Annotated in this window: 48 protein-coding genes and 2 pseudogenes (1 of these 50 only partly in view); 26 read left to right on the top strand and 24 right to left on the bottom strand. The window is 72.5% G+C overall.

What is annotated here, in order from left to right; translation table 11 throughout:
* Positions 1-282: 282 nt before the first annotated feature.
* From ACIGYR_RS07265 to ACIGYR_RS07250, 4 genes are all read left to right on the top strand, one after another.
* On the top strand, positions 283-2,457 hold the full coding sequence (locus ACIGYR_RS07265; protein ID WP_399602168.1) for a hypothetical protein: 2,175 nt from the start codon (positions 283-285) through the stop codon (positions 2,455-2,457).
* Between the two features lie 732 nt (positions 2,458-3,189).
* Positions 3,190-3,462: a hypothetical protein gene (locus tag ACIGYR_RS07260; RefSeq protein WP_399602166.1), complete on the top strand. Its 273-nt coding sequence runs from the start codon at positions 3,190-3,192 to the stop codon at positions 3,460-3,462.
* 361 nt (positions 3,463-3,823) lie between these two features.
* On the top strand, positions 3,824-5,470 hold the full coding sequence (locus ACIGYR_RS07255; RefSeq protein WP_399602164.1) for a hypothetical protein: 1,647 nt from the start codon (positions 3,824-3,826) through the stop codon (positions 5,468-5,470).
* Positions 5,471-5,482: 12 nt separating this feature from the next.
* Complete coding sequence (locus ACIGYR_RS07250; protein WP_399602161.1) at positions 5,483-6,397, top strand: hypothetical protein; 915 nt, start codon at positions 5,483-5,485, stop codon at positions 6,395-6,397.
* A gap of 66 nt (positions 6,398-6,463) precedes the next feature.
* On the opposite strand, the gene ACIGYR_RS07245 is transcribed toward ACIGYR_RS07250, so the two are convergent.
* Positions 6,464-6,724 (bottom strand): hypothetical protein, encoded by a 261-nt coding sequence (locus ACIGYR_RS07245; protein ID WP_399602159.1) that lies wholly within the window; start codon positions 6,722-6,724, stop codon positions 6,464-6,466.
* Positions 6,725-7,012: 288 nt separating this feature from the next.
* Here ACIGYR_RS07245 and ACIGYR_RS07240 point away from each other — a divergent pair, with 288 nt between their 5' ends.
* Together ACIGYR_RS07240 and ACIGYR_RS07235 are read left to right on the top strand one after the other, a co-directional pair.
* Positions 7,013-7,687 (top strand): LuxR C-terminal-related transcriptional regulator, encoded by a 675-nt coding sequence (locus ACIGYR_RS07240; protein ID WP_399602157.1) that lies wholly within the window; start codon positions 7,013-7,015, stop codon positions 7,685-7,687.
* Between the two features lie 27 nt (positions 7,688-7,714).
* Entirely contained in the window at positions 7,715-8,614 is a 900-nt protein-coding gene (locus ACIGYR_RS07235; RefSeq protein WP_399602154.1) for an NAD-dependent protein deacetylase, read from the top strand.
* Here ACIGYR_RS07235 and ACIGYR_RS07230 read toward each other — a convergent pair.
* A complete protein-coding gene (locus ACIGYR_RS07230; protein ID WP_399602151.1) occupies positions 8,559-9,842 on the bottom strand; it encodes an MFS transporter in 1,284 nt (427 codons plus the stop codon). The genes ACIGYR_RS07235 and ACIGYR_RS07230 overlap by 56 nt on opposite strands.
* Before the next feature lie 475 nt (positions 9,843-10,317).
* Between ACIGYR_RS07230 and ACIGYR_RS07225 the strand changes: the two genes are divergently transcribed.
* The 4 genes from ACIGYR_RS07225 to ACIGYR_RS07210 all read left to right on the top strand — a co-directional run bounded on the left by ACIGYR_RS07225 (position 10,318) and on the right by ACIGYR_RS07210 (position 14,229).
* The gene (locus ACIGYR_RS07225; protein WP_399602150.1) at positions 10,318-10,779 is read left to right on the top strand and encodes a hypothetical protein; all 462 of its coding nucleotides are present in this window, start codon (positions 10,318-10,320) and stop codon (positions 10,777-10,779) included.
* 357 nt (positions 10,780-11,136) lie between these two features.
* Positions 11,137-11,502 (top strand): hypothetical protein, encoded by a 366-nt coding sequence (locus ACIGYR_RS07220; protein ID WP_399602147.1) that lies wholly within the window; start codon positions 11,137-11,139, stop codon positions 11,500-11,502.
* Between the two features lie 558 nt (positions 11,503-12,060).
* On the top strand, positions 12,061-13,263 hold the full coding sequence (locus ACIGYR_RS07215; protein ID WP_399602145.1) for a glutamate--cysteine ligase: 1,203 nt from the start codon (positions 12,061-12,063) through the stop codon (positions 13,261-13,263).
* A 60-nt stretch (positions 13,264-13,323) separates the two neighbouring features.
* On the top strand, positions 13,324-14,229 hold the full coding sequence (locus tag ACIGYR_RS07210) for a poly-gamma-glutamate hydrolase family protein (protein WP_391836978.1): 906 nt from the start codon (positions 13,324-13,326) through the stop codon (positions 14,227-14,229).
* A gap of 100 nt (positions 14,230-14,329) precedes the next feature.
* Here ACIGYR_RS07210 and ACIGYR_RS07205 read toward each other — a convergent pair whose 3' ends face one another.
* Complete coding sequence (locus ACIGYR_RS07205; RefSeq protein WP_399602142.1) at positions 14,330-15,214, bottom strand: GNAT family N-acetyltransferase; 885 nt, start codon at positions 15,212-15,214, stop codon at positions 14,330-14,332.
* 206 nt (positions 15,215-15,420) lie between these two features.
* Between ACIGYR_RS07205 and ACIGYR_RS07200 the strand changes: the two genes are divergently transcribed.
* From ACIGYR_RS07200 to ACIGYR_RS07190, 3 genes are all read left to right on the top strand, one after another.
* Positions 15,421-16,014 (top strand): GNAT family N-acetyltransferase, encoded by a 594-nt coding sequence (locus ACIGYR_RS07200; RefSeq protein WP_399602139.1) that lies wholly within the window; start codon positions 15,421-15,423, stop codon positions 16,012-16,014.
* Positions 16,015-16,123: 109 nt separating this feature from the next.
* The gene (locus ACIGYR_RS07195; RefSeq protein ID WP_399602136.1) at positions 16,124-16,669 is read left to right on the top strand and encodes a hypothetical protein; all 546 of its coding nucleotides are present in this window, start codon (positions 16,124-16,126) and stop codon (positions 16,667-16,669) included.
* Between the two features lie 275 nt (positions 16,670-16,944).
* Entirely contained in the window at positions 16,945-17,832 is an 888-nt protein-coding gene (locus ACIGYR_RS07190) for a hypothetical protein (RefSeq protein ID WP_399602134.1), read from the top strand.
* 21 nt (positions 17,833-17,853) lie between these two features.
* Here ACIGYR_RS07190 and ACIGYR_RS07185 read toward each other — a convergent pair whose 3' ends face one another.
* On the bottom strand, positions 17,854-18,594 hold the full coding sequence (locus tag ACIGYR_RS07185) for a TetR/AcrR family transcriptional regulator (protein WP_391836983.1): 741 nt from the start codon (positions 18,592-18,594) through the stop codon (positions 17,854-17,856).
* 124 nt (positions 18,595-18,718) lie between these two features.
* Between ACIGYR_RS07185 and ACIGYR_RS07180 the strand changes: the two genes are divergently transcribed.
* Entirely contained in the window at positions 18,719-19,942 is a 1,224-nt protein-coding gene (locus ACIGYR_RS07180; protein WP_391836984.1) for a saccharopine dehydrogenase family protein, read from the top strand.
* Between the two features lie 24 nt (positions 19,943-19,966).
* Here ACIGYR_RS07180 and ACIGYR_RS07175 read toward each other — a convergent pair whose 3' ends face one another.
* Entirely contained in the window at positions 19,967-20,467 is a 501-nt protein-coding gene (locus ACIGYR_RS07175) for a MarR family winged helix-turn-helix transcriptional regulator (protein ID WP_399602131.1), read from the bottom strand.
* 135 nt (positions 20,468-20,602) lie between these two features.
* On the opposite strand from ACIGYR_RS07175, the gene ACIGYR_RS07170 reads away from it, so the two are divergent.
* Positions 20,603-21,448 (top strand): SDR family NAD(P)-dependent oxidoreductase, encoded by an 846-nt coding sequence (locus ACIGYR_RS07170; protein ID WP_399602128.1) that lies wholly within the window; start codon positions 20,603-20,605, stop codon positions 21,446-21,448.
* Between the two features lie 231 nt (positions 21,449-21,679).
* Here the strand turns inward: ACIGYR_RS07170 and ACIGYR_RS07165 are convergent, their stop codons facing one another.
* The 3 genes from ACIGYR_RS07165 to ACIGYR_RS07155 all read right to left on the bottom strand — a co-directional run bounded on the left by ACIGYR_RS07165 (position 21,680) and on the right by ACIGYR_RS07155 (position 23,816).
* Entirely contained in the window at positions 21,680-21,850 is a 171-nt protein-coding gene (locus ACIGYR_RS07165; protein ID WP_073895967.1) for a DUF5670 family protein, read from the bottom strand.
* Positions 21,851-22,206: 356 nt separating this feature from the next.
* Positions 22,207-22,479 carry a hypothetical protein gene (locus ACIGYR_RS07160; protein ID WP_399602125.1) on the bottom strand — a complete coding sequence of 91 codons (273 nt, stop codon included), beginning with the start codon at positions 22,477-22,479 and terminating at the stop codon, positions 22,207-22,209.
* 425 nt (positions 22,480-22,904) lie between these two features.
* Complete coding sequence (locus tag ACIGYR_RS07155) at positions 22,905-23,816, bottom strand: MBL fold metallo-hydrolase (protein WP_399602122.1); 912 nt, start codon at positions 23,814-23,816, stop codon at positions 22,905-22,907.
* 297 nt (positions 23,817-24,113) lie between these two features.
* On the opposite strand from ACIGYR_RS07155, the gene ACIGYR_RS07150 reads away from it, so the two are divergent.
* Positions 24,114-24,692: a TetR/AcrR family transcriptional regulator gene (locus tag ACIGYR_RS07150; protein ID WP_399602119.1), complete on the top strand. Its 579-nt coding sequence runs from the start codon at positions 24,114-24,116 to the stop codon at positions 24,690-24,692.
* Positions 24,689-24,907: a hypothetical protein gene (locus ACIGYR_RS07145; RefSeq protein WP_399602117.1), complete on the top strand. Its 219-nt coding sequence runs from the start codon at positions 24,689-24,691 to the stop codon at positions 24,905-24,907. The genes ACIGYR_RS07150 and ACIGYR_RS07145 overlap by 4 nt, the downstream gene beginning before the upstream one ends.
* 80 nt (positions 24,908-24,987) lie before the next feature.
* Here the strand turns inward: ACIGYR_RS07145 and ACIGYR_RS07140 are convergent, their stop codons facing one another.
* Both ACIGYR_RS07140 and ACIGYR_RS07135 read right to left on the bottom strand, forming a co-directional pair.
* Entirely contained in the window at positions 24,988-25,197 is a 210-nt protein-coding gene (locus ACIGYR_RS07140) for a hypothetical protein (protein ID WP_399602116.1), read from the bottom strand.
* Between the two features lie 231 nt (positions 25,198-25,428).
* Positions 25,429-26,385 (bottom strand): hypothetical protein, encoded by a 957-nt coding sequence (locus ACIGYR_RS07135; RefSeq protein WP_399602114.1) that lies wholly within the window; start codon positions 26,383-26,385, stop codon positions 25,429-25,431.
* A 329-nt stretch (positions 26,386-26,714) separates the two neighbouring features.
* On the opposite strand from ACIGYR_RS07135, the pseudogene ACIGYR_RS07130 reads away from it, so the two are divergent.
* Positions 26,715-27,157, top strand: a pseudogene (locus ACIGYR_RS07130) (amino acid ABC transporter substrate-binding protein); the annotation flags it as partial.
* Between the two features lie 83 nt (positions 27,158-27,240).
* Here ACIGYR_RS07130 and ACIGYR_RS07125 read toward each other — a convergent pair.
* Positions 27,241-28,110, bottom strand: a complete 870-nt coding sequence (locus ACIGYR_RS07125; protein WP_399602112.1) for a class II glutamine amidotransferase — start codon at positions 28,108-28,110, stop codon at positions 27,241-27,243.
* Positions 28,111-28,451: 341 nt separating this feature from the next.
* On the opposite strand from ACIGYR_RS07125, the gene ACIGYR_RS07120 reads away from it, so the two are divergent.
* Genes ACIGYR_RS07120 through ACIGYR_RS07100 form a run of 5 tightly spaced genes read left to right on the top strand, consistent with a single transcriptional unit; the run spans position 28,452 to position 33,732 of the window.
* A complete protein-coding gene (locus tag ACIGYR_RS07120) occupies positions 28,452-29,426 on the top strand; it encodes a 3-oxoacyl-ACP synthase III family protein (RefSeq protein ID WP_400014143.1) in 975 nt (324 codons plus the stop codon).
* Entirely contained in the window at positions 29,423-30,163 is a 741-nt protein-coding gene (locus ACIGYR_RS07115; RefSeq protein ID WP_391836997.1) for a glycosyltransferase family 2 protein, read from the top strand. Before ACIGYR_RS07120 ends, ACIGYR_RS07115 begins: the two co-directional genes overlap by 4 nt.
* The gene (locus ACIGYR_RS07110) at positions 30,163-31,641 is read left to right on the top strand and encodes an AMP-binding protein (protein ID WP_399602107.1); all 1,479 of its coding nucleotides are present in this window, start codon (positions 30,163-30,165) and stop codon (positions 31,639-31,641) included. The genes ACIGYR_RS07115 and ACIGYR_RS07110 overlap by 1 nt, the downstream gene beginning before the upstream one ends.
* A 52-nt stretch (positions 31,642-31,693) precedes the next feature.
* A complete protein-coding gene (locus ACIGYR_RS07105) occupies positions 31,694-32,815 on the top strand; it encodes a cytochrome P450 (protein WP_399602105.1) in 1,122 nt (373 codons plus the stop codon).
* On the top strand, positions 32,812-33,732 hold the full coding sequence (locus tag ACIGYR_RS07100) for an NAD-dependent epimerase/dehydratase family protein (RefSeq protein WP_399602102.1): 921 nt from the start codon (positions 32,812-32,814) through the stop codon (positions 33,730-33,732). The genes ACIGYR_RS07105 and ACIGYR_RS07100 overlap by 4 nt, the downstream gene beginning before the upstream one ends.
* Before the next feature lie 137 nt (positions 33,733-33,869).
* On the opposite strand, the gene ACIGYR_RS07095 is transcribed toward ACIGYR_RS07100, so the two are convergent.
* The 7 genes and pseudogenes from ACIGYR_RS07095 to yicI form a co-directional block, all read right to left on the bottom strand.
* Complete coding sequence (locus ACIGYR_RS07095) at positions 33,870-35,390, bottom strand: FAD-dependent oxidoreductase (RefSeq protein WP_399602100.1); 1,521 nt, start codon at positions 35,388-35,390, stop codon at positions 33,870-33,872.
* A gap of 384 nt (positions 35,391-35,774) precedes the next feature.
* The gene (locus tag ACIGYR_RS07090) at positions 35,775-36,932 is read right to left on the bottom strand and encodes a VWA-like domain-containing protein (RefSeq protein WP_391837008.1); all 1,158 of its coding nucleotides are present in this window, start codon (positions 36,930-36,932) and stop codon (positions 35,775-35,777) included.
* A 41-nt stretch (positions 36,933-36,973) separates the two neighbouring features.
* Entirely contained in the window at positions 36,974-38,185 is a 1,212-nt protein-coding gene (locus tag ACIGYR_RS07085; protein ID WP_399602098.1) for an AAA family ATPase, read from the bottom strand.
* Positions 38,182-39,975 carry an ankyrin repeat domain-containing protein gene (locus tag ACIGYR_RS07080; protein ID WP_399602097.1) on the bottom strand — a complete coding sequence of 598 codons (1,794 nt, stop codon included), beginning with the start codon at positions 39,973-39,975 and terminating at the stop codon, positions 38,182-38,184. Before ACIGYR_RS07080 ends, ACIGYR_RS07085 begins: the two co-directional genes overlap by 4 nt.
* Positions 39,972-41,105: a gala protein gene (locus ACIGYR_RS07075; RefSeq protein WP_399602094.1), complete on the bottom strand. Its 1,134-nt coding sequence runs from the start codon at positions 41,103-41,105 to the stop codon at positions 39,972-39,974. The genes ACIGYR_RS07080 and ACIGYR_RS07075 overlap by 4 nt, the downstream gene beginning before the upstream one ends.
* A gap of 109 nt (positions 41,106-41,214) precedes the next feature.
* Positions 41,215-41,287 (bottom strand): annotated as a pseudogene (locus tag ACIGYR_RS07070).
* A gap of 163 nt (positions 41,288-41,450) precedes the next feature.
* Positions 41,451-43,721 (bottom strand): alpha-xylosidase, encoded by a 2,271-nt coding sequence (gene yicI / locus ACIGYR_RS07065; protein WP_399602092.1) that lies wholly within the window; start codon positions 43,719-43,721, stop codon positions 41,451-41,453.
* A gap of 370 nt (positions 43,722-44,091) precedes the next feature.
* Between yicI and ACIGYR_RS07060 the strand changes: the two genes are divergently transcribed.
* From ACIGYR_RS07060 to ACIGYR_RS07050, 3 genes are read left to right on the top strand one after another with little or no spacing between them, the layout of a single operon-like run.
* Positions 44,092-45,345, top strand: coding sequence for an ABC transporter substrate-binding protein (locus tag ACIGYR_RS07060; protein ID WP_399602089.1), 1,254 nt, complete (start codon positions 44,092-44,094; stop codon positions 45,343-45,345).
* An 11-nt stretch (positions 45,346-45,356) separates the two neighbouring features.
* Positions 45,357-46,310 (top strand): carbohydrate ABC transporter permease, encoded by a 954-nt coding sequence (locus tag ACIGYR_RS07055; protein WP_399602087.1) that lies wholly within the window; start codon positions 45,357-45,359, stop codon positions 46,308-46,310.
* A gap of 5 nt (positions 46,311-46,315) precedes the next feature.
* On the top strand, positions 46,316-47,143 hold the full coding sequence (locus tag ACIGYR_RS07050; protein ID WP_399602085.1) for a carbohydrate ABC transporter permease: 828 nt from the start codon (positions 46,316-46,318) through the stop codon (positions 47,141-47,143).
* Between the two features lie 99 nt (positions 47,144-47,242).
* On the opposite strand, the gene ACIGYR_RS07045 is transcribed toward ACIGYR_RS07050, so the two are convergent.
* The 6 genes from ACIGYR_RS07045 to ACIGYR_RS07020 form a co-directional block, all read right to left on the bottom strand.
* Positions 47,243-48,088 (bottom strand): RNA polymerase sigma factor SigF, encoded by an 846-nt coding sequence (locus ACIGYR_RS07045; RefSeq protein WP_399602081.1) that lies wholly within the window; start codon positions 48,086-48,088, stop codon positions 47,243-47,245.
* A 144-nt stretch (positions 48,089-48,232) separates the two neighbouring features.
* Positions 48,233-50,293 carry a hypothetical protein gene (locus tag ACIGYR_RS07040; protein WP_399602079.1) on the bottom strand — a complete coding sequence of 687 codons (2,061 nt, stop codon included), beginning with the start codon at positions 50,291-50,293 and terminating at the stop codon, positions 48,233-48,235.
* Positions 50,290-51,723 (bottom strand): VWA domain-containing protein, encoded by a 1,434-nt coding sequence (locus ACIGYR_RS07035; protein ID WP_399602077.1) that lies wholly within the window; start codon positions 51,721-51,723, stop codon positions 50,290-50,292. Before ACIGYR_RS07035 ends, ACIGYR_RS07040 begins: the two co-directional genes overlap by 4 nt.
* Positions 51,720-54,185 (bottom strand): DUF5682 family protein, encoded by a 2,466-nt coding sequence (locus tag ACIGYR_RS07030; RefSeq protein WP_399602074.1) that lies wholly within the window; start codon positions 54,183-54,185, stop codon positions 51,720-51,722. Before ACIGYR_RS07030 ends, ACIGYR_RS07035 begins: the two co-directional genes overlap by 4 nt.
* Before the next feature lie 26 nt (positions 54,186-54,211).
* Positions 54,212-55,309 carry an AAA family ATPase gene (locus tag ACIGYR_RS07025; RefSeq protein ID WP_399602072.1) on the bottom strand — a complete coding sequence of 366 codons (1,098 nt, stop codon included), beginning with the start codon at positions 55,307-55,309 and terminating at the stop codon, positions 54,212-54,214.
* Positions 55,306-56,371: the end of a DUF4132 domain-containing protein gene (locus ACIGYR_RS07020; protein WP_399602069.1), read on the bottom strand. The gene runs 2,351 nt beyond the window's last position; the window shows 1,066 of its 3,417 coding nt (coding positions 2,352-3,417); its start codon lies off the right edge, out of view — the gene reads right to left on this strand; it ends in the stop codon at positions 55,306-55,308. Before ACIGYR_RS07020 ends, ACIGYR_RS07025 begins: the two co-directional genes overlap by 4 nt.

Below are 56,371 nucleotides of genomic sequence, written 5' to 3'. Positions count from 1 at the left end.
GCGACCGGGGCCGCCGGCTCCGGACGTCATCGGGGCGGACCGGCCGCGGCCTCTCAGCCCGTGCCACCGATCCTCGATGGCGCACGCCGTGGTCGGGCGACGCCGGTGACGAACGCTCGGGGTTCGATGGCACGGGACAGCGAGCTTCCACCCGGGGCGGCCCGGCCCTTCCGGGCGGCTCGCTCGGGTCGTTGCACCCGGCGTTCACCACCGGTGACCCGGTGGGGCCCGGCCGTTCGAATTGCGGTGCGACGGTTCGCACACCTCTGCGATCATGCCGCAATGCGCGACACACTGGAGCAGATCGTCCTACGGCACACGCATCGCATCCCCCGCCCCACCGGGCCCGCCGGTCCGGGCGAGGGCGCGGCACGGCAGTTCGACGCCGCGCTGATGTCCGTGGGCTTCAAGCTCTCCGCGGCGGCCCTCGAGCACCTGTCGGCACTGTCGGAGCGAGTGGTCGTCGACACCGCCGTCCGCACCCTCGCGACGGTCCGCGAGCTGGTCGGCGACCACGTCGGGCACAACGTCTACTTCAAAGACTTCCCGGCGAACGTCCCCGACACCCTCGACTTCTGGAAGCGCTGCATCGACAGGGCGCTCGCCGACGAGTCCTCTCGGGCGGGCACGCTGAGGCAGCTGATCGACGGTGTGGTGGATCTGCTCAGCCTGCCGTCGTACGGCCGCTACGCGCACACGTACGCCGAGATGCTCGCCGCGCACGACGAGTTGATCCCGGCGGCGGGTGACCGCCTCACCGTGCTGGGGCTCGGCGGCTCCGTGGCGGAGGAGGCGACCGCCCTGTACCTGGGTCTGGCCGGGAGCAGCACCCCGCTGGGCGACGACGGTCTGCGTGACCTGGAGGTGCTCGCCGGGCACCAGGTGGCCGGACCGCAACCGGAGTCGATCCCCGTGCGCGAGAACCGGGCCGTCATCAACCGGGCCCGGCTGCGGGCGGGCGCCGACCTGCTGCTGGACACGGTGACCGACGTGCTCCGCCTCGCCTGCGCGCTGTGCGAGGGTGACGTGACTCTGCAGGAGCCGACGAGGTTCCGGGCCCTGCCGCGGCCGGCCCGCCGCGCACTGCTCGCGGGACTGGACGCCGTGATCGCCGGCTCCCCCGCCAAGCTGGCGGATGTCTCCGCCCACCGGGAGGCGTTCAAGCGGCTCGGCGAACGGCTGCACCCGCACGAGTACCCGCGGTGGCCGCACGCCGCCGACGTGTTCGCCGTCGCCCGCGGCGAGAAGCGGGCGCCTTCCTTCGAGGGCCGCGTCGAGGAGTTGCTCGGCGCCGGCGACGTCACCGGGGCGGTACGGCTGCTCCGGTCCGCTCCGGGCCGGCTGTTCCGCTCCGCCGACCGGCTGCTGCGCACGGCCCGCACCCAGGAGGAACGCGACGCGGTCGTCGCCGCGGCCGAGGAGGTCGTCGGCGAGGTGTCCGGCCGGGTGGTGCTGTCGCTGCGCGAGCATCTGCACAACCGTGCCGGGGCGCGGGCGGCGCACCGGGTCTTCGTGGGCCGGCGCGGTCGGGCCTGGGCCGGCGACGACACCCGCCCGCCCCTGCCGCCCAAGGAGCGTGAGCGGCTGATCCTCGTGCTCGACGACGAGATGCGCCGTCGTCTGCCCCCCGTGGACCGGCTGCTGATCGACCCGGACGCGCTCGACGTGGCGCTCCCGCTCAGCGGGAAGGCAACGGCGTCCGGCATGGGCGTGCTCCCGCGCGGCTCCTACTCGGCCGTCGACGGTGAGCTGCTGCGCTTCTTCGTGTACTGGAAGGAGGCCCGCCACCGCACCGACTACGACCTGTCGGCACTGCTGCTCGACGCCCGCTACGAGACGGTCACCTGGCTGTCCTACACGGCCCTGGCGGACGTCGAGGGCGAGCACTCCGGTGACATCACGGAAGCGCCCGAGGGGGCCTCGGAGTTCATCAACCTGCGCCTGGACGCCGTACGGGGCACGTTCATCGTCCCCCAGGTCAACATCTACTCCGGCGAGGGTTTCGAGGACGTCGAGGAGTCCTTCTTCGGGTTCATGCTGCGCGAGTCCGAGCAGGCGGGCCGGCCCTTCGAGCCGCGCACGGTGCGGATGAAGTCGGACCTGCGCGGCCCGGGCCGGGTCGCGCTCCCCCTGGCGTTCGCGCGTGACGCCGACGGCCGGTGGCGCGCGCAGTGGCTGCACCTGTACCTGAGGGGACACCCGGCTGCCAACCGGGTCGAGGGCAACCAGGCGTCGGTGGCGACACTGGTGCGCGGCATCGTCGAGCGCGAGTACCTCACGGTCGGCTACCTCGCCGGTCTGCTGGCCGGGCGCGGGACGATCGTGACCGAGTGGGACGGTACCGGGGCGGTGCCGGACGGACCGGTCACCTACGTGGGTCTGGAACGGCCGGAGGGGCTGCGCCCCGACTCCCGGATCGTCACTCCGGGAAATCTGCGCGACCTGATCCCGGAGTGACTGCTAACGTTGGCGACGACGAGGCCATGAAGGGGCTTCCTTCTCACTCTCCTTTCAAGAGATTCAACTAGTCCCTTCGCTCTCCTCGCCTTCGACGCCGGCCCCGTGGCACCTTCGGTGCTTCGGGGCCTCGTCGTGTGCGGCCGACACACGCGGGAGCGCCGACGTCCTCGAGTCGGGTGCGCGGTGCGGACCGGTCGCTGAGAGTCTCGTTGACGTCGAAGACAACCAGCCTGGGCGTGGTCATGACGGGCTTCCCTTCCCGGCCGTCTCGGCGCGGCAGGCCAGGGCGGGACCCTGCACCATCAGACGTCTCCTCAACCCGGGGTCGCGGGCCACCACTTGTACCCCGGGAACCGGGGCGGGAGCGGCGTTCTCGTCACCTGTGGCGTGGCGGCGAAGCACGGGGAGGTCGGGCGGAAACAGTGTCGATCCCCCGCCGTAGCCGCAGGTGAACGCAGCTTCGGGCCGCGCTCCCGGTACTTCGGCACACCCAAGGTGACGATCAAGGCCGCTTGCCCTATGCTGCGGCTTGCACATCCGGGGGGCGGCTGGTCGTCATGACGACCAGCACCGCGACAAGTGCGCATCACCCACGCCATCTCCACTCGGGCTTCAGCATGCCGCCAGGCGTTCGCGCCTGCGCGCGACTGCTGCTCGAGCCTGCCCGCAAGGGTCCGGATCGGCGCGTTTCCCCGGATCCTCACGGTCATTGGAAGGCAGAGAAACATCATGGCAGAACGGCAGTACCTCGGTCAGGGCACCAACACTTCCTGGGAGAAGTTCTGGTACGTCCTGGGTTGCATCTACTTCGGTGCCGCCTACTTCCAGAAGGTCCCGGTGAAGAAGGCGCTGAGCGAGTACGGGCTGGTCGAGATGACCGGGGCCGAGAAGTTCTGGTACGTCGTCCAGTGCATATTCTTCGGCGGCGGCTACTTCGCGAAGGTCATCATCAAGAAGGCACTGGCCGAGGTGCGGTACGCCGGCGGAGCCCCCACGGTCTGACGAGACCAGGGCGCCCCACGGGCACGCCGGCCGCACACCGCGGGCCCGGATCGCGAGGAGCGGTCCGGGCCCGCGGCCCGTCATCGGTACGCGCACGTCGTCGCCCGCGTCGGCCCCGGCCCACGCTGTCGCCCTCGCCGGCCGGGCATCCGCCTCGTGCCCGCTCCTCACGCGGGCACCGACGGGAACGCCCGGAGCGAGCCGCGTACGCCGCTCCCGGAACCGGCCGGAGCTTCGTCCGTTGCGTCCGACCCGGGGAAGACGGACGGCAAAGCCGCATTCAGGTGTGCCGTTGACGGCATACGTCCTCCGGCGACCCTACGGTGCTGGTCTGGACGGAGTCGCCCCGGTGAGGAAGCGAATGCCAGATCGCTCGAGGAATGAGGCCGCGGCCGGCGAGAGCGGCAGCTCCCTGTGGTTGTGGTCGCTGCTCGGCCTGTTCGCGGCATGCGTGCCCTGCGCTCTCCTCGTGGTGGAGAAGTCTGGTTCCGCCTTCTCCCCCGTACCGCTGGCCCTGACGATTCTCGCGGCTCTGGCCGGGTACACGGCGGCGGTACGTGCCGTGGTGCTCGACAGGTTCGGGCAGCGCTCGCGGCGATCCCGGACCCTGGTGTGGCTCGCGGCGGCGGGTCTGTTCCTCGGCAGTCTGGCCGTGCTCTTCGCGTTCCGTCCCCCACCACCCCCGCTCACCCGGATGAGCGGGGCCCGTGACGTGGCCGTCGTCGGTTTCGCGGGACATGACGGGCGGCCGGACCGGCAGGTGCTGGCGGATGTCGCGACCGACTTCACCCATGCCATGACGGGACGGATCCCCTCCGCCACCGGCGTCCGTGATTACCACGGCGAGGTGTCGCTGCCGCTCGACGAGCTTCGCGGCACTCACCACGGCGCGCTGGAGCGGGAGACTTCCGGATTCGCCGACGAGGCCAACGCCGAGATCGTGGTGGGCGGCCTCGTCGACACGGACCCGGCCGGCCAGACCGCACTGCGGCCGGCCGTCTATGTCAGGGCCGACCAGGTCCCCGACGCCCCCGAACTCGTGGGCTGGTTCCTCGGGTCGCCGATCCTCATGGCACGAGGCTGGGAATCCGCGCAAGGGCGGGCGCAGCTGCGGACGGAGCTGACCCGGCGGATCGGCGTCCTCGCGGAGTTCGTGGACGCACTGGACATGTGGCGCAACGGCAGTCCCGCACAGGCCGTCCGCATCCTTGACGGCCTGCTCGATCCGAAGCGGCAGGGCGGCACGGGCGCGTTCGTGCCGCTTGACCTGCTGCGGCTGTTCCATGGCCATGCCACCGAAGCCCAGGCCCTGGGTGAAGCCGATCCGAGCCGGACGGAACTGCTTAAGGAGGCGCGCGCCGACTACCTCGGCATCAGCAAGGACTCCCCGACCGGGCGCCGTGCCGCGCTCAGCCTCCAGTACAACGCGTATCTCCGGGCCAAAGGCCGCGCCCGCGGCTGCGAGCCGGGAACCGTACGCGGCGGCGAACTCGCTCGGATCTCGAAGAACCTGCGTTCTCTCGCCAAGGACCCCGGGCTCAGCGAACTCGGGCGGCTCAAGGCCACAGTGAACCTCGCTCAGGTCGAACAGTGCCGCATCACCGCGGGGCTGGTGAAGGACGACGGCACCGTGGGACGGGCCGTGGCGGCGGCCCAGGCGGCCCCGGACATCACCGGCTCCGGCGAACTCCAGGCGTTCGCCGAATCGATCGCCGCTGTCCACGCGGCGGGCCGAGGCGACCTCAAGACGGCGGTCAAGCACATTCGCGCGGCCATCGCGCGCGGACAGGACCTGCTCCAGCGAGCCGTCTGGCATGCCCTGCTGGCGGTCTGGAGCCTGACCCGTTGCGATCTGGAGACCGGCCGTACGGCCGAGCGGGACGCCTTGGGCCAGCTGGCCGCGGCGGAAAGCGCAGGGCGAGCGAGCACCCAGGTCCGCCACCAGTACGAGCAGCTCCTCACCGGCGAGCTGCGCAAGGCCGAACAGCGTTGCGGCGCGACCCGATGAAAGGTGATGGACATGAACAGGCGACTGACGCTGTGGCTCGCCGGGGTGTCGTTCCTCGTCCTGGGCTGTGACGCGCAGCGTGCCACCCCGGCGGCGTTGCCCACCGAGAAGGCGCCCCTGGTCTCCGCACGTCCCAGGACGCCGAGTGCGTCCGCCCTGGACGTGTTGCTGGCCCAGCAGTTCGACATCGGGATGGGCGGCGCCGGTCCGCACGGCTGCCAGGACGACCTGTCCTTGGTCTCGCCGAGTCCTTCCTCCGGCCACCCGCTGGCTTGGGTGTCGTCCTCTTTCCCCGTGGAAAGAAAGGTGGAACTGCGACTGGCGAGGCAGACGGTCCTGTGTCTGGCGGGTTTCCCGGAGAACAAGCCGGTCACCATCACGGTCAAGGCCGGCGGACGTGGATACACCACTGCGGTGAAACGCGTGGCGAAAGGCCATGCCAAGGACCCCGCGGACACTGCCCTGTTCGATGATCGCACGATTGACGTCGAGGACGTCGGTGACCATCTGCGGCAGAGCGCGTACTGGAGGTTCCTCCCGTCCGACCCTGCCCGCAAGGCGATCGCACTGTCCGGCCGGCTGAACATGACGGCCAGTTCCGGCAAGGTGAAGAGCACGTACGCGATCCCCTTGGGCTGGGAGCAGGGAGCGACGACCCCGGACGGCTGGGAGCACAGCCGCCAGGTGGTGGTCTATGGATATCCGGTCGGCGCCCACGTCCCCATCGGTCTGTACCGAGTGGGCGACGACCTGCACGCGGTGCTGGAGCGAGAGGCGGGCCGAGTCGTGATGCCGCGCTCCCGGATCGCCGTCTTCACGATTCCCCGCGACGTGTTCCGTCTCGTGCGTGCGGAGCCCGCGGCAGGCCGGGAGTCCCACTGCCTGTCCGTGCCCCAGGTTCAGGACTGCGTCACTCAGCCGGGCTGAGCCGCTTGACCGGCCGGAGCGCGGGTCAGCCGGGCTGACACCGCTGACCGGCCGGATCGCGGGCGTTCAGCGGTCTGCGACGCGGGCGGCTGCGAGCGGGCGCCACGCCAGCCCGAGGCCGCGGTAGAGACGGACGGCGGCGGTGTTCCACCCGTCGACGATCAGCGCGGCCGTACCGTGGTCGGCGACGAGGCTGTCCAGGACCAGGCCGCACACGGCCCTGCCCACACCGCGCCCCCGCGCCTGCTCGGCCCTGCCCACACCGCGCCCCCGCGCCTGCTCGGCGGTGGCCACACCGCGCCCCCGCGCCTGCTCGGCGGTGGCCACACCCGCCAGGAAGCCGACGTGCGGCGCGCTCCAGGCGTCGGCGGCGCAGGCCAGCAGCGTTCCGGAATCGTCGCGGACCCCTGCCCAGCGACGCGGCCGGGAGCCTGGTCGAGCTGCGCCTGCTGCGGCGCAGCGCTGACCATCCGGAGTTGCTCACCACCGTCTCGCCGGACAGCGCCCTCGACCAACTGACTCGTCCGGTGTAACGGCAGATGTCGGCGCTCCAGGAGACCGCGGACCGGCTGCGGGACGAATGCCCACCTCGTCCCGCTGTACGACGAGGGTGCGGTGCACCGACTGCGCCGCGAGGGCGTAGAGGCGGTGCCGGACCTGGACGACGTGCGCAAGCGGCTCACCCAGCTGTCCGAGAACGTGCGCACCGAGGTACTCACCTCCCAGTCCGGCGGCGCACGTCCCGAGGAGGTGCTGACGGAGGCCATGAAGCGGACCAAGGCGGTCCTCGCGCGCGGCATCAGAATGCGCACGCTCTACCAGCACACCGCTCAGTTCAGCCAGGCCACCGTCGCCTACGTGGACCATGTGACGCCGCTCGGCGCGGAGATCCGCACGCTCGGTGACGCCTTCTCCCGCACCATCGTCTTCGACCGCGACGTCGCGGTGGTGCCGCTGCGCGGAAATCCGCGCGGGGCCGCCCTGATCCGCGATCCGCACGTGGTCGGCTTCGTGGTCGCGACGTTCGAACGCGCCTGGGCGGCGGCCGTTCCCTTCCCCGCCGAACACGGCAGGGCGCAGGCGATAGCGGCCTCCGAGGACATCAAGGCCGACGTCGTCCGGCTGTTGGCGGCCGGACACGACGACAAGGCGATCGCCCGCCGGATGGGCATGACGATCCGCACCTGCCAACGGAACATCACCGAGATCATGAGCCGCCTCGGCGCCCGCAGCCGCGTGCACCTCGGCTGCCTGATCCACCAGCACAGGCTGCTCGACCAGCAGCAGTGAGCCCCCGCGGTTTCGTACCCTGGCGGCATGCGCATGCGCCCCACCCTGAGCTGGACGCCCACCGCGGACCTGCCGCCGGGCACCACGGACCTCGAACCGGTCGTCGACGCGCTGAGCGCCGGCGGCGTGCTGGTGCTCAGCGGGGCGGGCCTCTCCACGGAGTCGGGCATCCCCGACTACCGGGGCGAGGGCGGGAGCCTGAGCCGGCACACCCCGATGACCTACCAGGACTTCACCGCCAGCGCCCAGGCCCGGCGCCGCTACTGGGCGCGCAGCCACCTCGGCTGGCGCACCTTCGGACGCGCCCGCCCCAACGCCGGGCACCGGGCCGTGGCCGCGTTCGGGCGGCACGGCCTGCTCTCGGGCCTGATCACCCAGAACGTCGACGGTCTGCACCAGGCCGCCGGCAGCACGAGCGTCGTGGAACTCCACGGCAGCCTGGACCGGGTCCGCTGCCTGTCCTGCGGCGCCATGAGCCCGCGCCACGAACTCGCCCGGCGACTCGAGGCGGCCAATACAGGCTTCGAGCCGGTGGCCGCGGGAATCAACCCGGACGGTGACGCCGACCTCACCGACGAGCAGGTCGGTGACTTCCGCGTGCTGCCCTGCACGGACTGCGGCGGCATCCTCAAGCCGGACGTGGTGTTCTTCGGGGAAGCCGTACCGCCGCAGCGGGTCGAGCACTGCCGTGAGCTGGTCCGTGCGGCGACGGCGCTGCTGGTCCTGGGCTCCTCCCTGACGGTGATGTCCGGGCTGCGGTTCGTCCGTCAGGCTGCCCAGGCCGGGAAGCCGGTGCTGATCGTCAACCGGGACCCGACCCGGGGCGACCCGCACGCCCACAGCCGCGTCGCGCTCCCGCTGGGAACAGCCCTCACCACCGTGGCCGACCGCCTGGGCGTCCCCGTCGACGGTCGCCCGGCAACCTAGTCGTGCCCGGTGGGGTGTCCGCGGCCGCTGACGCCGTCGACTGGAGCAGGCGCAGGCCGGCGAGGCTCTGGAGGGCCATCGCGGCGGCGGCCGTGGCGGTGACGGCGAAGCCACCGCGTGCCCCGAGCGAGTCGATCACCCAGCCGGAGGCTGCCGCGGCGGCGGCCGAGCCCGCCGCGCCGGCGGAGCCGAGCCAGGAGAACGCCTGCGTCAGGACGGACCGGTGGACGGTCGCCTCGGTGAGCACGGGGAAGAGCACGAGAAGGGGCGGGATCGTGGCGCCGGTCAGGACCACGACCAGTCCGAGGCCGAACGGTGAGCCGACCGTGAGCAACAGCGAGGTGCCGAGCATCAGCGCACCGGACACCACCAGCAGTTGCACAGGGGCCGCGGCACGCCACCGGCGCAGCCCGTACAGCCATCCGGCCAGCAGACCGCTGCCACTGGAGACGGCGAAGACCGGGGCCGCGGCGCCCGGCGCTGCGTGCTCCACCACGAAGGCGGTCACCGACACCTGCATGGCACCGAAGAAGACCCCGAGGGCGAGGTTGAGGCCCATCAGGACCATGAAGTCGCCGCGCAGCAACGACCGGTCCGCGTGGGTGGGCGCGGCGCCGTCGACCGCCGGCGGGGGCGCGCTGCCGCGCTGCGCCGCGAGGAGCGTACCGCCGGCCACCGACAAGGAGGCCGCCAGCACGGTGCCGGCCACGGGATGCCCGGCGGCGGCGAGTGCGCTGACCGACATCGGACCCACGAGGAAGGCCACCGCGTTGCTGAGCGACTCGAGCGCGAACGCGGTGGGCAACTCCGCCGCTCGGTCGGTGCGCAGCAGTGCCGCCCAGCGCGCCGCGGACATCGCGCTGAGCTGGGGAACGCTGGCACCGACCAGCGCACCGCCCAGGGTCAGGGCGGCGTCGGGGGCGTCCGCGGCGACCAGGGACACGAGGACGGCCACCGCGAGGGCGTGGGCGACGAGTGTGGGGGGCAGGACCCGGGTCTGCCCGAACCGGTCCACGAGCCGGGCCAGTTGGGGTGCGACGAGCGCGTCGGTCACGGCGAATCCGCCGCCGACCAGGCCGGCCGCGGAGAAGGTGCCGGTGTGGCTGTGCACGAGCCATACGATGCTGAGGCTGGTCATCGCCAAGCCGACGCGTCCGAGCGATGCCGGCAGGAAGAATGCCGCGGCGCCCGGGGTACGCAGCAGGGAACGGTAGTTCGCCGATGGCACGGCGAGTCCTTTTCGCTGCCCGGCGGGACGGCTCACGTGGATCGTCGGTGCCCGAATGTACCGACCCGTGGTCGCCGCCTGGAACCGTCCAGTGCCGGCGCGGAGAGGGGGCACGCGCCCCGCACCGATTCCATCACCGGGCAGAAATCTCGGTGAGTTGAGGCGGGCCATTCTCGTCGCTGAGCCCGGCGATGTCCATCACGATGATGATCGGGGCCCTCCGACGCCGTCGGGGTGTCGGCTCCTGTCGGCCCCAGGACCGGCACCGACCGGCACCGGAACACGCTGGGCGGGCACGGTCGCCGTGCCGGGCGCGCACCGCTCGGTCCTCCGCCCCAGGCGGTGCCCCGATCTCCATGCGCTCCCGCCTGCGCAGCCTGATGCCGGTTCCACGACGGGGTCTGCACGTTGACGCCCCACACGGAGGTGTGTAAGTGTAACCGGTATTCAAGATCATCCATGGTGGGGAGTGCACATGGCGAAGAGGAAGATCCAGGACGAGCAGGAGGTGATCCGCTGGTTCCAGGAAGGCAGGACGTACCAGTGGATGATCGACGAGTACAAGCGCAAGTACGAGATCGAGACCGTCGCCTCCATGTGGGGCAATTTCAGGCGACGTCGAGGGCTCGACCGGCGCATCACCCGAAACGACGACCTCATCCCATGGGAGGTCAAGGAGGTGCACCGCTGGAAGTACCCGGTGGCCATGCTCCGCGTCGAGGCCCGCCTGCGCGACGGGCGCGACCTCACCGACAACGAACGGGACCGGCTGAAGTCCTGGAAAGAGATGCTGACGGAGCAGAACGCGGTCGTGCACTACGACCCCGACACCGAAGAGGGCTTCTTCTACATCCCTCGCCGGGAGGGGGACGACGACCTCATCCACCGGCCGGCACGCAAGACCACCTCGCGACCGAACGCGGACAAGCGGCAGTAGACCTGAGCGCCAGGAAGCCGGCACCCCCCGCGCTGCTTGCGGATTCTGCGTGGGCCGTCCGCGGACCGCGGCGGTATCGCGGACCGTGGCGGCATCCGGCGCACTCGACCGGACCCGGCTGGCCCACAAGGCGCATGAATGGGGTGCGTTCCGCCGGGTGAACCCGGTCCGGCGGACCCGTGACCGGAGTCCGGCCGTGGTGAGGCCGTGGCCTGCTGCATTGGCATCACCGATGTCACCGGGGCGAGGGACTGTGCCACCCGCTGCCAGGCCAGACACGCCGGATCGGTGTGACTATCACTTCAAGGTGGCACGGCAGCTCCCGGACGTCACCACATCTGGCAGGAGGAACGATCGATGAACCCCACCCTCAAGCGCCTGCTCGGCGCCACCGCGGCGGTGGCCACCGGCGCCACGGCCCTGCTCGGCACCGGCGTCGGCACCGCCGGCGCCGCCGAAAGAGCCCACTGCGACCGCGCCGAACGGCCCATATGGAGCGAAGGACCCAGCCGCAACGTGACCGGCCACCACTGCAGCCTGCCGAGCAGCGACCACCGCTGGCACATCGTCGAGATCGACACCCTCGTACAGCCCCACCACAAGACGGACTACCTGGACGGAGAGGTCGACCGCACCAAGACCCTCCACGACCGAACCATCAGGTGTCTGGGCTACACCACCAGCAAGGACACGGTGAACTGGTTCGGCTGCGTACCTCACTGACGTACTCGACAGGGCACCGCGCCGACGCCCGTGCCCCGCGGCCCGCTCGTCGCTTCCGGCCGGCCTGCGAGTAATTCCCCGGGCAGGTGCCCTCCGTCCTTGTTCACGCGCGCCGGACCCTACGACCGCCGTCCCGCGAGCCGCCACTCATCCCCGGTGGTTCGGCTTCCGCCTCGGGCGCCCCCGGCAGACCTGCTGCCGGGGCGACCCGCCCGACGGGGCCCCGAACGTGGTCGCGAACGGTGCCCCGCAGTCACCGCGCCGTTGCCCGATCCCCGGCGACCACTGGGCCGTCGTCCAGGGGTTGGCCCGGAACCATCCGTTCTCAGGCGGGGAGAACACTCCTCCGGCCCCTGTCGGAGCCTCGTCCAGTGGGGCGATGCCGTGCCGGTAGCCCCAGGTGGCGGCGTCACGGAAGACGTCCTGGGCCGGCCGGGTGCGCGGCCAGGGCGTCGGCCCCACCACAGGCGTCGACCGGACATTGCAGGGCCGTCTCGCCCTCGCCGCTGTCGGGCGGCGTCGAGTGCGTCCAGAATGGGCAGCACACTCCGCGACAGGATGGCTACCGTGACCAGTGGAAACGACGGCACCACCCGCGCGAAAGGCTGCCTGCCCGCCGACCGGCCCGCTTTCGCCACCGGGTCGCAAGGTCTGCTGACCATGGGCGTGGAAGAGGAGTACCTGCTGGTCGACCCCGTCACGCGGGAGGTGAATCCGGCCGGTGAGCAGGTGGTCGCCCTGGCCTCCTCGTCCGGGCTCGGCGACCGCGTGAGCGAGGAGTTGACCCGTTATCAGGTCGAGGCACGGACCGATCCGCACATCGAGTCGAAAGACCTCGGTGAGCAGATCCGGGCCATGCGTGCCACCGTCGCGGACACCGCCGCGCGGCTCGACCTGCGGATCGTCTCCAGTGGATCCCCCGTCCTGGGTCCGGCCGCTCCCCCGCCCCTGTCGCGGGGGCCCCGTTACGCCCGGAGCGCCGCGACCTTCCGCGCCCTGGACGACGAACAGACCGCCTGCGCCCTGCACATCCACATCGGCATGCCGGACCCGACCCGGGCGCTTCAGGTCAGCAACCACCTGCGCTGCCAGCTCCCCGTCCTCATCGCCCTGTCGGCCAACTCGCCGTACTGGCTGGGCAGGGACACCGGGTACGCCAGCTGGCGCACGATGACCTGGGCCCGCTGGCCGGTCGCCGGGCCCCCGCCGTACTTCGCATCGCGCGCCCACTTCGACGACCTGGTCGGCCGCCTTCTCGAGGCCGGCGCCATCATCGACCGCGGCGGTCTGTACTGGGACATCCGGCCCTCCCATCACGTACCCACCCTGGAGATCCGGGTCGCCGACGCCGTCACCACCGGCGCGGAGACCCTGCTGCTGTGCGCCGTCGTACGCGCCATGGCCGCGACCGCGCTCAAGGCCATCGCCGAAGGTGAGCCGGCGCCCCGGCCCCGGCCGGAAGTCCTGCGCGCCGCATGCTGGCGGGCCGCCCGCGACGGCCTGACCGGACACAGTCTCGATCCGGCCACCAGCGCGCTGATCCCCTCCCCCGCCCACATCGAACAGTGCCTGGCAGCGGTCGAGCCCGCGCTGCGGGCCCACGGCGACCTGGAACTGGTCAGAACCGTATGGGACCGGTTACGCGCCGCCGGCAACGGCGCCGACCGCCAGCGCGCCGCCCATCAGCGCCGCTCCAGCCTTCCCGACGTCGTCGACCATCTGATCACCCACACCGCTCCCCCGGACCGCACCCTCGGATAGGGACCTCTTCACCAGCAACCCACCGGAGGGGCCCGGTGGGCCGTGATGCAGGATCGCCCCATGAACAACACCAGCAGACGCTCCGTCCTCGCCTCCGCCGCGGCCGTCGCCGCCGGCCTGCCCACCCTCAACGCCGTGATGGGGGCCGGCGCCACGCCGGCCGCGGCAGCCGACCAGTACAAGTCCAACACCGAGCTGTACACCCGTACCGCCGCCAAGGAGGGCACCGACTGGATGCGCCGGTTCCGTATCGGTGCTCCGGTACCGGTCTCGGACAATGCCCGCAGCACGAGCAGCCCGGTCAGCAGCACCGCGGTGATCGCACCGCACGGCGGTGGGATCGAGGCGGGCACGAGCGAGCTGTGCATGGCCGTCGCCGGTTACACACCGTTCGACGCCAACACCGACCCGGCCGACGCGGCGGTGCCGGGTGAACCGCAGCGGGACTACTGGATGTTCGAGGCGATCGCCAACTCGGCCGCGCAGCACGTCACCGCCACCCACTGCGACGACCCGGCCGCCCTCGCCGTCTGCGCCAACAACCTCTACGCCGTCTCCCTGCACGGCTTCGACGACACGGCGACGAAGAAGATCATCATCGGCGGCCGGGACGAGCGACTCAAGCGCAACCTGCTGGCGGCCTTCACGAAGTACGGTCTGACGTCGCCCACGACAAACGCCGACTGGAACGTCACCGTGGTCTTCGCGGGCGCCACCGACCCCATCAACGGGGACGACCCGGCCAACATCGCCAACCGCACGCGTACTGGCGCCGGCGCCCAGCTGGAGCTGTCCACGGCACTGCGCGAGGCGATGTTCGGTGACTTCTCCGGCGCGGCCAAGCGCAGGACGACGGCCGGCGTGCCGAGCAGCTCCGCCCCCTACGCCGACCGCTTCTGGAACGGTTTCGTGAGCGCCGTGCGCGAGGCGGTCAAGAATCACGAGCTCGGCCTCGACTCCCTCTAGAGGTCGTCCCCCACGAGGAGCGTGAGTCGGCGGGCGAGGGCCGGCTCGTGCGGCCGGGCAACGTCGGCCTGATCAGCGGGACGACGACACTAGTGCGACCTCAGTGCCCGGCCTTCGGTGCGGTGGGTGACCAGTCGTACCCGGTGAAGTCGGTGACCGGGACGTACCCGATGCGCTGGTAGAGGGCGTTGCTGGTGAGGTTGGCCGGGTTCGTGAAGAGGACGACGTCCGTCGCGCCCGCGTCCAGCGCGGCCCTGCTCACCTGGACCGTCACGGCGCCCGCGTAGCCGCGCCCCCGGAGGTGGGCCGGGGTGTAGACGGGGTCCACCCGGACCATGCCGGCGATCATCGAAGTCGAGCCCGCCATGGAGACGGGAGCGCCCTCCGGTGTCTCCCAGAACGTGAAGTGTTTGTCCGCGAAACGCGTGCCGGCCCAGGAGGCGGCGTCCATCGTGGGGGCCTCGCCGACGTCGGCGGCGAACTCGTTGCACCAGCAGATGAGTTGCTCCTGGTCCCGCGCGTCCAGGATGCGGCCCCGACCCTCTGGGCGCGGTTCCGGTGGGGTGAGCGTGCCGAGACGGTGGAGACGGCCCCGCCAGTCGCACACCGGCGCCGCTCCGGTGTGCCGCTGCCACGCCTCGGCGAAAGCGGTGGCCGTGCCGTGGTCCGCGGTGACGCCGGAGGGGGTGTGGCCGAGCCCGGCCAGGTGGACGGCGAGGGTCTCGGCCTCTTCCGGGGTGAGCGGGGTGAGGGTCAGACGGCGGCGGGACGGCAGCCGGTAGAAGACGGCCCGGACCTCGCCCCCCAGCTCGAGTCGGCCGAACACGGTGGCTTCGGCACTGGACGCGTCCGCTCCACGCCTTCGCAGTTTCTCGATCGTTGTCAGCGGCGTGTTGTGCAGCGTGGGGCGTGAGCGCAGGAAGTCCCCGGCGCGGGCGAGGAATTCGTCGAGGTCTTCGGTGAGGTGCCAGTCGTCCGGACGCATGCTTCAGGATCACATCCCGCCCCCTGCCGCTGCCCGCTCGGTCTCGGTCTTGCGCCCGGCCCCAGCGACCGTCAGGGCCGCGCCTCACGTACGGCGAGCGGCACCGGCCGGGGCACGTCGCCGTCCACGGGGGCCCTCAAGCGCACCGGTGCACGCGGTCCGTCACACCCGGCCACCCGCCGCACCGCTTGCTGTTCAATGGCCGAATGACGCTGAACACCCTCACCCCCACCTCGCCCATAGCCGGGCGCGGCCTGCGACTTCGTCGGTGGGATGCCACTGACGAGGCCGATGTCGAGACGTTCCTCCGTGGCTGCTCCGACCCGGAGTTCCGGCGCTGGAACACTCCGCTGCGCCCCATCACGGATCCGACCGCCGCTCGGGCCACCCTGCACAGCAAGGCCGAGGCGACCAGGGCCGGGACCGGGGTGGCGTTCTGCGTGGAGGACGCGGACAGCGGTGCACCGCTGGGGCACGTCGGCGTCAGCCGGATCGACCGCGTCATGCGGTCGGCCTGCGTGGGCTATTGGGTGTTGCCCGAGGCGCGCGGCCGGGGCGCCGCCACCCGCGCCCTGACACTGACCGCCGACTGGGTGTTCACGGACCTGCGCCTGCACCGGCTGGAACTCGACCACGCCGTCGGCCACGAGGCGTCGTGCAGGGTCGCCGAGCGGTGCGGATTCCGCTTCGAGGGCACGCTGCGCGGCGCGATGTGGGAGGCCGAACGCCGGGACGCCTTCCGGGACTGCCATCTGCACGCCCGCCTCGCGACGGACCCGGAGCCGCACGGGCCACGGTAGGCGGCCGCGTGAGCGACCGGTGGGCCACCGGTGACGACGTGGTCTTCGCCCGTCCGGCCGCGCCTGCCCCGTGTTCCTATGGTCTTCGCCTGATCGAGGAGGGGCTCATATGGCGTTTCAGGAACATGTGGAGCGGGTCGCCGGCGAGGTCGTCGGCGGGTTTCCGGCCGACAGCGGGATCTACGCGGTGACGTTCCGGATGGACAGCGTCGAGCAGGATCCGCGGTTTCCGTACCTGGCGATCGGCTACACGACCGAGGCCGACGCCGCCGTAGCGTCCCAGCAGGCGTCGGACGCCTGGGAGGCGCGCTGGAGTTATGCGTTCTTCCCGGAGACGGGGCTCGAGGGCGTGCGGGTCGTCGGCCGCGATCCTGACGGTGCGCAGTCGCACCGGCGGGAGGCCGAGTCCCGGGGACTCTGGTACGAGGACGACGATGAGCCGGACGACCGCGACGAGGGGCTGGTCGAGTGGTTCTACGCGGTGTGCGTCGCGGCGGCTCGGCACCTCCACGACAGCGGCCGCCTCGTCGAGGTGCTGGGACAGCCCGTCCCGGTGATCCTGTACGACATGTTCGACCCGGACGCGATGTTCGAGCTGACCGCACAGGCCAATCCGGCGGAGCTAATCGCCGAGTTCATGGCCGAGGCCCCCTGATCCACCGCACCACGCGGCCCACCGCATCGCCCCTGTGACAGCGGTGTACGGAACACGTCACAGGGCTCGCACCGCCGGGTCCCGCCGCTTCCTCGGAGCCCCGCGGCGTGGGATGTTTACCGGCCTGAGCGGCCCGCAGCGGGTCGCGTGCAGGGATCGGGGTGGACACCTTGACACGCCAACAGCACCGCACCGGCGGGGGCGGAACCGCCGCCAGGGCACGGAGATTCGGCGGAACCGGGGGAACCGGCACGACGCGGCGCCGCCGGGCGGCGATGACCGCCACCGCACTGGCCGCGGCCGTGCCCCTGAGCCTCACCACCGCGACCGACGCGGGGGCGGCGGGAGACCACCCGATCGTCTTCGCCCGCTACACCGCGACAGCGCCGATCGAAGACCTCTACGCGCTCTCCCCCAGCGGCGGTACGCCCGTCCAGCTCACCCACACGTCCGGTGTCAGCGACGTGATGCCCAGCTGGTCCCCCGACGGCAAGCGGGTGGCCTTCGTCCGCTACGGATCCGGCGGCGCCATCGACGGCATCTGGACGATGAAGACCACCGGCGGCGGCCTGAAGGCCGTCCCCGGCACGAGGGGCGCCGCCGACCCGGCGTGGTCCCCGGACGGCAAGCGGATCGCCTACGCCAAGCCGGTCGGCACCCAGCGCGAGATCTATGTGGCCGACATCGACGGCGCCCCCGCCACCCGGCTCACCCACACGGCGGCGGACGACCTGCATCCGACCTGGTCCCCGGACGGCGAGTACCTCGCGTTCAACCGCGCGGACGCGAGTGGGCACAGCAGGGTGATGCGGATCCGGCTGTCCACCCTGGCGCAGACGGCGGTCACCGCGTCCGGCTCCCACGACTGGACGCCCGACTGGTCGCACGGCAACCGGATCGCCTTCAGCCGCGTGGACTCCTCGGGCTTCGCCCGCCTCTACCTGGTCCGCCCCGACGGCACCGGACTCCACCGCATCACCACGGCCCGCCGCAACGACAAGAACCCCTCGTGGTCCCCGGACGGCAGTCGCCTGGTCTTCACCAGAGGCGGGACCGACGACGCGGACCCCGAACACCTCTACCTCGTACGCGCCGACGGCACCGGGCTGACCCAGCTCACCAAGACGGACTCCCATGACCTGGAGGCGGACTGGCGCCCTTGAGCCGTGTTCCGCCGGCCGGAATCACGGCCGGGCGGACCGGTCGCCGGTCGGTGCTCCGGACGGTGGGGCGGGCAGCTGCGCGGCGGCGTTCTCCAGCAGAGTGTCCAGGACGACCGGATAGGCGCTGTGGGGCATGCGGGCGGCCAGTAGGCGGGCGGTAGCGGCGATGTGGGGGTAGGACTCCGCGGGGAGCCGGGCGTACGTGGAGGTCCACATCTCCTCGTCCGTCGCGCGGGCCTCTTCCCCCAGGGCGAGCGCTCCGGCGTCGAGGGCGGCGAAGGCGAGGCTCAGGTCGATGAAGGCGTGATACAGGCGGACCGCGGTGACGTCCGGAAAGCCGGCGGTGCGCAGGATGCCGAGGATCGTCTCGTCGACCGCGATCTCCCGGGGCCGGCCGGTGACCCGGCTCGCGGTCAGCGCGGCGGCCTGCGGGTGGGCGAGGTACGAGGAGTGGATGGCCAGCCCGAGGGCACGCAGGTCGGCCCGCCATTCGCCGGTGGCGGACCAGCTGTCCAGCGCCCGCCCCATCAGCTCCTCGCCGATGGCCCGGGTGAGGTCGTCCATGCCGGCGAAGTAGCGGTAGAGCGTGCTGGGGTCGGCACCGAGGGCGGTGCCCAGCCGACGGGCGGTGAGGCCCGTGCTGCCGTGCTCCCGCAGCACCCGCAGCGCGGTGTGCACGATGAGCCGCTCGGACAGCACCGTGCCCTGCTGTGTCGGCCGGCGCCTGCGCCGCGCCGATTCCGGCACCACTTGTTTGGCCATACGGACCTCACCACCTCGTCGCCGCACCGGCGACCCTTATGCCAACACAGTTGACTCTACCTGGAGCCGTCCCGTTGCATCAGGGCATCTCGTTGGCGTGTGCTCGAAGAGAGAGGTGTGTGACATGCGAGTACTGCTCGTGGGCGCGGGCGGGGTCGGAACCGCCGTCACCCGGATCGCGGCCCGGCGCGGCTTCCTGACCCGCATGGTCGTGGCCGACTACGACCTGACCAGGGCGGAGGCCGCCGTCGCCGCGCTGGAGGAGCACGGGGACCGGTTCAGCGCGCGGCGCCTGGACGCCTCCGACGAGGAGGGCGTGCGCCGGCTGCTCACCGAGGAGCGCTGCGACGTCCTGCTGAACGCCACCGACCCCCGGTTCGTCATGCCCCTGTTCCGCGCGGCACTCGCCGCGGGCGCGCACTACCTGGACATGGCGATGTCCCTGTCCGCCCCGCACCCCGAGCGCCCGTACGAGGAGTGTGGCGTCAAGCTCGGCGACGGCCAGTTCGAGCTGGCGCAGCGGTGGGCGGACTCCGGCAGGCTGGCGCTGGTCGGGATGGGCGTGGAACCCGGCCTGTCCGACGTCTTCGCGCGGTACGCCGCGGACGAGCTGTTCGACGAGATCGAGGAGATCGGCGTCCGTGACGGGGCCGACCTGACCGTGGAGGGTCATGACTTCGCCCCCTCCTTCAGTATCTGGACCACCATCGAGGAGTGCCTGAACCCTCCGGTGGTCTACGAGAAGGACCGAGGCTGGTTCACCACCGCGCCGTTCAGTGAGCCGGAGGTCTTCGACTTCCCCGAGGGCATCGGGCCGGTCGAGTGCGTGAACGTGGAGCACGAGGAGGTGCTGCTGATCCCGCGCTGGGTGGACGCCCGCCGGGTGACCTTCAAGTACGGCCTCGGCGACGACTTCATCGCCAAGCTGAAGACGCTGCACGAGCTGGGACTGGACTCCACCACGAGGGTCACCGTTCCCGGTGCGGACGGGCCCGTGGAGGTGTCCCCGCGCGACGTGGTCGCCGCCTGCCTGCCCGACCCGGCCACGCTGGGCGAGCGGATGACCGGCAAGACCTGCGCGGGCACCTGGGTGAAGGGCACGAAGGACGGCGCTCCGCGCGAGGTGTACCTCTACCACGTGGTCGACAACCAGTGGTCGATGCGCGAGTACGGCTCCCAGGCCGTGGTCTGGCAGACGGCCGTCAACCCGGTGGTCGCCCTCGAACTCGTTGCCACCGGAATCTGGTCCGGCCAGGGCGTTCTCGGCCCCGAGGCCCTTCCGCCGCGCCCCTTCCTCGACCTGCTCGCCGACTACGGCTCCCCGTGGGGCCTGCGCGAACAGGGCTGACACCGGCGAGGCGGCCGCGCCGTCTCACCGACGCGAGCGGGTGGGCCGGGTCTCCGGCTCCTGCCCCAGCTTCTCCTTCTCCGCCTTGAGCTTGCGCCATACCGTGCCGAGGGCCTCGATGTCGTGGTCGTCGAGAAGGTCGGTGAAGACCGGCGCCAGGACCTCTCGGCGGGTGGCGTCCGCCTGCTCGAAGACGCGGCGGCCCTCGGCGGTGAGCGAGACCTCCACCGACCGCGCGTCACGCGTCGACGGCGTACGGGTCACCAGCCCCCGGGTCCGGAGGGCGTCCACGACCCGGGAGACCTGGCTGCGGCTGAGCATGGTGCTGTTGCCGAGGACGGAGGCGGGCACGGGCTCCGGGCTGGACGCGAGCCACAGCATCACCTCGAACCATGAGACAGGCAGATCGTGCGCCTTGGTCAGGGCGCGGTCCACGCGCTCGGTCAGCACCGTGCCCGCCCAGACCAGCCCGTAGAAGGCGTAGTCCGCGGCGGTCAGCTCGGCCTGGGGCAACTTCTTCGGCATGGATCGAGTATAGGCGAGTTGCGTGCGCACACACATAAAGCTACGTTGTGTGTGCACGCACATAATCTTGTGTCGTGGGTGCGCCCACATCGTCGCGTCGTAAGCGTGCACTGAACGCCTTCGAAAGGTTCCGCCATGCCCTCCACCCCCCGCACCGTCCTCATCACCGGAACCTCCTCCGGGATCGGCCTCGCCGCCGCCGTCGCCGCCGCCCGGGCGGGCTGGCGTACGGTCGCCACCCTCCGCGACACCAGCCGCGCCGACGCGCTGCGCCGGGCCGCCGCCGAAGCGGGCGTCGAGCTCGACATCCGGCAGCTCGACGTGACCGACGAGGCATCCGTCACCGCCGCCGTCGACGGTGTGCTCGCCGACTACGGCCGCCTGGACGCCGTCGTCAACAACGCGGGCGCCGGCCACCTGGGCACCCTGGAGAACGACGCCATGGAAGACATCCGCGGTGTGATGGAGGTCAACTTCTTCGGCGTGCTGACCGTCTCCAAGGCCGCGCTGCCCCACCTGCGCGCCACCGGTGGCCGCCTGATCACCGTGACCAGCGTCGGCGGTGTCGTCGGCCAGCCGTTCAACGAGGCGTACTGCGCCGCCAAGTTCGCCGTCGAGGGCTACATGGAGAGCCTCGCCCCCGTCGCACGGACTCTGGGCGTCAGCGTCTCCGTCGTGGAACCCGGAGCCGTCGCCACCGAGTTCGTGAACAACATCGGCGTCGACCTCGGTGCCGACCTCGACGCCGGCCCGTACACCGCCGCGCTGCACAGTTACATCGACCGCACCACCAAGCAGTTCCTGGACGGCAGCGCCCAGACCCCGGCCGGGGCGGCGGAGGCGGTCATGGAGGCTCTCCACTCCGACCGGCCCGCCTTCCGGATCCAGACCACCGACTGGGCCCGTGGCTTCGTCGGCACGAAGCTCACCGATGTCGACGGCTCCGCGGTACAGAACCTCACCGCCACCTGGGTCGCCTGACAGCCCCCACGCATTCGGGCGCAGCGGCCCGCAGAAACTGGAGGCGCAGGTTCCACTGCTGATTCCGCGGACCGCTGCAGTGGTCACCTACCCTGCGATGCGTCCGATAAGCCCGATCCTTCCCAGCCACCTCAGCAGGCCACTGCCGTGCGCACACGTGGGGCCCGGCCGCCATCGACCGGGCCCCACTCAACTCCGCGCGGTGTGCGCCTCATGCTCAGGCGCCGGTCTTCACCACCGATACCAGCGACCCTTGCGGCCACCGCTGCCCGCCGGCCGGACCACAAAGCCCAGCAGCCACAGGACCAGGACAATGACCGCGATCCACCACAGCGCCTTCAGCGCGAAGCCCGCGCCGAAGAGGATCAGAGCCAACAGGAGAACCAGAAGCAGGGGAACCATTGTCATCAACCTCCTGGCCACCGAATGCCCTTACTCCATCCGTACAAGCACACAGAACGCGAGTTACTTCCGCGGGATGAAGGGCATAGACGCGCCGCGCGGACTTCCCTCTTCTGGCACTGCGAAGCCGCCGCCGGTGCCGGGCCGCGCGGACGTGGTGCCAGGCCGCGGTGTACTCGTGGAAAGCGACCCGCACCGGGTTGTACGTGTCGATGTTCTTGGTGAGGCCGTACAGGCGGTGCCGGCCGCTGCCGGCTCCGTCGGACCAGGGCCGCCGCGCCGGATGTGTCCCTCAACCATGGCGGTCACAGTGGACGGATCGCGTCAACCGGTCAACCGATGGGACCGGATTCGCCCTACTGGGGAGCCACTTGGCAGGCGCTGGTCGCGGTCTGTTCGGTGACACCGGCCTTGGCCAGGTCGGACACGCACTGGTCGTGGTGGCCGGTCAGACCGACGTAGCACGCCATCCGGACGGAGTCCGGCGCCTCACCGCCCTGCAGCTCGCGCTCGACCTGATTGACGCAGGACGTGATGTCCGCGTGCGCGACGGGGGCCGTGAGAGCGGCGCCGCCGAGCGCGAGGGTCAGTCCGGTGAGAACACCGGCGATACGGGTCGACGTGCGCATGGGACGCACCTGCCTTCCGGGAGCGTGACGCGGGTCCGGCCCTGGCGGTACCGCATCCGCGTGGAAACGGCGCCGAGCAGCCGCGCTCGGCGAGGGCTTCTCCCCTTTCTCCGGCGCTGAGCGACCGTACGGCTGCCGTGACCTGACAGCGAGAAGATCGACGGCGTACTCGCCCTTCGTGCCGATTGCGGTCTCCTTGGACTGACAGTTCACGGGTGGGCGCGGCCGTGGCGAGACGTACACCATCGCCAGTGGATGCGGGTCGCGCCTCCCGCTGCTTCCACCGTACGACCGGGGGCGCCTGACCACGAGCCGACGAGTCCCCTCACGGTCCGGTACGCCTGCGCTCGAATTTTCGCGGGCCGGTGGTAGCCGGCGCCCACGCCGTCAACGGGCCTTTTCGAGAGGGTCGTACACGCGTCTCGTCATGCGTCGGCGGGGACGGGCGTGAGCCGGTAGGCGTCCGCACGGGAGACGACGCGGCCGGCCGTGGGCGGGGCGAAGTGGGTGCCCAGGAGGAGGGTGTCCGTGTCGGCGAGCGAGGCGAGCAGGGTGCGGCGCGAAGCCTCGGACCGCTCGGGGTCGATGTCGACGCAGGCGCCGATGGCGGGGTGGGCGAGCTGAACGGGGTGGTGGATGCAGTCGCCGGTGATCAGCGCCGTCCGGCCGCGGCTGGTCAGCTGGAGGGCGACGTGCCCGGGAGTGTGGCCGGGCGTGGAGAGCAGGCGCAGGCCGGGGACGATGTCGACGCCTGCGGCGGGCACGTCCATGAGGTCGAGCAGCCCCGCTTCCTCCACGGGGATCACGGAGTCCTGGAACATCTGCCTGCGCGCCTCCTCCAAGTCGTACCCGGCCCAGAACTCCCGCTCGGTGCGGGAGGTGACGTAGCGGGCGTTGGGGAAGGTCGGAACCCACTCTCCGTTCGTTTCGCGGGTGTTCCAGCCGACGTGGTCGGCGTGCAGGTGGGTGAGGACCACCAGGTCGACCGTGTCCGGGGGGAATCCGGCGGCGGTGAGGCGCTGAAGGTAGTCGGTGTCCAGGTCGTGCCACGCGGGGTTGGCCCGCTGCTTGCCGTTGCCGATGCCGGTGTCCACCAGGATGCGCAGGCCATCGAGGCTGAACGCGAAACTGTGGCTGTCGATGCGCAGGACGCCCCCGTCGTCGGCGAAGGAAGGGCGCAGCCAGTCCTGCCTCGCGACGACGTCCGGCGTGGCGTCCGGCAGCAACCACCGGCCGGTGGCGGGTGGCAGGGGGATCTCATCGATGCGGTGAACAGTGACGTCGCCCACGGTCCAGGTGGGGCCGGCGGTCGGCTCTGAGGCCGGTGCGGTGCTCACGATCGGTCACTCCACATCCACTGAAAGCCTTTGCTTTGCTTCAAGTCACCGTAGACGTTGGAGTCGACAAACGCAAAGAGTTTGCTTTAAGTGCTCGGCGGCGCGCCCCACGCTCCAGGCCCCACCACGGGAAAAGCCTCTGCCCTCCGCCGATCCCACCCGCCGGAAGTGGCCCCCGGGCCGCCCGCGCCGGCTGCGGCCGCCTGCCGGCGGGCCCGCCGCCGTCACCGCGCGCCTGAGGCAGGCCGGGCGATCCTGATGGTCCTGATGCAACGGATTTGCTTTAAGGTGCGTGGTATGAGCAGGCAGATGGTGCGCCCCGGCGGGCGCAGCGCCCGGGTCCAGGCGTCGGTGCACGCCGCCGTTCGCGCGCTCGTCTCCGAGCTGGGCCGCGACGCCCTGACCGTACCGCTGATCGCCCAGCGTGCGGGTGTGACGCCGTCGACGATCTACCGCCGCTGGGGCGACCTGCGGGAGCTGCTGTCGGACGTGGCGGTGGAGCGGCTACGGCCCGACACCGCACCGGGGGACCACGGCACCCTGTCGTCCGACCTGACGGCCTGGGCCGAGCAGTTCCTGGACGAGATGTCCTCCCCCACCGGCCGTGCCTACATCCGCGACGCCCTGCTCGGCGACCCGGACGGCGGCAACGCCGGGCAGTGCTCCGCCTACGCCGCCGAACAGATCGACGTCATCCTCAGCCGCGCGGCCGAACGCGGGGAGCACCCACCCGACGTCGAGACGGTCATGGATCGCGTCGTCGCCCCTCTGATGTACCGCATCCTCTTCCGCCCGGAGGGACTCGACACCGCGTACGCGCGCCACCTCACGGGAGGAGTCCTCGGGTCGACCGACCGCTCGGCGCAGCCTCGGTGAGTGTCATCCAGTGCCGGACGGTCTCCTGGTGGGAACCGGTCGCCGTGGCCGTGGCCACCGCCTCTGCGCCGGCTGCGGAACGCGGTGCTCCTGCGCGGGTCAGCAGGACGAGCGACGACGGCCACCTGCTCAAAACGGCCGCCGAGGAACTCCAGGGCCTGCTCATGCCGCACAGCGCGCAGACCCGGGTGTACCACCTCGAGCCGAACGGGTGATCTCGGCGCCGCGGTGGACTGCGGGGACCCCGGCCCTCACTTCCCCGGCTCGGTCGCCGGGGGGCGGCCCGGGAGCGTGATCACGGCTGCCACACGCCCGGCCCACCGCCACACCACTCCACCCAGCTCGCGGCCGCCTCGTCATCCGGTTCCACTTCCCCCAGGCCGGCCCCCCGCAAGAACTCGGCGACGTCCAGCAGCGTGTAGGCCATGCCCAGGAACCGGTCGCCGAGCCGCACCCGTCGGCCGCCGTCCTCGGCGGGCTCATAGACGACGACACGTACTGTCACGGCACCAGCGTTGCCGAGCCGCGCCGCGAGCGCGCGCCGGGACGTCCGGACAGGCGCTCGCGTAGTTCGCGGGCGCCTCGCGGGCGCCGCGGCCGCCACCGTCCGTGTCGAGCGGCTGCTGGTGATCCGGTGCCGTGCACGTGCCCATGCCGGTGCCTTTCGGTGCGGGTGCCGGTGCCGGTGCCGCGACAGGGTTCGACGCGAGGCGTCCGGACCGGCCGCGCCGCCCGCTCACTGACCGGCGGTGGCCCTGCGCTGCGCCTGCTCGAACTCGGTGAGGGGATCGCCGCCGATCTCCCAGGGCCAGCCGGTGACGACCCCGCCGATCGCCTCGAACACCGCACGGGCCTCAGCTCGGCGGTCGCCGGCCATCAGCGCGTACGCGAGGAGGTTCAGGTCGGCGATCGCCTTGGCATGACGCAGGAATCCCGGCTGCCCCCAGGTGTGCACCACACGGTCGAGCGCCTGGGCGGCCATCCCCTGGGACCAGTGGGTCCGTGCCACCAGCGCCTCGTAACCGCCCCGGCCGAGAATGGCCCGGTACTGGAGGACCTGGGCGGTGAGTTCCGTCCCCACGCAGGGGGCGTTGGCGGGCGTGCGGGCGACCAGCGCGTCGACGAACTCCAGAACCTGCAGCCGGGAGCCCCCTTCTTCCGGAGTGAGATAGGCCAGCATGTTCATGTACGCCTCGCGGTTCCAGCGGTCCCGCGCGAGCACCTCGTTCCACACCCCGAACACCTGGGGCTGCCTCCAGCGTTCCCGGCGCGCCACCTTGAGCAGGGCCACCCAGGGGGTGGGATCGTCCGGCGCGAGTTCGGCGGCGCGCAGGCAGCTCTCCGCGGCGTCAGACGTGTCGCCCCCCTGGTCGTGTGCGTTGACCCGCGCGGCCTGGGTCCAGGCGTGCAGTACGAGTGCGGTCGCGTTGCGGGGCTCGCGGGCGACCCATGACCTCGGCAGATGTGACGTGGAGAGGAAGTCGGCCACAACGTCGATGCGGTGGGTTCGGCGGTCCCAGTCGCCCTCGCCCTGGTCCAGGAGTCGGGACAGCTGCGCCATACACAGATCGGTGGTGGCGATGGTCCCTGTCCGGGTCGTCGCCAGCAGGGACTTCAGCAGCCTGCCCAGTTCCTGGTCGTCTAGTTCCGGGGCGAGACGGGCTCGCTTGCGGCGGCTTGAAAGGAATCCCATGGCCGGAGGCTAGAACGGATCACACACCTCACAAGGGCTGCGCCGAGATCGTTATCGATCCCACGCCCGCCAGACCACGGGGCGCCCTCTTCCCCGGGACGCCCCGTTCTCCGCCGCGGGCTCGTGAAGTGGATCCTGCACGGGCCCGTGCGGCGGATCCCGGTCGGGCTCGTGGAGGGGAGCCCCTGCGGACGGGACGGCCACGGGACGGGGTGCCGAAGCAGGCCGTTGTCGGCTCGGCTACTCTCGGCGCCACTGACGATCACTCACTCCGCGATCCGGGCACTGCGACCAGCGTCGTCGCTCGCGCCGCCGCCCGGGCCGATGCGGAGCCGGCCGTGTCGATCGTCAGGTCCGTCCGCCGCCAGCGCCTCGCCGAGGTCATGCTCGGTGCTCCGGCCGGGCAGCCGGAGTTCGCCGAATGGGCGGCGTCGCTGGGCCGTTCCTGCGCCACCTGCCCGAGCGTTTCAGCCCACTCGGCGCACGAGTCGAGGCGGCCCTGCGCGAGCGGCTGGCCGCAGCGCCCTCCTTCGTCGCCTTCGAGGGCTACGACACGATCACCGTCCTCGCCGGTGTGCTGCGTTCGCACGGCGCGGACCGGGCAGGCATTGCCGGAACCTGGCCGAGCGTTGCGGTCGAAGGCACCCGCGGGCAGATCCGGTTCTCCCGCACGCCAGGCATCAGCGTGGGGCAATGGCCTTGGGCGCCGATCCAAGTCGTTGACCGAGATCCGGCGGAACCGGATCGCTTTCGGATCCTCCACGCCGGCTGAGAGGGCCCGGAGGTCCGATTCTCGACCTGCACGGGGACGCTCCCCCGCTCCGCCAGGTGGCTTTCTCGTCCTGAGCGGTGGGGCTATGCGGCCTGCTGGGAGGCGGCGGCTTCAGGGCGCAGGTCGTCGAGGGTGAGCTGGTGTGACGGGGGATCGGGCAGGATCACCCGGCGGTCGGTGCGCAGGTCGGGACCCACGTGGAAGAGTTCGCCGGGCTCCATCGGGCGCCAGTGAGGATTGTCGTCCATTCGTTCGCTGGCGACGACGACGGCGGGATGCGCGGCCAGATGGTCGGACTGGACGCGCATGCGGCCATGGCTTCCGCTGTGATCCAGATGGCGGCTTCCGTGCTCTCCGCCCGCCTGGCGCTCGAGGACGTACAGCTCATGGGTCTCCGGGTAGCGCAGCGCCCACAGCTGGTCGGGGGTGATCAGGATCAGGTTGAGGGCGAAGACGGGCAGGTTCCGGGCGATCCAGTGAGCGGCGCGCTCGATGCCGGCGGTGACATCGCCGTCGTGCTTACGTGTCTCCTGGGTGATCAGGGCGAAGAACCGTTCCGAGTCGGTGTCGCCCTGGACCAGTGACCGGTCGTCACCCAGGTGGTCGTCGAGCTGGTCCAGGCCCTCGATGACTCCGTTGTGCGCGAACAGCCGTCCGTCCTGCTGGAAGGGATGAGTGTTGCGGGTGTCCAGGCTGCCCGTGGAGGCGAAGCGGACGTGCGCGAGGAAGGTGGCGGACTGCACCTGCCGCGCGTCCTCGGCGAACGCGCGGTCCTGGTAGGCCGCGATGGGGGCCTTGTCGATGTGTGGAGTGCCGTCGGCGGCGAAGTACCCCAGGCCGGTGCCGTCGGGGTCACTGTGGCTCTGCCGGCTGAGGCTGTCGGGTGCGTCGAGGAGCCAGAAGGTGGCGCGGGTGCGGTTCGGGGCGCTGCTGAGGCCGAACAGGCGGCACACGGGCTTCCTCCTCGATTCGCCGGACAGGCCGATTGTCGCAGCCGACGGAGGGCACCGCCCACTTCAGCGCCTCCCAGCGGTGACGGAGCCCTCTCCCAAGCGCTGTGTACTCGTACTCGTCGTTCCAGTGCCCATGCTGGTATTGGCCGCCATCGCACGAGTGTGCCGGGGGGAAGCAGGTGGGAAACGCGAGAGCGTCATCCGCTCGCGGCAGCGGCCCTTCACTCATGTCGCCTGAGTACGCGTGCTCAGGCACGCTGTCCGGATCGGCTCGTAGCGTCTGTCCCATGCACATAGACCATGCTGCACGAGGCCGAACGGTCCGCGTCGGCATCACCGCGGTGGCTTCCAGTCTGCCCGGGTTCGCGGTGACCTCCCGGCAACTGCAGGAGCACGTCACCACGGCCTCCGGGCTGTCCCTGCCGGCACGGATCCTGGAACGGGCCACCGGCATCGTCTCGCGTCGTGCGGTGGTCGAGGGCGAGTACGCGTCGACGCTCGCCGTGCGGGCCGCCCGTACCGCGTTGGCCCGGGCCGGACTGGCGGCGTACGACGTCGACCTGCTGGTGTTCGCCTCCGCCACGCGGGACATGGCCGAACCGGCGACCGCCCACGTCGTCCAGGCCGAACTGGGGTCCCGGGCGCACGCCTTGGACGTGACGAACGCCTGCAACAGCTTCGTCAACGGCATCGACATGGCACGCTCCATGATCGTGGCAGGCCGGGCCCGCCGGGCTCTCGTGGTGACCGGGGAGACCCCGAGCCGTGCGGTCCGGTACGCGCCGTCCGGCCCCGATCAGCTCAAGGACGGCTTCGCGGGCTACACCTTCGGGGACGCGGGCGCGGCGGTCGTGCTGGAGGCGGTGGAGCGGGGCGGCATCCTCGACGTGGATACCGAGACGCACTCCGAACACTGGGCGGTCGGCGGGATCTTCGGTGGCGGTTCCCGGCACCCCCGGGGTGACGAGCACACCTACTTCCGCGGCGACGGGACCGAGCTGCGTGAGGTGTTCGAGAAGGTCGGGACCTCGGTGCTGGACCGGATGCGGGAGCGCACCGACCTGGACTGGGGCGACTTCCGGCACATCCTGGTGCACCAGGTCACCGTGCCGTACCTGGAACGGTTCGTGGAACTCACCGGCATCCCCCGGGACCGGCTCGTCGTCACGGTCCCGGAGCTGGGCAACATGGCCAGCGCCACGCTGGGCGTGCAGCTCGACCGCGTGCACGAGGGGCTGCGGTCCGGCGACCGGGTGCTCTTCGTGGGCCTGGGCGGCGGTGTGAGCATCATGACGATGGTCTGGGAGAAGGCATGAGCAGCCTGTGGGTGGTGGTGCCCGCCCATCAGGAGGCCGCGCGGATCGGCGCCACCCTGGACGCGCTCGCGGCCCAGCGGGACGCGGACTTCACTCTCGTCGTCGTGGACAACGCCTCCACCGACGCCACCGCCGCCCTCGCGCACGACTTCGCCCGCCGGGCGCCCTTCCCGGTCCACGTGCTGCGCGAGGAGGAGAAGGGCGTCGGCTGCGCGGTGGACACCGGCTTCCGGTACGCCATCGGGCACGGCGCGGCGCTGCTCGTCCGCACCGACGCCGACTGCCTGCCCCGGCCCGGCTGGACGGCCGCCGCCCGCGCCGCCCTGGAGCGCGGCGCGGGCCTGGTGTGCGGACGCGTCGAGGCACGCCGTGACGAGCACGGGCCGCTGGGCCGGGCGGTGTTCCGGGGCCTGGTGGGCCTCGCGGCCCTCTTCGGCCGGATACGCCCGGCCCACCGTCGTCGGCGCGGCTACCTCGCCCCGTACCGGATGCACGCCGGGAACAACATGGGGATCACCGCCGCGCTGTACGAGACCGTGGGCGGGATGCCGCGCCGCCCCTCCCCCACCGACCGGCTCTTCCTGAACCGCGTGCGCCGTCACACCACCGCCATCGTCCACGCCCGCGACATGATCGTGGAGAACTCCACCCGGCGGCTGCGCGCCTACGGCCTCGTCGGCACCGCCCGTTGGTACCTCGACAAGGGTGCGGGCCGGCACGGGGAGGACCCGCGCTGATGCTAGACAGCCTCGCCCACTCCCTGCGCGTCCACGCCGGCCGGCCGGCCGTCCTCGGCACCACCCGGACGGGGGCCACACGCGTCAAGGCCACCTGCGGGGACCTGGCGGACCTCACCGACCGCTATGCCGTCGCCCTGCACGCGCGCGGCGTCGGGCGTGGCGGCACCGTCGGTGTCGCCGTCCGGCCCGGCCCGCGGGCGCTGGCCGTGCTGCTCGCGGTGCACCGACTCGGGGCGCGGGCAGCGGTGCTCGACCCGGGCGCGGGCCCGGACGTGCTGCGTGCCCGGCTGGCCCTTGCCCGGCCCGGCCTCGTCCTCGCCGACGCCACGGCGCAGGCGGTCGCCGGATGGGCCCGGCCCCTCGCCCGGCGGGCCCACCTGGCGCTGCCGGACCTGGCGGAGCTGGGCCCGGTGGTCACGGTCGGGCCGCGGCTGCCCGGCTGCGCGCCTGCCCTGGACGGTGCGATGCGGGCCGTGGTGCCACCGCGGCCGGTGGACGAGGACGCCGACGCCGTCATCGTGTTCACCTCCGGTACGACATCCCGGCCGCGGGCGGTGGTGCACACCCGTTCCTCGCTCGCCGCGGGCATGACCACGGTGGCCGGCCTGGTGCGCCCCGAGCCCGGGCAGCCCGTCCTGGGCGGGACGTTCTTCGTCCTCGTACCGTCCCTCGCGAGCGGTGCACCGGTCGCGCTCCCCGCCCGAGCCCCACGTGTCCTGGCCCGGCAGCTGCGCCGGCTCGCCCCTCGGGCCACCTATCTGACGCCACCGCAGCTGCGGGCGGTCCTGGCGGAGGGGGCCCGGTTCACGGGCCGGGTGTGGACGGGCTCGGCCCCGGCGAGCGCGGGGCTGCTCGCCCGGGTCAAGGAGGCGGGCGCCGAGGAGGCGTGGGGCGTGTACGCGCTGACCGAGCTGTTTCCGGCCGCGGCGGTGGAGCAGGCCGACAAGGCCGCCCACACCGGCCCGGGCGACCTGGTGGGCGCCCCGCTGCCGGGAGTGGTGGCCAAGACGGGCTCCTCGGGCGAACTGCTGCTCACCGGCCCGGCCGCCCGCCACCGCTACCTGGGCGAGGAACCCGACCCGTGGGTGGCCACCGGCGACCGGGCCCGTGTGGACGACGGCCGGATCGTACTGGAGGGCCGCGGCAAGGACATGGTGCTCAGGCACGCCGAGAACATCTACCCGGGTCTGTACGAGCCCGCGCTGCACGTGCCCGGCGTCGAACTGGCGCTCCTGGTCGGCGTACCGGCCGAGGACGGCGATGAACGCCTGGTCGCCGTGGTACAGCCGGGAAGGGGGACCGGTCGCGCGGCGCTGCGGGCGGCGCTGGACGGGCCGCTGTCGCGGATGGGCTCCGCCCGGCCCGACGCGGTCCTGTTCGCCGAGATCCCGCTGTCCGGACGCTCCCGCAAGCCGGACCGTGCCGCCACCGCCCGGCTCGCCGCCCGGCACCTCGCGCAAGGCGGTCGGCGATGAGGGCCGCGCCGCTGTGGGTGACGGTGCCGGCCCACCAGGAAGCGCACATCCGATGACCGCCAGATCCGGGGACCAGATGGCACGACGCCGGGACCGACGTGTGTACACCCGCTCCCACCCCGCGCTGTTCGCGCTGCTCGCCCTCTCCCGCCGCCGGTCCGTCACCCGCCTGGGCGGCACCGTGCTGGTGCACGGCGGTGACGCGTATCGGCACGCTCTCACCCGCGTCCCGCTGGACCGCACCGCGGCCGGTACCACCGGCGGCGCCGCCCGCGAACTGTCCGGCGGCGGGGCGTTGTTCGACCAGCAGGGCACCGGTCACCGCGCCGCCCGCCGCGCGGTCGCCGACCCTCTCGGCCCGGCCGGCGTGCGGCGGTTGCGCCCGGTGTGGCGGGAGGTCCTCGACCGACGGCTCGCCCCGCTCGGCGAGGGCCGAGCCGTCGACCTCGTACCGCTGGCCCGTGAACTGGCCGGGGCCACCGTCCGCGCTCTCCTGGACGTCCCCGGGGACCCGGTGCTGATCGCCGAGGCGGCCGGCCACGCGGCGGCGACCGCCGTACGCGACCATCTGCCCGGGCCCCGGCCGCCCGGCACCGCCCGGGCGGCCGCCGCCGCGACGGCGCGGCTGGAGGCCCTCCTCTGCTCCGACGCGCCCGGCGAGGCGTCGGCCCTGCGGGCGATACTCGCGGTCGCCGCCGTGAACACCACCGTGGCGGCCCTGCCACGCGCCGCCGCCTGGTGCGCGGACGCGACGCTGTGGGAGCAGGCCGCCGACGACCGACTGCGCCCGGTCCTGGTGGACGAACTGCTACGGGTGACCGCGCCCTCCCCGCTGCTGCCGCGCGTGGCGGCGGCCGACGCGGACCTCGACGGCTGTCCGGTCAGGGCCGGGGACCGGCTGATCCTCGTGGCCCGGCACGCCGCACTGGCCCACAGCGATTCCCCCGACGCCCGCCACCCGGCCCCGCCCGCCGTGGCCCGACTGGTCTTCGGTGCGGGCCCCCACGCCTGCCCCGGCGCCCGGCTGGCCCGCGCCCAGCTCGACGACACCCTCGCCGCGCTCGCCCCCTACCGTCCCGCCGTCGTCCGCGCCCGTGTGGACCGGCGCGCCGCGCTGCCCAGCTGGCGCACGCTCAGCGTCCGCGCCACGAGCGCACCCCGGGAGGACCGATGACCACGATCGCCGTCACCGGTGCGAGCGGCTTCTGCGGTTCGCACGTCGCCGTGACCGCCGCAGCCCGTGGGTACGACGTGCTGTGCGTCGGGCGGCGCCCCGGGCCGGTGGGCCGGCACGTTCCGTGGGACGCCGCCCGCGGAGTGCCGGATCTGTCCGGCGCCGACCTCGTCGTGCACTGCGCGGCGGCGGTCGGTGATCCGGTGCCCGGCTCCCGCGCCGAGGCCGCGATGCGTGCCGTCAACGTCGACGGCACAGCGCGGTTGATGGAGGCGGCCGCCGGGCGGCCGGTGGTGTGGGTGAGCAGTGCCAGCGTCTACGAGCCGGGCCCCGGTCGTTCCCGGATCACCGAGGAGCACCCGGTGCGCGGCCAGTTGAACGCGTACGGCCGTACCAAGGCCGCCGGCGAGGCTCTGGCGCTCGCCGGCGGGGCCGTCGTCCTGCGGCCCCGGGCGGTGTACGGCCCTGGTGATCCGCATCTGGTGCCCCGGCTGCTCTCCCGCGTCCGCCGTGGCGTGCTCGTGCTGCCCGGCCCCAGCGTCCGCCTCAGCCTCACGGCCGTCGAGAACCTCACCGACGCCTGCCTGACCGCCGCCGACTGGCCCCCGGGGGCCTACAACATCGCCGACCCGGCCCCGTACGACCGCGACCAGGCCGTTCAGGCCGTCCTGCAGGCCCACGGCGTACGAGCGCGAATCCATCACCTCGCGGCGCCGGTTGCCCGTGCCGTGGCGAGGACCGTCCAGGTTCTGGCCCTGCCGCGGTCGGGCGGGGAGCCGGTCCTCACCCCGTACGCGGTCGACCAGCTCGCCACCTCGGTCGTACTGGACGTGTCCAAGGCGGAGTCCCGGGGGTGGACCGCCGGCCGCCTCTTCCTGGACTACACGGCTGCCCTGTGCGCCGGATGGGGCCCGTGACAGGACTGATCACCCCTCACCTGCCACCACCCGGGGGTGAGGCGACGGCCCCCGGCCGGCGCAGCGTTCTCCTAGCCACGGCGGATGCGCACACCCCGCTGTGAAGAGACGGCGGTTGCGCCGGCCGCCGCCGACGTTCAGATCGCCGGACGACCGAACCAATGGCCGGCGGCCCTCTCGAACGCCTCCCGGTCAGGGCGACGATCACCTGCCCAGGCGACGATGCCGTCAGGCCGGACGAGCACGGCGCCCGATCCGAGATCGTTCCGGGCCGGCCCGGCCGCGTACCGTATCCGGCTCTCCCAGCCCATCGCGGAACCGCGCAGACGTCGGTCGACGCTGAAATCGAGCGCGACGCCCCGTCCGTCCCGCATCAGGTCGCCGAGACGGGTGCCGTCCTCAAGACGAAAGTCCGGGGCGTTGCGGCCGACCAGCGGATGCTCGCCGCCGAGGTCGTAGCGGATCGACGCTCCCGACATCTTCCCGAGCACGTAGGTCGTTCCGTCACGGGTGCCGATCAGGTCGCGGACCACTCCTTGGATCGCCCGGGCATGCGGGTCGGGCCGCATGACCGCCACCTGGGCGCGCGACCAGTCGAGCACCCATGCGCCGATCGGATGGCGTTCGCGGGTGTAGGTGTCGAGCAGGCCGTCCGGCGCGTACCCGTGCACGGTCGCGGCGAGCTTCCACCCCAGGTTCATGGCGTCGCCGATGCCGGTGTTGAGACCCTGGCCGCCGAGGGGGGAGTGGATGTGGGCGGCATCGCCCGCGAGCAGGACGCGTCCTTGCCGGTAGGTCGTCGTCTGCATCGCCCTGTCGGTGAAGCTCGAGGCGAGGTGGACCTCGCTCAGCGTCACGTCGGTGCCGGACACCCGGCGCAGCACCGTCTGGAGATGGTCGCGGGTCGGCTGCCGCGAGCGATCGAACGCGCCGCCGTCGAAGTCCATCATGGCGATGTGCCCGGGCATGGGCATCTGGACGTACATGCCCGTCGGCGTCAGGTTGAACCCGGTGCCCAGCTTCTCGGGATCGGCGACGGTGGCGTGCATGGTGTACCCGGTGAACTGCGGCTCGGTGCCGACGAAGCCGAAGCCCGCGAGCTTGCGCACCGCACTGCGTCCGCCGTCGCAGCCGACGAGCCAGCGCGCCGCGTACTCGTCCGTGGCGGTCCGCGCGACCGCGCTCTCATCGTCCTGGGCGACGGCTGAGACCGTGACGCCGCGCCTGACTTCGACGCCCAGCTTGGACGCCTGCTCGAACAGCACCGTCTCGACCGCTTCGAGGTTGGTGAGCACGCCCTCCGGTGCCGGGCCGGGAAGCCGGAACGGCAGGGCGGCGACGTCGACCTCGGCCGGATCCAGCATCATGCCGGCGAAGTGGCCACCGCGAGGAAGCCGGGACGGCTCGTCCGCGCCGGGGGTCGCGCCGGTACCGTCGTGGACGCCCGACGCCGTCAGCAGCGAGCGCGGCATTCCGCGGCGGTCGAACGCCTCGACGGAAGCGGCGGACAGACCCCGCGCACCGAGCGGTTCCGTCCTCCAGGGGGAGCCGGGACCCGGCTCGCGTTCGAGCACCAGGACCGAGCAGCCCGCGAGGCCGAGTTCGCAGGCGAGGAACAGGCCAACCGGACCGGCGCCCACGATCACTACATCATGCACGAGAGATTCCCTTCCCGAACCGCAGCCGGATGGGTGTACCCGGCCGACCTCTCGAAAGGTGCCAGGGCTCACCGACATCGGACCGACAGCCGCCGACACGTGACCGACACCCCGGCTCCGCAGCCCGATCACCCCTGGCCGAAGGCTGGCCAGGCAGAGGGGAGTTCCACAGGTGCCGGTCCGAGGACCCGCCTCGTTCCCCTGGACGGCGAGCTGCCCGATTACGCCACCAGACTCACCCTCTGGCGGAAGCGCTGAGACATGCCGCGCGCGTCCTCCCGGACGGCTGCTCGCTGACCCGGCCGGGCACCGGACATCCGCTGGGGCCGCCGGGCTGTCGCGGCCTCAGGACCCGCTACGGGACAACGCACCGGGCTCGCGGCGTCAGGTCGGTATGCGTACCGTCTCCACCCAGCTCGGCGGCTGCGGGGCAACGGCGCCGATCAGAGCCGCGATGATGCGGCAGGGTGGGTTCCCGGCGGGCCAGGGGGTGAATCCGTCGGTGAGGACGACGACGATGTTCGGGCGGTCCGGAGTCGCGAGCGCTGCCTCGATACCGACGCGCATGTCCGTGCCGCCGCCACCGCCCAGGGTGATCTGCTCGGTGGCCGCCACCCGGGACACGGCCTGCACGTCGGCGTCGCAGGCGAGCACGGTCACGCGGTTGCCCCGCACGCCCACCTCCCGCAGGACGCCCGTCACCTCCGCGAGGGCGGCGGACAGTTCGGCGTCACCCATCGAACCGGAGGTGTCGATGACCACGGCCACCCTCGGCAGCGGGCGGCGCAGGCTCGGCAGGACGACACCGCGCAGCGCCGGGGTACGGCGTGAGGGGCGGCGGTAGGTGTAGTCGACGGCTCCGCCGGCCCATGCGGCGGCTTCCCGGACGGCGCCGGACAGCGCCCGCCGCCAGTCCACCGTGGGTTCCAGGATCTCCTCGGCCCAGCGCCGCCAGCCCTCGGGCAGGGTGCCACGCGTGCGCTGATGGGCGCGCATCGCCTCGGCGGTCTGCCGCCGCAGGGCCTGCGCCTCGACGTCGCCGAGGCGTGCGGGACCGGCGGAGTCCGGGAGTTCCCAGGGCGCGGGCCGGCCGTGCGCGCCCGATCCGCAGTCCGGCGACCGCACGTACGGCGGCAGCCGGTCGAGGTACACCTCGAACAACTGGCCCTCGGGGAGGCCGTAGAGCCGGGGTTCCACGCGCCCGTCGGGCAGGCGCAGGCCGTCGGCGAGCAGATCGTCGTTGATCTCGCAGTCCTGCGCGACGTTGACGCGGTGCCAGTCACGCTGGGCGGCTGCGGAAAGCCGCCCGGCCCGACCATGGTGGTCGCGCAGCAGGTGCGCCACCTCGTGCACCCAGACACCCGCCAGCTCGGGCACCGGCGTCGCGTCGACGAAGGCCGGGGACACGTAGCAGCGCCAGTGCCGGTCCACCCCCATCGTCGGAACCTGCGTGCTCGCAAGCACGGTCAGGGCGTACAGAGCGGAGGCCAGGTACGGCCGGTCGCTCGCCGCGCGGTAGCGGGCGGCGAGCAGTTTGGTCATGTCCAGGGCGCCGGGGGAATCCTGCGTCGTCCCGGTACGCCTCACCGGCTGCCGCCGGGCAGCGCGCCGGACATCTGCAGCAGATCCAGGAACCCGTCGATGCCGGGCGGTACCGGCCAGTCGAGGTCCCGCATCGCCGCGAGGTCGGTGGCGGCCCGGGCGGCCACGTCGGGTACGCCCGCGTCCACGGCCTTCGCCAGCACCGCCCAGCCGGCCTCCCACCGGGGCCTGGTGAGGTCGCTCTGGATGGCCGCGACGACCGCGATGAGGAACGCCAGTTGCCGGTCCCCGCGTTCCGGCAGCGCGAAGGCGTCCGGATCGGCCAGGACGCGGTCGGGGTCGGGCAGATCGAGGTGTTCGAGGTAGGACAGCAGCTCGATGCCCGCGCCGTTCCCGACGGCACCGGTGAGTGCCGCGGCCAGCGCCTCGCGGCCGACGCCGGCCGCGTAGCCGGCGGCGAGCAGTCTGAGTGCCATCTCCCAGGTCCGCGGGGACGGCCAGGACCGGCCCCGGCTCTCGGCGTCGCCGGGGATGTGGTGCACCAGGCCGGGCCGGGCCGTGAGGAAACCGGAGATCGCGCCGCGGGCCCGTGCGACCGCACCGGGCACCTTGCCGGCGTCGACGACGGGCACGGTCGCCTCCGGCCAGGTACCGGCCATGCCACGGGCGACCGTCCTGGGGTCGTGGGTCCATTCGAGGTGGACGAACCGGTTGGCGAGCGGCGGGCTGAGATGCCAGCCGTCCGCCGCGCTGGAAGGCGGGTTGGCGGCGGCGACGATGCGCACCGCCTCCGGCAGTACCAGGCTGCCGACCCGTCGTTCGAGGACCACGCGCAGCAGCGCGGCCTGCACGGCCGGCGGTGCCGAGGACAGTTCGTCGAAGAAGAGCAGGCCCTGTCCGGCCCGGGCGAGACGGACCGCCCAGTCCGGCGGGGCCATCGGCACACCGGTCACGGCGGGATCGTCACCGACGACGGGCAGTCCGGCGAAGTCGGAGGGCTCGTGCACGCTGGCGATGACGGTCTCCAGCGGCAGGCCGAGCCCGGCGGCGAGCTGCTCCAGGCCGGCCGACTTGCCGATGCCCGGCTCGCCCCACAGCAGCACGGGCTGATTGGCCGTCACGGCGAGGGCGAGCGCCTCCAGCTGGGGGTTGGCCGCGGGCTCGGTCCGTCGCGTGCGCAGCCTGCGGTTGAGGTCGTCCGCGGCCGCCAGCGGGCCGGAGGGCGCGATGGGGGCGGTACGGTCGGTGCTCAAAGGACCGGCTCTTCCTCGTCGTCGGGTTCGTCGGCGTAGTACTGCTCCTGCTCGTCCATCCATTCGTCCCACCACTCGGCGCCGACGTCCGGATGCTCCCGCTGTACGCGTTCCCGCAGGAAGGCCAGGTCGGGCCGCTTGTACCGACGGACGAGCTGAGCGAGCGACAACTCGGACTGGTCGGTCACGTCGAGCCGCGCCCCGGCGGCGACCAGGTCCTCCACCAGCGCCCTCGAACCGAGGTCGTTGACCGCCACGAACAGTGGCGTGCGCCCCCGCCGGTCGCGGGCCTCGAGGTCCAGTCCCTCCGCCAGCAGCCGTGGCAGCAGCGTCTCGTGGTCGAGGAGGTTCAGTACGTGCAGCAGGGTGCGCCCGCTCGCGTCGCGCACCCGGGGATCGACGCCCGCGTCCAGGAGTTCCAGCACGCCGGGGGTGTCACCGTGCTGGGCGCGCAGGAACAGTTCGTGGCGCTGCGCCCGCAGCGCCTTCGGCAGGCGGCCGTCTCCGGAGGTCCAGGTCTGCTCCACGGCGAAGCATCCGGCGACGGCACCGCCGAAGGCGCGCATGGCGCGTTCGCGCCGCTGCTCCTCGTCGCTGTGCGGCATGCGCAGCAGGCCGCCGGGCCGGAAGGCCACCTCGTGCCAGTCCCCGCGGCACCTGACCCGCACGGGTGCGGGCGCGGTCGGCGCCGGCGGGCCGGCCGGGCCTTCGGGGACCTGGAAGGCGGGGAACAGTGCCTCGCGGACGAGCGGATGCAGATGCTCCGCCGCGACGCCTGCGACACGCATCAGGTCGAGGTCCGGGAGCCTGCGCCACAGGGCCTCGGCGAGGAAGGGCTCGTCCTTGACCTCGTCCCGGTCGACGGCTCGCGCCAGCAGTCCCCGGGCGCCCGTGGGCTCCAGGAGGACGGAGGTCCGCCAGTGCGCGGCGATGAGGAAGCGGTGGGCGACACCCTCGGCCACCTGGCGACGGATCTCCGGCTCCAGCCGGGTGAGGTTGAGCGCGATACCGCCGAGGAGCCGTTCCGGGTCCGCCTGGTACCAGCCCGACTTCTGCGGTGGGGTCGGGTCCAGCTCGATACCGGCCGCGGCGAAGGCAGCCTGTGTCAGGCCCTGCTGGTGCAGCAGCGTGGCCCACTCGGCCCGTGCCGCCGGGGTGCCGTCGCCGGGATCGGCCGTCGGCAGTTCGCCGGTGCCGCGTGGGGTGGCGTCGGCGTGGAAGAACGGCGGCCCGTCCGGGCCGCCGCCGCACCGTTCACGCAACTCCGCGGCGTGCCGTGCGTCCCACAGATGCCGCGCGCACCGCCAGTCCTGCGTGGTGGGGCCGAAGACGCCCGCGGCCCGCTCGTCCCTGACCGTCCTGAACCGCAGGGCGATCCGCTGCGGCCCGTCGATCATCGCGGGCGTGGTGATGTGCAGGTACGGCGTGACCCGGCGGCGTTCGTCCGTGGTCTTCGGGCGGTAGCGGGCCAGGACGACCGTCGTGTCCGTGGCGAGCGTGGTCCGGCCGCCGAGCAGGCGTGGCAGGTGCCAGCGCAGCAGGTCGGGGGCGAAGTGGCGGAGGTCGTCCGCCAGGGCCTCGGCGATGTCGTCGCCGCAGTGTTCGGCGACCTCGGACAGTTCGAAGGCGACGTCGACGTTCGCGGCCGCGCAGGCACCCCGCCAGTCACCGGCCAGCCGGCGTTCGGTCGCCCGCTCGATCATCCAGCGGGGCACCGCGTACCGGCGGATCCGGCGCCGGCTCGCCGCCTCGTCCGGGGGGAAGCATCGGAGTTCGCCACGAGCGCTCAACGGTAGACACTCCCTATCGCGCGCAGGTCGGGATGCGCCCCGCCGGCGGGCCGCAGACGCTCGGTGAAGGACCGCTTGACCTTGCGGGGCAGGCCGGGCCCCAGACCGACGTACTCCAGGGGCGAGTCGTCGGGAACCGCCGCGAGCAGTGTCTTCGCGCCCCGGCCGGTGAGCCCGGTGTGGCACAGCTCCAGGCGGCGCAGCGGGCTGCCCGGCAAGGCGGCGGCCAGCGCGTGGACGCCTTCGTCGCCTGTGGTGTTGGCGGGGGCGCCGAGGCCGCGTTCCGACGGCGGCCGGCCCAGGTCGAGTGTCTCGATCCCGCCGAGGGAGCCGGCGAGGGCCCGGGCACCGGCGGGGCCGATGCCGTTGCCGCCGAGGCCGAGGCGCACGGGCCGAGCGGGGTCCGCGGCGGCGGCGAGGATCGCGGCGCCTTCGTCTCGGAGGTGGTTGGCGGGGAGGTACAGCTCGCGTACACCCGCCGTACGGATCAGCGCCGCCAGCAGCGGGGCGGCTTCGGCGGTCAGGCCGTTGCCGCCGAGAAAGAGGCGTTCCACCGGGCTCGGGCGGCTGGTCAGGGCGTCGAACAGGGCCCGCAGACCGTCAGTCGTCAGACCGGTGTTGACCAGGTCGAGGGTGCGCAGCGTGGTGTTGCGGCGGAGCATCGCGGCGAGCGCTCGGGCACCGTGGTCGCCCACGGGGTTGCGCTTGAGCCACAGGGCGCGGACGGTGGTGTCCGTCGTCAGCGCGTCGGCGAGTGCGGTGACGCCCTCGGGGCCGATGCGGTTGCAGCCGAGGTAGAGCGTGTGCAGGCCGTGGCCGTCGAACAGGGCGTCGGCGACCGTGCGGGCTCCCTCGTCGCCGATGGCGTTGGTGCCGAGCAGGACGTGCGCGGCGTGCGGTGAGCCGGCGGCGACCGGCATCAGCCGGGCGGCGCCGCGTGCTCCGAGGCCCTGCTTGCACAGATCGACACGCCCGTCCGCGCGCACGGTGCCGAGCGGGAAGGTCTCGTCGGCCCGGACCGGCTGCGCGGACCGCAGTCGGGCGAGCAACGGCTCCAGAGCCGCGGGGTCGCTGATGGGGATGTCCGGGTGCTCGATCGCGGGGCAGCGTACGGGCGTCGGCTGCGTCATCACCACTCCACCGGTCCATCGCCGGTGCCCGGCTCGCGGAGGGCGGCATCGCCCGCCGCCCGCCCGGGACGAACCGACGCCAATCGACTTTCCTCCACGACAAGGGCGGCAAGGCTGGTCGGATTCGAACCGACGTCCTCCAGCTTGATGCGTGGGCGCGACGACCTCTGCGCTACAGCCTTGCCGCGGTGATCATAGCGGCTCTTCGCCTGTGTGTTCGGGCCCGATCGGACTCTTCCGGAAGGCGAACGGTGTGCCGGTGGCCGGTCTTGCGGCCCACACCGGCCAACGGCAGCGCATACGCCTCGGCCACAGTCCGCGCACCCGGTACGTGGGGCGGGGCGATCACTTCAGCGGGACGGTCACCTCGACCGTTCCCTCGGTGCTCGCTCCCCCGGCGACGCGCACGGTGAAGGGCCGGTCGGTGCCGTCCGCGGTGACGTGCAGGAGGTCGCCGGCACGCCGCACGCGGAACACCGCGGCCCGCCCGCCCGCGAGGTCGGGCACGCTCACCTCGCGGGTGTACGCGGCCGACGCCGGCGGGTGGACGAGCAGGGTCGGACGGTCCAGCCAGTCGCCGTCGGGCCGCCGGTCGTCGGTGGCCAGCGGCAGGACGGCGCCCTCGCGCACGTACAGCGGAAGGCTCTCGTAGCCGTGCCGCTCGGTGCGCCACACCGGGCCGGTGACCCGCTCGCCGCTGAGGAGGTGGGTCCAGGTGCCCTCGGGGAGGTAGACCTCCACCTCGCCGTCCGCGCTGAAGACCGGGGCGGCCAGGAGGTCGGGGCCCAGCATGTACTGGCGGTCGAGCGGGCGGCATGCCGGGTCGTGCGGGAACTCCAGGAGCATGGGCCGCATGACCGGGACACCGGTGCGGTGGGCTTCGGCGGCGGCGCCGTACAGGTAGGGCATGAGGCGGTGCTTGAGCAGGGTGAACCGCCGGGTGACGTCGACGGCTTCGGTGCCGAACTCCCATGGCACCCGGTAGGACGACGAACCGTGCAGCCGGCTGTGGGAGGACAGCAGGCCGAAGGCCAGCCAGCGCTTGAAGACCGCCGGGTCGGGTGTGCCTTCGAAGCCGCCGATGTCGTGGCTCCAGAAACCGAAGCCGCTCAGCGACAGGGACAGCCCGCCCCGGAGCGACTCGGCCATGGCCTCGAAGGAGGACCAGCAGTCGCCGCCCCAGTGCACGGGGTACTGCTGACCGCCGGCGGTCGCCGAGCGGGCGAAGAGCACGGCCTCGCCCTGTCCGCGCTCCATTTCGAGGAGTTCGAACACGGTCTGGTTGTACAGGTGGGTGTAGTGGTTGTGCATCCGCCGCGGATCGGAGCCGTCGTGCCAGACGACGTCGGTCGGGACGCGCTCGCCGAAGTCCGTCTTGAAGCAGTCCACACCCTGGTCCAGCAACGGCTTCAGTTTCGCCTGGAACCATGCGCGCGCGCCGGGGCTGGTGAAGTCGACCAGTCCCATGCCGGCCTGCCACAGGTCCCACTGCCACACGTCACCGTTCGGCCGGCGGACCAGGTGACCGAGTGCGGCGGCCTCGTCGAACAACGGGGACTTCTGGGCGATGTACGGGTTGATCCAGGCGCTCACCTTCAGCCCCTTGGCCTTGAGCCGGGCGAGCATCCCCTCGGGGTCGGGGAAGACCTCGGGGTCCCACTCGAAGTCGCACCACTGGTACTCGCGCATCCAGAAGCAGTCGAAGTGGAAGACGGACAGCGGGATGCCGCGCTCGGCCATGCCGTCGACGAAGGACATCACCGTCGGCTCGTCGTAGTCCGTGGTGAACGACGTGGTCAGCCACAAACCGAAGGACCAGGCGGGCGGCAGGGCCGGGCGACCCGTGAGGGCGGTGTAGCGGTCGAGGACGTCCTTCGGGGTGGGGCCGGCGACGACGTGGTACTCCATCGTCTGGTCCTGAACGCTGAACTGCACCTGCCCGACGGACTCGGAGCCGACCTCGAAGGAGACCGCCCCGGGATGGTTGACGAAGACGCCGTAGCCACGCGAGGACAGGTAGAAGGGGATGTTCTTGTACGCCTGCTCGCTGCTGGTGCCCCCGTCCGCCTGCCAGATGTCGACGGTCTGGCCGTTCTTGACGAACGGCGTGAAGCGCTCGCCCAGGCCGTAGATCTGCTCGCCGACGCCCAGCGCGAGCTGGGCGATGACATGGTGCGCGCCGTCCTCCGTGGTGGCGAAGGCGGTGCCCTTGCGGCCGGCCCGGGTCAGCTCCCGTCCGTTCGCGTCGTGGAAGGTCAGCGACCACGGGGCGGCCCGGTCCAGGCGCAGGGTCAGCGGACCACTGGTCAGTTCGGTGACGGTGCCGTCCCGGCCGGCTTCGCCCGCGCCGCCGGGCTCGGCGGCGAGGCTGAAGTCCGGTCCCGGCCGCAGCGCGCCCGCGTGATGGGTGACGCGCACTCCGATGACGCCCTCGGCGGGTGAGAAGCAGTCGACCGCGAGGAGCGGCGCATTGAGCGTGTCCCCTCTGTGTAGCACCTCCTGCACCGCGGCATGGGCGGTGAAGCGCTTCGATTCGAGGCGCACATCGCGCACTTCAGTGGCATACGCGACCTGGACGCCGTCGCGGATGCGCCAGAACCCGTCGGTGAACTTCATGGTGCTCCTCGGGGAGGGCGGTGCTGTTCGGCGGAACTGCGGAGATCCTCGCCCGGCGCTTCGACCGCCCCCGGACCGAGGGGAAGCCCACCGGCGTTCCAGGTGCCAACTATCCCTGCCAGCAGGGATTTTCTCAACGCGTCGCAGAGCTCCACTTCGCTGTGCACCCACACGGACACATGCACAGGTCTAGCGGGACACCCGGGGATTGACGTATTAGTCATCACGCCAAACAAAAAGCCCGGCGATGGCGCCGGACGTCTCGACAGCGAGGGCCGCACCATGTCGAAACGCTTCGATCGACTGCCCCAGAAGACCCGTTGACCCTCTGAGCCACCCCCACCTCCCTCTCGACGCAAGGGCACCCACCGTGACAGCACCCTCTCCGGCTGCCGGGCGCCGCGGACGCTCCCGCAGGGCCGCCGCACCGCTCGCCGCCGCCTCCCTTCTGGTCGCCGGGGCGGCCCTGACCGGATGCGGTCAGCAGCGCGACAGCGGCGTCTACACCGTGCTGAACTCCTCGACCGACGAGTCCTACCACCGCTGGGACGCCCGGGCGATGGCCCGCTGCGGCGAGCGGCTGGGCGTCGGCATCGAGCAGCAGAGCGTCCCCGCCGCGCAGGTGATGACGAAGGCGTTGCGCATGGCGTCCTCGAAGTCGCTGCCCGACATCATCCAGTTCGACGCCTCCGAGATGCCGACGTTCGCCGAGGCGGGCGGACTGGTCGGCCTCAGGACCCTCGGCCTGAGCACCGAGGACATCCCCCGGGGCATCGTCGGCTTCGGCTCGTACAAGGGCACGTACTACGGCGCGGCCCGGTCCGTGAACACCCTCGCGCTCTTCTACGACGAAGACGTCCTCGCCAAGGCCGGGGTGAGGGTTCCCACCACCTGGGACGAGCTGCGGGAGGCCGCGAAGAAGCTCACCCGGGGCAAGCGGTACGGCCTGGCGCTCAGCGCGGGCGGCGCGGAGGACGGTGTCTTCCAGTTCACTCCGTTCATGTGGTCCAACGGCGGCGACGAGACCGAGCTGGACAGCCCGCAGGTGGTCGGCGCGCTCGACTACTGGAAGGCCCTCCTGGCGGACGGCTCGTTGTCGAAGTCGACGGTCAGCTGGACGCAGGCGGACGTCAACGACCAGTTCATGGCCGGCAACGCGGCGATGATGATCAACGGCCCGTGGCAGGTCGAGACGCTCAACACCAAGAAGTCGCTGCACTGGGGCATCGCACGGATCCCGGTACCGAGGCGGGGGGCGGATTCCATCGGCCCGCTGGGCGGAGCCGTGCTCACCGTGCCCGACACCGGCGACGAGCAGCGCGAGCGGACGGCCGGCAGGATCGTCGCCTGCCTGGCCGGCGAGAAGGAACAGCTGACCTACGCGCTCAACAGCTGGATGGTCCCGGCCAACGCCAAGGCCGCCGCGACATGGCGCAAGCAGGTGCCCGAACTGGCCGCGCTCGCCGACCAGGTGGCCGTCGCCCGGTCCCGCACCGCCAAGCTGGGCGCCGGCTGGCCCGGCGTGTCACTGGCCTTGCAGAGCGCCTTCCAGTCCGCCCTGACCGGACAGTCCAGCGAGGCCGCCCTGCAGCGCGCCGAACAGCGGGCCACGAGCGGGAACTGAGGTAAGCGATCATGACCACGTCCACCGTCACCGCTCAGGCACCGGCGAAGGCGTCCCGGACGGCCGCCGCGCCGGACCCCGTCCGGCTGCGCCGCCGCCGCACACTGGCCCAGTGGGGGTTCGTCGCCCCGGCGGTCGTCTTCATGCTGCTGTTCTTCGGCTACCCGCTCGTCCGCAACGTCGTGATGAGCTTCCAGCACTTCACACCGAAGACGTTCTTCACCGGTGAGGCGCCCTTCAACGGTGCCGGCAACTGGTCGAACGTGTTCCAGGACCCCCTGTTCGGCAAGGCACTCCGGCACACCCTCGTGTTCACCGCCGGCTCACTGCTCGGCCAGTTCTGCATCGGCCTCGCGCTGGCGGTGTTCTTCAGCCGCCGCTTCCCGCTCAACGGCGTCCTGCGGTCGTTGATCCTGCTGCCCTGGCTGGTACCCATGGTGGTGTCCGGCATCGTGTGGCGCCGCATCCTCGACCAGGACACGGGCGTACTGAACTCCTTCCTGGACACGCTCGGCCTCGGCGGCCACACCCCGTGGCTGACCAGTCCCGGCATGGCCCTGCTGTCGGTGATCCTGGTCAACATCTGGATCGGCGTCCCGTTCAACATGGTCATCCTCTACGGCGGTCTGCAGGAGATACCCAGGGAGCTGTACGAGGCGGCCTCCCTGGACGGCGCCTCGGCCTGGCGGACCTTCCGTTCCGTCACCCTGCCGATGCTCAAGCCGGTGATCACCGTCGTCCTCGTCCTCGGCTTCATGTCGACGGTGAAGGTCCTCGATCTGATCCTGGCGCTCACCGACGGCGGCCCGGCCGACGCCACCCAGACCCTGGGCACCCTGACCTACCAGAACTCGTTCGTGCGCCTGGACTTCGGCGCGGGCGCGGTCGTGGGCAACGTGCTCATCCTCGTCTCCGCGCTGTTCGCGGTCTTCTACCTGCGGGCCAACCGCACCGACGGGAAGTGACGTCCATGGCCTCTCGTACGCCCACGACCTCCAGCCGCCGCTGGGGTTCCACCATCACCGGAGTGCTCACCCTGTGCGTGATGCTCTTCCCTCTGTACTGGATGCTCAACACCGCCCTCCAGCCCGCCTCGGGTCTGCTCCAGGTCGACCCGGTGCCGAGCGGCCTGGACCTGTCCGGCTTCGCCAAGGCGCTCGACGACCAGGGCGGCCACCTGCTGACCTCGCTGGCCGTCTCGCTCGGCGCGGTCGTCATCTGCCTGGCGATCTCCGCCCCGGCGGCGTACGGGCTGGCCCGGTTCGGTCTACGCGGCTCACGGACGATCGTGTTCGGCACACTGATCACCCAGATGGTGCCCGGCATCGTCATCGCCAACGCGCTCTACCACTCGTACGTCGACCTCGGCCTGGTCAATTCCTACCTCGGCCTGATGCTGGCGGACGCCTCCCTCGGCATCCCGTTCTCGATCGTGCTGATGCGGTCCTTCATGGTGTCGATCCCGGGTGAGGTGATCGAGGCGGCGCAGATGGACGGTGCCGGACCGGTACGGACCTTCGTGCGGGTGGTGCTGCCGATGAGCCGCAACTCGCTGATCACCTCCGGCCTGTTCGCGTTCCTGTTCTCGTGGAGCGACTTCATGTTCGCGCTCACGCTGAACACCACCGACGACGTCAAGCCGGTCACGCTGGGCATCTACCAGTACATCGGCGCGCACGTCGGTGACTGGGGCTCGGTGATGGCCGCGTCCGTGCTGTCCGCGGTGCCCGCGGCGATCCTGCTCGTCCTCGCCCAGAAGTACATCGCCGCCGGACTCACCGGCGGTTCCGTCAAGTGACAGGCACCCCTGGAAAGATGGCGTCACGCGGCCTGGAAAGATGGCGTCACGCGGAGAAGCCCGCCGCGTGCGCGGCGGGCTTCATACCTCGGGTGGCCTTCAGCTCGTGGTGAGCATGCCTTCGCGCAGCCGGGCCAGCGTGCGCGACAGCAGCCGGGAGACGTGCATCTGGGACACGCCCAGGCGTTCACCGATCTGGGCCTGGGTGAGTTCCTCCACGAACCGCATGTGGATGATCTGCCGGTCCCGCTCGTCGAGTTCGGCGATCAGCGGGGCCAGCGCGTGGAAGTCCTCCACCAGTTCCAGCGCCTGGTCTTCGGCACCGATGAAGTCCTGCAGGGCGCTCTCGCCGTCCTCGCTGCCACCGATCGCGGCGTCCAGGGAGGAGGAGTTGTAGCCGTTGGCGGCCAGGCGGGCCTCGCGCACCTCTTCCTCGGGCAGGCTCATCAGTTCCGACAGTTCCTTGACCGTAGGCGTACGGTCGAGGCGACTGCGCAGCTCCTCCGTGGCCCGGGCGAGCTGCACGCGGGCCTCCTGCAGCCGGCGCGGCACGTGCACCGCCCAGGTGGTGTCGCGGAAGAACCGCTTGATCTCTCCCACGATGTAGGGGATCGCGAAGGAGGTGAACTCCACCTCGCGCGTCAGCTCGAACCGGTCGATCGCCTTGATCAGGCCGATCATGCCGACCTGGACGATGTCCTCCATCTCCTCCGCACCGCGGCTGCGGAACCGGCCGGCCGCGTAGCGGACCAGGGACATGTTCATCTCGATCAGCGTGTTGCGGGCGTAGCTGTACTCGGGCGTGCCCTCCTCCAGCAACGTCAGCTGCTCGAAGAACAGCCGGGACAACTCACGGGCGTCCTTGGGTGCCACCTGTGAGGGGTCCACGACCTCCGGCAGCTCGGCCGTCCGCGTATCCGTTGCCGGCGTGCTCATGAGCGCCATGAAGAAACCCCTCCCGAGATCGAGCCATTGCCACGACCGGCCGTGAAACGGCCGACAAGGCGGCGGCTACCCCCTCGTCCTCCACTCATGCCTGTCCGCACAGGAACGAGTGCAACGGTTCCGGGCGGGACCGCGGCCGATCGCTCAGCGGCCGTCCTCCTGGTGCAGGTCCAGGCTGGTCGTCAGGTGGATCTGGGCCGTCACCCAGTGCGGGCCGGCGGGGACCGCGCCTTGGTCGTGCAGGGTGCGGGACAGGTCGTCCAGGAGGCGGGCCGCGGCGACGAGGCCGGTGCGGCGCAGGCGGTCCGCGCCGTCGGCGAGGGCGGCGCGCGTCGCCGGGGTCAGACGGCGCAGGCCCTGGTGGGCCGCGTCCGCCAGGGTCGTGAGCGCCGTCTCCAGTGCCGCTGTGATCGGGTCGGCCGGGCGGTGCCCGGTCGTTCCGAGCGGGCTGTCACCCACGCCCGGGGCCAGGTCGGGAACGGTCACGCCCCCGGTGGTCAGTACGGCGAGCGGGTCCAGCACGGTACGCCCGCCGGTCCGGCCCAGCATGCCGCTGACGGCGCGGACCCCGCCGTCGGCCAGGGCGGCGGCGAGAGCGTCCAGGCCGCCGGGACAGAGCGGGTTGTACTCGGAGTTCAGGTGGACGCCGTTGCCGGCCGGGTCGCGGAGCACCGCTTCGAGGCGTTGCGCGGCGGGGTCGTAGCCGATGCCGCCGACGGCGTCCACCATGATCACTCGTACGGCGTCCGCCTCGACGCGCGGGCGGATCAGCCGCGGCGGGCGCTCGCCGGCCGCCTTCAGGTGTGCGGCGGTGTCCCGCAGCAGCAGGCTCTCCGGGAGTTCCGTCCAGGCCGAGCCGACCGGTGTGACGCTCGTCGCGGCGATCCGGCCGCGGGACAGGGTGACCGTGCGGTCGGCGGCCCGAGTGGTGTGTTCGCTGACGACGTTCGCGGTGGCCAGCGCGTGCAACGGGGAGCCGAGCAGGCGGCGCGTGGACAGGTCGTGGCCCGTGGGCGCCTCGTCCGCCGTCAGGTCCCAGCGAGTGCGGTGGACCAGGACGATTCCGGCGTCGGCGTGCGCGAAGTACGTCTCCGCCGTGCGATCCCGGGCGGTGCCTCCGATCCGGCAGCCGAGTCCCACCAGCCGTACCCGCCGCAGCGGTGTCACGGGGGCCTCCGCGGTGCCCAGTACCCCGATCGGGTCCTGGCCGGCGGCGCGGTGCCGGGCGTGGAGTTCGGCCAGGAGCAGGGCCAGGCGTTCGGGTGTGTAGCGGGTCGCGCGGGCCGTGTAGGCGTCGAGTTGTTCCCGCAGGTCGGCCACCGCGCCCGCGGGCCAGTGCTGGGAGGTGGCGGCCAGTTCCCGCCCGGTGCGCCGCAGTGAGCCGGCGAACACCGGGCCCGCCTGCTGCACGCCGTCCAGGAGGAGGTCGTCGGCGAGTGCCACGGCCGCCCGCAGCGCCTCGTCCGCGGCGGCCGTGCGGGTCGTGAGCCCGGCCGCGGTACGGCCGCCGACGGAGACCTCCGTGGTCTGCCCGGCGTCCGCGGCGCGAAAGGCCCACACCGCCAGGGTGACGACCTCGCCGCGCAGCGCGGCTGCCGCGTCGGTGAGGGCGTAGCCCAGCTCGTGCGGGACCGGGAAGCGGACGGTGCAGGTGGGCAGCTCCACGCGGGGCGCCGGGTCTTCGGCGGTGGGGCGGTGCACGCGGGCCGGGTAACCGCGGGCGCGGGTGCGGTGGGCGGCGGCCAGGGCGGGGCGGCCCAGCGCGGCGGCCAGCGCGTCGTCGTCGAACTCCCCGGGCGACCAGTCAACCCGTGGCGCCTCGGCCTCCGGTTCCTCGGCCTCCGGTTCCTCGGCCTCCGGTTCCTCGGCCTCCAACGCGTCGGCCTCCAACGCGTCGGCCTCCAACGCGTCGGCCTCCAGCGCCTCGGCCGGCGCTCCGCGCCGGTACGCCAGTACCAGTCCGATCCGGTGCCGGCACACCCCCGTCGCGGCGCAGGTGCAGGCGGCCGAGTCCAGACCGCGGCCCGGGGGCAGCGCCGTCCTGGTGCCGTCCGGGAAGGTACCGCGTACGGTGCCGTCGTCGCCGGTGGTCACCACCGGGCCGGACCCCGCCGCCAAGTCCTTCTCGGCGCGCTTGACCAGGCCCCGGTTGGCGAGCGAGGCGAGCGTGTCCGGCGTCAGCGCCAGCAGGTCCGCGCGGGTCATCTGGCCTGCCCTCCCCCGCCGATCCGGTCCGCGACGAACTCGGCGAGCCGGCCCGGCGTCATCGCCCCCACCGGGGCGCCCACCGCGGCCAGCCGTCCGGCCAGGTCCCGGTTGTAGGCCGGGTCGGCGGCCTCGTCGAGGGCGGCCAGGCACAACACGGTGGTGCCCTGCTCGACCAGCCGCCGCACGGCGCGCACCAGGCGGAACGGGTCGCCGCCCTCGTAGAAGTCGGAGATGACGGCGACGATCGTCCGCCGCGGGTTCCGCACGAGCGAGGCGCCGTAGTCGACGGCGCGGGCGATGTCGGTGCCGCCGCCGAGCTGGACCCGCATCAGCAGCTCCACCGGGTCCGTCACCTCGCCGGTCAGGTCCACCGCCGCGGTGTCGAAGGCGACCAGATGGGTCTTCAGGCCCGGCAGGTTCCACAGGCAGGCGGCCGTGACCGCCGAGTGGATCACCGAGCCGGCCATGGAGCCCGACTGGTCGACCAGCAGCACCAGCTGCCACTGCTCCAGATGGCGGCGGGTGCGGGAGTGGAAGTGCGGCCGCTGGATGAGGATGCGGCGTTCCTCGGGCCGGTAGTGGGCGAGGTTGGCGCGGATGGTGGTGCGGAAGTCGAAGTCGCGGGCGAGCGCCAGCCGGCTGGGGCGGCGGGACCGCGATCCGGTGAACGTCCGGCGCAGCTCGGGCTGAAGACGCTCCATCAGCTGCCGCACGACCGTCTCGACGATCCGCCGGGCCGCCGCCAGCACCTCGGGGTTCATCAGGTGCTTGGTGCGCAGCACGGCACGCAGCAGGGTCTGGCTGGGCTCGACGCGGGCGAGGACGTCCGGGTCCGTGACGAGCTCGTGGATCTCGTACCGCTCCACCGCGTCGCGTTCCAGCCGCTCCAGGGTCTCCTTCGGGAACAGCCGGTGAATGCCGTCGAGCCAGTCCACGGCGGTCAGCTGGGACGGTCCGCTGCCGCCCTCACGGGTGTCGGCCGGCCCGCGGCGGACCCCGCGGCGGCGCAGATCCTCGTCGCGGCCGTACAGCCACTCCAGCGCGGCGTCCCGGTCCGCGGACGCACCGTGCAGCGGGCCGGTGCAGCGTTCTGCGGCGGCGCCGAGCACGAGCCGCCAGCGCTCCAGACCGGGGTCGGGGACGTGCGGGGCGCCGGGTGGCGGCGGGGTCCGGTCGGGGAACGACGACGGCGTGCCGGATGGTGCGGGAGCCGCGGCTGTCACCGACGGGATGCCGGGCAGCGCCGCGTCCGGGTCGTGGGGCGCGGGATTCACCGACCGTATGCCGGGCAGCGCCGCGTCCGGATCGTGGGGCGCGGGATTCACCGACCGTATGCCGGGCAGCGCCGCGTCCGGGTCGTGCGGGGCGGGATTCACCGACCGTATGCCGGGCAGCGCCGCGTCCGGGTCGTGCGGGGCGGGGTTCATCGGCCGGCCTGGGGGTGCGGGACGGGCAGCGCGGTGCCGGCCTGGGTGTGCGGGACGGGCAGCGCGGTTCCGGCCTGGGGGTGCGGGACGGGCAGCGCCCGGTCGACGGGTGTCGGCCCCAGGCCGTGGCGGTCGAGCAGTCGGGTCACGTTCTCCTCCAGGGCTCTGGCGCGGGCCAGCAGCAGGGGGTCGGCGGAGGTGCGGAGCAGGGAGCGGGCCGAGCCGCGCAGCCCGCGGCGCCGCAGCAGGCGCTCGGCGATCCGCTCCCGTTCGCGGGGCGGGAAGAAGGCGAAGGCATGGCGCAGCGCGGGGAGTCCGACGAGGAAGTCGGCCTCCGGCAGCGCGGACACGACGTCGTCGACGAGGTCGATCAGGGAGTCCTCCTCGGCCGCCGTGCCGTGCGCGACCTCCTCGCGGGCCACCACGAACAGGCCGGTGAGCCAGTCGCCGAGGGTGTCCACGGCGGCTACGGCGAGCGCCTGCACCACCGGCCCGGGATCGTCCGGGACACCCAGCGCCCAGCGCAGGCCGAAGGCGGCGCCCCGCAGACCGGCGGGGGCGTGCGCGTCACGACTGATGCGGGCGGCGGCCTCGGCGGCGGTCTGCGGGGTGACCGACAGCAGGCCTGGCGCGTGCCGCAGCGCATCTCGTGCGGCCGCCAGTGCGCGCAGCGCGCCCAGGTCCACCCCGGCGCCGCCGTGCAGCCCCTCCGCCAGCCAGAACACCCGGTCGGCGGCGCTGCCCACCAGACCGCCCAGCAGCCGGTCCCGGGCCACGCCGAAGACCCGGTCGTGCCGCCACAGACCCAGTGCCGCCGACAGCATCGCGCCGAGCGGGCCGAGGTCGCCGACCTGCCCCACCTCGGCCGCGAGCGCGGCCAGCAGGTCGGCGCAGAGCGGGCCGACCCCGCAGAGCACGGCGTCGAACAACACCCCGGCCGGCGCCCCGGCTTCCGGGGCCGCCGCGCGCACGCGTGCGCCGAGCAGCGCCGCGGCCGCCTCGTCCAGGCGCGCCCCATAGGCTCCGGCCTCGATCAGCGCGGCCTCCCGGCCGGCCGCCGGGCGGCGCTGCCACACCTCGCTGAACACCGGGTCCGCCCCGTCGGCCGGCCCCGAGTCGCGGGTGAAGCCCGGGATGCCCAGGACACGTAGCCGGTGCAGGACACGGCTGCGGGACAGGTCCCGTTCCTGCGTCAGATCGAGTCTGACGGACCCGGCGCAGTCGGCCGGCCCCAGGTCGGCGAGGTGCGCGGCGACGTCGTGCACCAGTGGGGGCAGCGGCGTGTCCGGGTGCAGCCGGCCCACGGCCTCGCCGGTGGACGCGGCGACCATCTCCACCACCACCGGATGGGTACCCGCACCCAGGGTGTCCCGCGTCGTCCACGGCAGCGGCCGGTCCAGATCGTCGGCGATCAGCGCGCCGGCCAGCCCGTCGAGGACGTCCACCCTCGCCTCGTACGGATGGCCACGCAGCCGGGCCAGGCCCTGGGACAGTGCGCGTGCGGCGATCAGGTCGGCCGTGGACAGCGGGATCCGGCGGGCGCGCAGCCGCTCGGTGACCGCGCGCAGCAGCCCCTCCCCGGCGGCCGCCGGGCCCGTCTCCCACAGCAGCTGGTAGTAGCCGGGTGAGGGCATGCCCGACTGGTATCCGGCGAAGGCGTCCAACTGCCGGAAGGAGTACGGCACGAGGAAGCTGCCGCCCAGCGCGCCACCGGGCGGCTCGGGGACCGCGGGCCAGTCGCCCGGGGCCGCGGCGTCCGCCCGCCGCGCGGACAGGGCCCGTAGGGCCGGCTGGTGGAAGCCACCGGTGACGACCAGCACCGGGCGGCCGCCGGCGCGGGCCAGCGCGGCCCGCACCCAGGAGGCCATGTACTCCTCCCGCTCCCGGTCCGCGGCATCCGCTTGGGCGTCGCCGCGCACCAGGTCGAAGTAGGTGTCGAGCCGGGCGCGCAGCTCCTCGGGGCCGGCGCCCGGCTTTGTGACCTCGAACAGGCCGTCCCACAGGGCGTCCACGGAGTCGACGGCGAAGTGCTCGCACAGCCTGCCGGTGGCCTCGGCGTACCGCGCCTCCGCGTCCGCGTAGCGGTTGGCGTACCGGTCGGTGTGGTCGGCGACGGCCGGGTGCCAGGCGGGCAGGTCGACGAACCGTACCTCGGCGCCGGCCGCGCGGCCCTCTCGCAGCGCGATCCACTCCGGTGAGTAGTCGCACAGCGGCGTCCACGAGGTGGCGACGCGTTCGTCGTCGCGGTAGTGGCTGAACACGGCGACGGGCAGCGTGTGTCCGAGCGACAGCTCGTCCAGCCGGTCGTTCATGTCCGCCGGGCCCTCCACCAGGACGAACGCGGGCCGCAGCGTCCGGATCGTGTGGGCGACCAGACGGGCGCAGGCGGGCGAGTGGTGGCGTACGCCGAGGAAGACGGCGGACGCCGGCGAGGTCGTCGGCGTCGGGCGTCCCGCTGTCACCGGCCGCGTCGACGCTGAGGTCGGCATCAGTCCGCCAGCAGGTGACGGGCCTCGTGCAGGGCCTGCCACTGCGGGCCGGGGCGGCGCGGTGCCTCCTGTTCCAGGAAGCGGCGCAGCCGGGCGAGGTCCTCGGGGTCGTCCTTGGCCGCCGTACCCGCCAGGCAGGACACCAGGTCGGCGGCGCCGCCCGGTTCCCCGCGCAGGAACCAGGCCCGCACCCCCACCGCGTGGGCCACGGACACGGCCTCCGCGGTGCTCATCACCGTCGACATCCGCTCGCCCCGTGCCGCGGTGCCCCGCAGCTCGCGGAAGGTGCCGACCAGCACCTCCAGCACGTCCCGGCGCGGCGGCGGCGCCACCCCGGACTGCCGCAGCAACGCCGTGGCCTCGGCCTCCACCAGGCCGAGTTCGGTCTCGAAGTCGGCTATGGGGAACACCGTCTCGAAATTGAAGCGCCGTTTGAGGGCGGCGCTCATCTCGTTGACACCGCGGTCGCGGGTGTTGGCGGTGGCGATGACGTTGAAGCCCTGCCGGGCGAACACCAGGCCCCGCGGTCCGGCCAGTTCCGGGATGGTGATGACCCGGTCGGAGAGCAGGGAGAGCAGGCAGTCCTGCACCTCCAGCGGGCAGCGGGTGATCTCCTCGAACCGTACGATCCGTCCCTCGGCCATGCCGGTCAGCATCGGCGCGGGCACCAGGGAACGACCGGAGGGGCCTTCGGAGACCAGCAGCGCGTAGTTCCAGGAGTACTTGATCTGGTCCTCGGTGGTCGCCGCGCCACCCTGCACGGTGAGCGCGGAAGTGCCGCTGACGGCCGCCGCGATCAGCTCCGACAGCAGCGACTTGGCGGTGCCGGGCTCGCCCACGAGCAGCAGGCCGCGGTTGGTGGCCAGCGTCACCAGGGCGCGCTCCACCAGCGAGACGCTGCCGACGAACTTGCGGCTGATGCCGGCCTGTTCGTCACCGACGATGAATCGGCGGGCCGCCCGCAGGCTCAGCTGCCAGCCCGGGGGGCGCGGATCGTCGTCCGCGGCACGCAGGGCCGCCAGTTCGTCGGCGTGGCGGACCTCGGCGGGCGGGCGCTGGAGCAGCGTCTCGTCGCCTTCCTCGACGGTGGCGGTCACTTGGTGGTCACCTCGGTGAGGTCGGCGAGGATCTCGGAGGCGACGACCGGGTCCAGGTCGCCGAAGCGCAGCGGGTACGCGCGGCTGGACCAGTAGTCGCCCGGGGCGGAGTCGAGCCAGACGTTCTCGAAGGTCTGGTCGGGGAACACGTCCAGCGCGCCGACGGCGATGCCCTCGTCGAGGCCGATGACCACGTGGTGGTCGTCGTCGATCCGCCGGTGGAACCAGCGCTCCACACCCGCGTCCTGCGGTTCGCCGCGCTCCCAGCCCCGCTTGGTCAGGCCCAGCAGTTTGCCGACCGGCACGGTCGCGCCCTCGAAGCGGGTCAGCCGGTGTCCGGCGGCCTCCTCCTCGGTCAGCGCGTGCACGACCCGGCCCAGCTGCGGGAAGGGCTGGAGGATCTCGTAGTCGGCGAACAGCTCCGACCAGGCGTCGAGGTCGTCCGCCAGGTGCATCGGGTGTGCCACGCGGACCGTCGCCTTCTCGGGGAGCGTCAGCTCGTCGTCGTGGACGTCGGCGAACGTGCGGTCCTCCGCCACCCGGAACGCCGTCGCCACGCCGCCGCTGTCGCCGATCCAGACCAGGCGGCGGGCCAGGTGCCACACCAGCGGGTGGGCGACGAACAGCTCCCGGAACTCCGCGGACGTCCAGGTGCGTTGTGTCACCATCGCCGCCTCCAGGCGCCGCACCTGGTCACCGGCGATGGTACGGACGTCCTTCTTCAACGCGGCGAACCGCTTGCGCTCGGCCGGGGCCAGCTCCGGGTCGTCCTTGGCGCCGGGGGCGGGCAGCGCCTTGCGCTGTCTGCCGTCGGCGTCCCGGACGTAGGGGCGCAGCTGCTCGTCGAAGCCCACGGTGAACTGCCGTGAGCCGTAGTCGATGACGGTGCTGCCCCCCGCGTCGAGGCCGAAGTCGGGCACGAGCCGGTCGCCCAGCTGCTCGCCGGTCAGCCCCAGGCCCTCGGCGACCTCGGCGATCTTCTCCTGGGCGCGCAGCTTGAGCGCCTTGAAGGGCACCCGTTGGGCGATGCCGTGCAGATGCATCAGCGCCACGTCGGTGCCG

Source organism: Streptomyces sp. NPDC053076, assembly GCF_044546845.1.
Classification (GTDB): Bacteria; Actinomycetota; Actinomycetes; order Streptomycetales; family Streptomycetaceae; genus Streptomyces.
Note: the sequence above shows the minus strand (reverse complement) of the source record. Positions and strands in the feature narration are given on the sequence as shown.

Excerpts from the sequence above, each read along its gene's own strand:
- ACIGYR_RS07265 (WP_399602168.1), top strand. The coding sequence starts at position 283 with ATGCGCGACACACTGGAGCAGATCGTCCTACGGCACACGCATCGCATC.
- ACIGYR_RS07260 (WP_399602166.1), top strand. The coding sequence starts at position 3,190 with ATGGCAGAACGGCAGTACCTCGGTCAGGGCACCAACACTTCCTGGGAG.
- ACIGYR_RS07255 (WP_399602164.1), top strand. The coding sequence starts at position 3,824 with ATGCCAGATCGCTCGAGGAATGAGGCCGCGGCCGGCGAGAGCGGCAGC.
- ACIGYR_RS07250 (WP_399602161.1), top strand. The coding sequence starts at position 5,483 with ATGAACAGGCGACTGACGCTGTGGCTCGCCGGGGTGTCGTTCCTCGTC.
- ACIGYR_RS07235 (WP_399602154.1), top strand. The coding sequence starts at position 7,715 with ATGCGCATGCGCCCCACCCTGAGCTGGACGCCCACCGCGGACCTGCCG.
- ACIGYR_RS07225 (WP_399602150.1), top strand. The coding sequence starts at position 10,318 with ATGGCGAAGAGGAAGATCCAGGACGAGCAGGAGGTGATCCGCTGGTTC.
- ACIGYR_RS07220 (WP_399602147.1), top strand. The coding sequence starts at position 11,137 with ATGAACCCCACCCTCAAGCGCCTGCTCGGCGCCACCGCGGCGGTGGCC.
- ACIGYR_RS07215 (WP_399602145.1), top strand. The coding sequence starts at position 12,061 with ATGGCTACCGTGACCAGTGGAAACGACGGCACCACCCGCGCGAAAGGC.
- ACIGYR_RS07210 (WP_391836978.1), top strand. The coding sequence starts at position 13,324 with ATGAACAACACCAGCAGACGCTCCGTCCTCGCCTCCGCCGCGGCCGTC.
- ACIGYR_RS07205 (WP_399602142.1), bottom strand. The coding sequence starts at position 15,214 with ATGCGTCCGGACGACTGGCACCTCACCGAAGACCTCGACGAATTCCTC.
- ACIGYR_RS07200 (WP_399602139.1), top strand. The coding sequence starts at position 15,421 with ATGACGCTGAACACCCTCACCCCCACCTCGCCCATAGCCGGGCGCGGC.
- ACIGYR_RS07195 (WP_399602136.1), top strand. The coding sequence starts at position 16,124 with ATGGCGTTTCAGGAACATGTGGAGCGGGTCGCCGGCGAGGTCGTCGGC.
- ACIGYR_RS07190 (WP_399602134.1), top strand. The coding sequence starts at position 16,945 with ATGACCGCCACCGCACTGGCCGCGGCCGTGCCCCTGAGCCTCACCACC.
- ACIGYR_RS07185 (WP_391836983.1), bottom strand. The coding sequence starts at position 18,594 with ATGGCCAAACAAGTGGTGCCGGAATCGGCGCGGCGCAGGCGCCGGCCG.
- ACIGYR_RS07180 (WP_391836984.1), top strand. The coding sequence starts at position 18,719 with ATGCGAGTACTGCTCGTGGGCGCGGGCGGGGTCGGAACCGCCGTCACC.
- ACIGYR_RS07175 (WP_399602131.1), bottom strand. The coding sequence starts at position 20,467 with ATGCCGAAGAAGTTGCCCCAGGCCGAGCTGACCGCCGCGGACTACGCC.
- ACIGYR_RS07170 (WP_399602128.1), top strand. The coding sequence starts at position 20,603 with ATGCCCTCCACCCCCCGCACCGTCCTCATCACCGGAACCTCCTCCGGG.
- ACIGYR_RS07165 (WP_073895967.1), bottom strand. The coding sequence starts at position 21,850 with ATGGTTCCCCTGCTTCTGGTTCTCCTGTTGGCTCTGATCCTCTTCGGC.
- ACIGYR_RS07160 (WP_399602125.1), bottom strand. The coding sequence starts at position 22,479 with ATGCGCACGTCGACCCGTATCGCCGGTGTTCTCACCGGACTGACCCTC.
- ACIGYR_RS07150 (WP_399602119.1), top strand. The coding sequence starts at position 24,114 with ATGAGCAGGCAGATGGTGCGCCCCGGCGGGCGCAGCGCCCGGGTCCAG.
- ACIGYR_RS07135 (WP_399602114.1), bottom strand. The coding sequence starts at position 26,385 with ATGGGATTCCTTTCAAGCCGCCGCAAGCGAGCCCGTCTCGCCCCGGAA.
- ACIGYR_RS07115 (WP_391836997.1), top strand. The coding sequence starts at position 29,423 with ATGAGCAGCCTGTGGGTGGTGGTGCCCGCCCATCAGGAGGCCGCGCGG.
- ACIGYR_RS07110 (WP_399602107.1), top strand. The coding sequence starts at position 30,163 with ATGCTAGACAGCCTCGCCCACTCCCTGCGCGTCCACGCCGGCCGGCCG.
- ACIGYR_RS07105 (WP_399602105.1), top strand. The coding sequence starts at position 31,694 with ATGACCGCCAGATCCGGGGACCAGATGGCACGACGCCGGGACCGACGT.
- ACIGYR_RS07100 (WP_399602102.1), top strand. The coding sequence starts at position 32,812 with ATGACCACGATCGCCGTCACCGGTGCGAGCGGCTTCTGCGGTTCGCAC.
- ACIGYR_RS07090 (WP_391837008.1), bottom strand. The coding sequence starts at position 36,932 with ATGACCAAACTGCTCGCCGCCCGCTACCGCGCGGCGAGCGACCGGCCG.
- ACIGYR_RS07075 (WP_399602094.1), bottom strand. The coding sequence starts at position 41,105 with ATGACGCAGCCGACGCCCGTACGCTGCCCCGCGATCGAGCACCCGGAC.
- yicI (WP_399602092.1), bottom strand. The coding sequence starts at position 43,721 with ATGAAGTTCACCGACGGGTTCTGGCGCATCCGCGACGGCGTCCAGGTC.
- ACIGYR_RS07055 (WP_399602087.1), top strand. The coding sequence starts at position 45,357 with ATGACCACGTCCACCGTCACCGCTCAGGCACCGGCGAAGGCGTCCCGG.
- ACIGYR_RS07050 (WP_399602085.1), top strand. The coding sequence starts at position 46,316 with ATGGCCTCTCGTACGCCCACGACCTCCAGCCGCCGCTGGGGTTCCACC.
- ACIGYR_RS07045 (WP_399602081.1), bottom strand. The coding sequence starts at position 48,088 with ATGGCGCTCATGAGCACGCCGGCAACGGATACGCGGACGGCCGAGCTG.
- ACIGYR_RS07040 (WP_399602079.1), bottom strand. The coding sequence starts at position 50,293 with ATGACCCGCGCGGACCTGCTGGCGCTGACGCCGGACACGCTCGCCTCG.
- ACIGYR_RS07035 (WP_399602077.1), bottom strand. The coding sequence starts at position 51,723 with ATGAACCCCGCCCCGCACGACCCGGACGCGGCGCTGCCCGGCATACGG.